This window comes from Streptomyces sp. NPDC055239 (genome assembly GCF_053606205.1).
In genome coordinates this window covers 210,333-265,965 of record NZ_JBSGRD010000007.1, presented here as the reverse complement: position 1 = coordinate 265,965, position 55,633 = coordinate 210,333, and the positions used below count along the sequence as shown (strand labels likewise).

At 69.7% G+C, this 55,633-nt stretch carries 55 protein-coding genes and 1 pseudogene (1 of these 56 running past the window's edge); 23 read left to right on the top strand and 33 right to left on the bottom strand.

Annotated features, from left to right (window positions below):
• Nucleotides 1-610: the 3' portion of a PucR family transcriptional regulator gene (locus ACWFRJ_RS23745; RefSeq protein WP_453534246.1), read on the top strand. It extends 929 nt beyond the left edge of the window; 610 of the gene's 1,539 nt are visible here — the last part of the coding sequence; its start codon lies beyond the left edge, outside the window; it ends in the stop codon at nt 608-610.
• A gap of 25 nt (nt 611-635) precedes the next feature.
• Here ACWFRJ_RS23745 and ACWFRJ_RS23740 read toward each other — a convergent pair whose 3' ends face one another.
• The 9 genes from ACWFRJ_RS23740 to ACWFRJ_RS23700 all read right to left on the bottom strand — a co-directional run bounded on the left by ACWFRJ_RS23740 (nt 636) and on the right by ACWFRJ_RS23700 (nt 8,685).
• Nucleotides 636-1,034 (bottom strand): TOBE domain-containing protein, encoded by a 399-nt coding sequence (locus ACWFRJ_RS23740; RefSeq protein ID WP_453534243.1) that lies wholly within the window; start codon nt 1,032-1,034, stop codon nt 636-638.
• 54 nt (nt 1,035-1,088) lie between these two features.
• Nucleotides 1,089-2,261: an NAD-dependent formate dehydrogenase gene (locus ACWFRJ_RS23735; RefSeq protein ID WP_453534240.1), complete on the bottom strand. Its 1,173-nt coding sequence runs from the start codon at nt 2,259-2,261 to the stop codon at nt 1,089-1,091.
• Nucleotides 2,262-2,368: 107 nt separating this feature from the next.
• The gene (locus ACWFRJ_RS23730) at nt 2,369-3,292 is read right to left on the bottom strand and encodes a LysR family transcriptional regulator (RefSeq protein WP_453534238.1); all 924 of its coding nucleotides are present in this window, start codon (nt 3,290-3,292) and stop codon (nt 2,369-2,371) included.
• A gap of 30 nt (nt 3,293-3,322) precedes the next feature.
• Nucleotides 3,323-4,165, bottom strand: coding sequence for an ABC transporter ATP-binding protein (locus ACWFRJ_RS23725; protein ID WP_453534235.1), 843 nt, complete (start codon nt 4,163-4,165; stop codon nt 3,323-3,325).
• The gene (locus tag ACWFRJ_RS23720) at nt 4,162-5,217 is read right to left on the bottom strand and encodes a FecCD family ABC transporter permease (RefSeq protein ID WP_453534642.1); all 1,056 of its coding nucleotides are present in this window, start codon (nt 5,215-5,217) and stop codon (nt 4,162-4,164) included. Before ACWFRJ_RS23720 ends, ACWFRJ_RS23725 begins: the two co-directional genes overlap by 4 nt.
• A gap of 2 nt (nt 5,218-5,219) precedes the next feature.
• Nucleotides 5,220-6,266, bottom strand: coding sequence for a FecCD family ABC transporter permease (locus tag ACWFRJ_RS23715; protein ID WP_453534232.1), 1,047 nt, complete (start codon nt 6,264-6,266; stop codon nt 5,220-5,222).
• Nucleotides 6,263-7,300, bottom strand: coding sequence for an iron-siderophore ABC transporter substrate-binding protein (locus tag ACWFRJ_RS23710; protein ID WP_453534229.1), 1,038 nt, complete (start codon nt 7,298-7,300; stop codon nt 6,263-6,265). The genes ACWFRJ_RS23715 and ACWFRJ_RS23710 overlap by 4 nt, the downstream gene beginning before the upstream one ends.
• Nucleotides 7,301-7,527: 227 nt before the next feature.
• Complete coding sequence (locus ACWFRJ_RS23705) at nt 7,528-8,301, bottom strand: helix-turn-helix domain-containing protein (protein WP_453534226.1); 774 nt, start codon at nt 8,299-8,301, stop codon at nt 7,528-7,530.
• Between the two features lie 183 nt (nt 8,302-8,484).
• Nucleotides 8,485-8,685 carry a hypothetical protein gene (locus ACWFRJ_RS23700; RefSeq protein ID WP_453534223.1) on the bottom strand — a complete coding sequence of 67 codons (201 nt, stop codon included), beginning with the start codon at nt 8,683-8,685 and terminating at the stop codon, nt 8,485-8,487.
• Between the two features lie 332 nt (nt 8,686-9,017).
• Here ACWFRJ_RS23700 and ACWFRJ_RS23695 point away from each other — a divergent pair, with 332 nt between their 5' ends.
• The 5 genes from ACWFRJ_RS23695 (at nt 9,018) to ACWFRJ_RS23675 (ending at nt 15,449) form a co-directional block, all read left to right on the top strand.
• The gene (locus ACWFRJ_RS23695) at nt 9,018-10,025 is read left to right on the top strand and encodes an Lrp/AsnC family transcriptional regulator (protein ID WP_453534220.1); all 1,008 of its coding nucleotides are present in this window, start codon (nt 9,018-9,020) and stop codon (nt 10,023-10,025) included.
• Between the two features lie 99 nt (nt 10,026-10,124).
• Nucleotides 10,125-11,081 carry a polysaccharide deacetylase family protein gene (locus ACWFRJ_RS23690; protein ID WP_453534217.1) on the top strand — a complete coding sequence of 319 codons (957 nt, stop codon included), beginning with the start codon at nt 10,125-10,127 and terminating at the stop codon, nt 11,079-11,081.
• Entirely contained in the window at nt 11,078-12,412 is a 1,335-nt protein-coding gene (locus tag ACWFRJ_RS23685) for an MFS transporter (protein WP_453534214.1), read from the top strand. Before ACWFRJ_RS23690 ends, ACWFRJ_RS23685 begins: the two co-directional genes overlap by 4 nt.
• Nucleotides 12,412-13,233: an SDR family NAD(P)-dependent oxidoreductase gene (locus tag ACWFRJ_RS23680; RefSeq protein ID WP_453534211.1), complete on the top strand. Its 822-nt coding sequence runs from the start codon at nt 12,412-12,414 to the stop codon at nt 13,231-13,233. Before ACWFRJ_RS23685 ends, ACWFRJ_RS23680 begins: the two co-directional genes overlap by 1 nt.
• The gene (locus ACWFRJ_RS23675; RefSeq protein ID WP_453534208.1) at nt 13,230-15,449 is read left to right on the top strand and encodes a M20/M25/M40 family metallo-hydrolase; all 2,220 of its coding nucleotides are present in this window, start codon (nt 13,230-13,232) and stop codon (nt 15,447-15,449) included. Before ACWFRJ_RS23680 ends, ACWFRJ_RS23675 begins: the two co-directional genes overlap by 4 nt.
• 422 nt (nt 15,450-15,871) lie before the next feature.
• Here ACWFRJ_RS23675 and ACWFRJ_RS23670 read toward each other — a convergent pair whose 3' ends face one another.
• The 5 genes and pseudogenes from ACWFRJ_RS23670 to ACWFRJ_RS23650 all read right to left on the bottom strand — a co-directional run bounded on the left by ACWFRJ_RS23670 (nt 15,872) and on the right by ACWFRJ_RS23650 (nt 19,361).
• Nucleotides 15,872-16,063 (bottom strand): hypothetical protein, encoded by a 192-nt coding sequence (locus ACWFRJ_RS23670; RefSeq protein WP_453534205.1) that lies wholly within the window; start codon nt 16,061-16,063, stop codon nt 15,872-15,874.
• A 56-nt stretch (nt 16,064-16,119) separates the two neighbouring features.
• Nucleotides 16,120-16,242: pseudogene (locus ACWFRJ_RS23665) on the bottom strand (VOC family protein); the annotation flags it as partial.
• Between the two features lie 695 nt (nt 16,243-16,937).
• Nucleotides 16,938-17,144, bottom strand: a complete 207-nt coding sequence (locus ACWFRJ_RS23660) for an EF-hand domain-containing protein (protein WP_383264214.1) — start codon at nt 17,142-17,144, stop codon at nt 16,938-16,940.
• A 294-nt stretch (nt 17,145-17,438) separates the two neighbouring features.
• Complete coding sequence (locus tag ACWFRJ_RS23655; RefSeq protein WP_453534202.1) at nt 17,439-17,867, bottom strand: pyridoxamine 5'-phosphate oxidase family protein; 429 nt, start codon at nt 17,865-17,867, stop codon at nt 17,439-17,441.
• Between the two features lie 405 nt (nt 17,868-18,272).
• Entirely contained in the window at nt 18,273-19,361 is a 1,089-nt protein-coding gene (locus ACWFRJ_RS23650; protein WP_453534638.1) for a chitinase, read from the bottom strand.
• A gap of 197 nt (nt 19,362-19,558) precedes the next feature.
• Here ACWFRJ_RS23650 and ACWFRJ_RS23645 point away from each other — a divergent pair, with 197 nt between their 5' ends.
• Nucleotides 19,559-20,293, top strand: coding sequence for an ankyrin repeat domain-containing protein (locus ACWFRJ_RS23645; protein WP_453534199.1), 735 nt, complete (start codon nt 19,559-19,561; stop codon nt 20,291-20,293).
• Nucleotides 20,294-20,327: 34 nt separating this feature from the next.
• Here the strand turns inward: ACWFRJ_RS23645 and ACWFRJ_RS23640 are convergent, their stop codons facing one another.
• The 7 genes from ACWFRJ_RS23640 to ACWFRJ_RS23610 form a co-directional block, all read right to left on the bottom strand.
• Nucleotides 20,328-21,515, bottom strand: a complete 1,188-nt coding sequence (locus ACWFRJ_RS23640) for a GDSL-type esterase/lipase family protein (RefSeq protein WP_453534197.1) — start codon at nt 21,513-21,515, stop codon at nt 20,328-20,330.
• A gap of 150 nt (nt 21,516-21,665) precedes the next feature.
• Nucleotides 21,666-22,235 (bottom strand): TetR/AcrR family transcriptional regulator, encoded by a 570-nt coding sequence (locus tag ACWFRJ_RS23635; protein WP_453534194.1) that lies wholly within the window; start codon nt 22,233-22,235, stop codon nt 21,666-21,668.
• Between the two features lie 89 nt (nt 22,236-22,324).
• Nucleotides 22,325-23,107: an oxidoreductase gene (locus ACWFRJ_RS23630; protein WP_453534191.1), complete on the bottom strand. Its 783-nt coding sequence runs from the start codon at nt 23,105-23,107 to the stop codon at nt 22,325-22,327.
• A gap of 124 nt (nt 23,108-23,231) precedes the next feature.
• A complete protein-coding gene (locus ACWFRJ_RS23625) occupies nt 23,232-23,810 on the bottom strand; it encodes a TetR/AcrR family transcriptional regulator (protein ID WP_453534188.1) in 579 nt (192 codons plus the stop codon).
• Between the two features lie 46 nt (nt 23,811-23,856).
• A complete protein-coding gene (locus tag ACWFRJ_RS23620) occupies nt 23,857-25,404 on the bottom strand; it encodes a DEAD/DEAH box helicase (protein ID WP_453534185.1) in 1,548 nt (515 codons plus the stop codon).
• A gap of 162 nt (nt 25,405-25,566) precedes the next feature.
• On the bottom strand, nt 25,567-25,770 hold the full coding sequence (locus tag ACWFRJ_RS23615; RefSeq protein ID WP_100598391.1) for a cold-shock protein: 204 nt from the start codon (nt 25,768-25,770) through the stop codon (nt 25,567-25,569).
• Between the two features lie 275 nt (nt 25,771-26,045).
• Entirely contained in the window at nt 26,046-26,204 is a 159-nt protein-coding gene (locus ACWFRJ_RS23610) for a hypothetical protein (protein ID WP_453534182.1), read from the bottom strand.
• A 615-nt stretch (nt 26,205-26,819) separates the two neighbouring features.
• Between ACWFRJ_RS23610 and ACWFRJ_RS23605 the strand changes: the two genes are divergently transcribed.
• Nucleotides 26,820-27,941, top strand: coding sequence for a sugar ABC transporter substrate-binding protein (locus ACWFRJ_RS23605; protein WP_453534179.1), 1,122 nt, complete (start codon nt 26,820-26,822; stop codon nt 27,939-27,941).
• 254 nt (nt 27,942-28,195) lie between these two features.
• Nucleotides 28,196-28,702, top strand: coding sequence for a molybdopterin-dependent oxidoreductase (locus tag ACWFRJ_RS23600; protein ID WP_453534176.1), 507 nt, complete (start codon nt 28,196-28,198; stop codon nt 28,700-28,702).
• Between the two features lie 31 nt (nt 28,703-28,733).
• Here ACWFRJ_RS23600 and ACWFRJ_RS23595 read toward each other — a convergent pair whose 3' ends face one another.
• Nucleotides 28,734-29,669 (bottom strand): LysR family transcriptional regulator, encoded by a 936-nt coding sequence (locus ACWFRJ_RS23595; protein ID WP_453534173.1) that lies wholly within the window; start codon nt 29,667-29,669, stop codon nt 28,734-28,736.
• A gap of 230 nt (nt 29,670-29,899) precedes the next feature.
• Between ACWFRJ_RS23595 and ACWFRJ_RS23590 the strand changes: the two genes are divergently transcribed.
• Nucleotides 29,900-30,652 (top strand): sulfite exporter TauE/SafE family protein, encoded by a 753-nt coding sequence (locus ACWFRJ_RS23590; RefSeq protein WP_453534170.1) that lies wholly within the window; start codon nt 29,900-29,902, stop codon nt 30,650-30,652.
• A 106-nt stretch (nt 30,653-30,758) separates the two neighbouring features.
• Nucleotides 30,759-31,235 (top strand): carboxymuconolactone decarboxylase family protein, encoded by a 477-nt coding sequence (locus tag ACWFRJ_RS23585; protein ID WP_453534167.1) that lies wholly within the window; start codon nt 30,759-30,761, stop codon nt 31,233-31,235.
• A 19-nt stretch (nt 31,236-31,254) separates the two neighbouring features.
• Here the strand turns inward: ACWFRJ_RS23585 and ACWFRJ_RS23580 are convergent, their stop codons facing one another.
• Nucleotides 31,255-32,193: a cupin domain-containing protein gene (locus tag ACWFRJ_RS23580; RefSeq protein ID WP_453534164.1), complete on the bottom strand. Its 939-nt coding sequence runs from the start codon at nt 32,191-32,193 to the stop codon at nt 31,255-31,257.
• Between the two features lie 54 nt (nt 32,194-32,247).
• Entirely contained in the window at nt 32,248-33,171 is a 924-nt protein-coding gene (locus ACWFRJ_RS23575) for an NADP-dependent oxidoreductase (protein WP_453534162.1), read from the bottom strand.
• Nucleotides 33,172-33,530: 359 nt separating this feature from the next.
• On the opposite strand from ACWFRJ_RS23575, the gene ACWFRJ_RS23570 reads away from it, so the two are divergent.
• The 3 genes from ACWFRJ_RS23570 to ACWFRJ_RS23560 all read left to right on the top strand — a co-directional run bounded on the left by ACWFRJ_RS23570 (nt 33,531) and on the right by ACWFRJ_RS23560 (nt 35,905).
• Complete coding sequence (locus ACWFRJ_RS23570) at nt 33,531-33,878, top strand: DoxX family protein (RefSeq protein ID WP_453534159.1); 348 nt, start codon at nt 33,531-33,533, stop codon at nt 33,876-33,878.
• 141 nt (nt 33,879-34,019) lie between these two features.
• Nucleotides 34,020-34,535 (top strand): lytic polysaccharide monooxygenase auxiliary activity family 9 protein, encoded by a 516-nt coding sequence (locus ACWFRJ_RS23565; RefSeq protein ID WP_453534157.1) that lies wholly within the window; start codon nt 34,020-34,022, stop codon nt 34,533-34,535.
• 191 nt (nt 34,536-34,726) lie between these two features.
• The gene (locus ACWFRJ_RS23560; protein ID WP_453534154.1) at nt 34,727-35,905 is read left to right on the top strand and encodes a serine hydrolase domain-containing protein; all 1,179 of its coding nucleotides are present in this window, start codon (nt 34,727-34,729) and stop codon (nt 35,903-35,905) included.
• Nucleotides 35,906-35,935: 30 nt separating this feature from the next.
• Here the strand turns inward: ACWFRJ_RS23560 and ACWFRJ_RS23555 are convergent, their stop codons facing one another.
• Nucleotides 35,936-36,991, bottom strand: coding sequence for a DUF6745 domain-containing protein (locus tag ACWFRJ_RS23555; RefSeq protein ID WP_453534635.1), 1,056 nt, complete (start codon nt 36,989-36,991; stop codon nt 35,936-35,938).
• 73 nt (nt 36,992-37,064) lie between these two features.
• On the bottom strand, nt 37,065-37,391 hold the full coding sequence (locus ACWFRJ_RS23550; protein WP_453534151.1) for a hypothetical protein: 327 nt from the start codon (nt 37,389-37,391) through the stop codon (nt 37,065-37,067).
• 227 nt (nt 37,392-37,618) lie between these two features.
• Between ACWFRJ_RS23550 and ACWFRJ_RS23545 the strand changes: the two genes are divergently transcribed.
• From ACWFRJ_RS23545 to ACWFRJ_RS23525, 5 genes are read left to right on the top strand one after another with little or no spacing between them, the layout of a single operon-like run.
• Nucleotides 37,619-38,581: an STM4015 family protein gene (locus tag ACWFRJ_RS23545; protein WP_453534148.1), complete on the top strand. Its 963-nt coding sequence runs from the start codon at nt 37,619-37,621 to the stop codon at nt 38,579-38,581.
• 30 nt (nt 38,582-38,611) lie between these two features.
• On the top strand, nt 38,612-39,790 hold the full coding sequence (locus tag ACWFRJ_RS23540; RefSeq protein ID WP_453534145.1) for an STM4014 family protein: 1,179 nt from the start codon (nt 38,612-38,614) through the stop codon (nt 39,788-39,790).
• Between the two features lie 46 nt (nt 39,791-39,836).
• A complete protein-coding gene (locus ACWFRJ_RS23535) occupies nt 39,837-40,643 on the top strand; it encodes an STM4013/SEN3800 family hydrolase (protein ID WP_453534632.1) in 807 nt (268 codons plus the stop codon).
• Nucleotides 40,640-42,004 (top strand): STM4012 family radical SAM protein, encoded by a 1,365-nt coding sequence (locus tag ACWFRJ_RS23530; protein ID WP_453534142.1) that lies wholly within the window; start codon nt 40,640-40,642, stop codon nt 42,002-42,004. Before ACWFRJ_RS23535 ends, ACWFRJ_RS23530 begins: the two co-directional genes overlap by 4 nt.
• Nucleotides 42,005-42,015: 11 nt before the next feature.
• Complete coding sequence (locus ACWFRJ_RS23525) at nt 42,016-42,987, top strand: STM4011 family radical SAM protein (RefSeq protein ID WP_453534139.1); 972 nt, start codon at nt 42,016-42,018, stop codon at nt 42,985-42,987.
• Here ACWFRJ_RS23525 and ACWFRJ_RS23520 read toward each other — a convergent pair.
• From ACWFRJ_RS23520 to ACWFRJ_RS23500, 5 genes are all read right to left on the bottom strand, one after another.
• On the bottom strand, nt 42,887-45,751 hold the full coding sequence (locus tag ACWFRJ_RS23520) for an NHLP bacteriocin export ABC transporter permease/ATPase subunit (protein ID WP_453534136.1): 2,865 nt from the start codon (nt 45,749-45,751) through the stop codon (nt 42,887-42,889). The genes ACWFRJ_RS23525 and ACWFRJ_RS23520 overlap by 101 nt on opposite strands.
• Nucleotide 45,752: 1 nt before the next feature.
• Nucleotides 45,753-48,038, bottom strand: a complete 2,286-nt coding sequence (locus tag ACWFRJ_RS23515) for an NHLP family bacteriocin export ABC transporter peptidase/permease/ATPase subunit (protein WP_453534133.1) — start codon at nt 48,036-48,038, stop codon at nt 45,753-45,755.
• Nucleotides 48,035-48,841, bottom strand: coding sequence for an HlyD family efflux transporter periplasmic adaptor subunit (locus tag ACWFRJ_RS23510; protein WP_453534130.1), 807 nt, complete (start codon nt 48,839-48,841; stop codon nt 48,035-48,037). The genes ACWFRJ_RS23515 and ACWFRJ_RS23510 overlap by 4 nt, the downstream gene beginning before the upstream one ends.
• A 129-nt stretch (nt 48,842-48,970) precedes the next feature.
• Entirely contained in the window at nt 48,971-49,198 is a 228-nt protein-coding gene (locus ACWFRJ_RS23505) for a type A2 lantipeptide (protein ID WP_453534127.1), read from the bottom strand.
• A 353-nt stretch (nt 49,199-49,551) separates the two neighbouring features.
• The gene (locus tag ACWFRJ_RS23500) at nt 49,552-50,565 is read right to left on the bottom strand and encodes a TauD/TfdA dioxygenase family protein (protein WP_453534124.1); all 1,014 of its coding nucleotides are present in this window, start codon (nt 50,563-50,565) and stop codon (nt 49,552-49,554) included.
• A 497-nt stretch (nt 50,566-51,062) separates the two neighbouring features.
• Here ACWFRJ_RS23500 and ACWFRJ_RS23495 point away from each other — a divergent pair, with 497 nt between their 5' ends.
• Nucleotides 51,063-51,521, top strand: coding sequence for an RrF2 family transcriptional regulator (locus ACWFRJ_RS23495; protein WP_453534121.1), 459 nt, complete (start codon nt 51,063-51,065; stop codon nt 51,519-51,521).
• Between the two features lie 24 nt (nt 51,522-51,545).
• Here the strand turns inward: ACWFRJ_RS23495 and ACWFRJ_RS23490 are convergent, their stop codons facing one another.
• Nucleotides 51,546-51,980 (bottom strand): hypothetical protein, encoded by a 435-nt coding sequence (locus tag ACWFRJ_RS23490; protein WP_453534118.1) that lies wholly within the window; start codon nt 51,978-51,980, stop codon nt 51,546-51,548.
• A complete protein-coding gene (locus ACWFRJ_RS23485; protein WP_453534115.1) occupies nt 51,977-52,198 on the bottom strand; it encodes a hypothetical protein in 222 nt (73 codons plus the stop codon). Before ACWFRJ_RS23485 ends, ACWFRJ_RS23490 begins: the two co-directional genes overlap by 4 nt.
• A gap of 217 nt (nt 52,199-52,415) precedes the next feature.
• On the opposite strand from ACWFRJ_RS23485, the gene ACWFRJ_RS23480 reads away from it, so the two are divergent.
• The 3 genes from ACWFRJ_RS23480 to ACWFRJ_RS23470 all read left to right on the top strand — a co-directional run bounded on the left by ACWFRJ_RS23480 (nt 52,416) and on the right by ACWFRJ_RS23470 (nt 55,497).
• Nucleotides 52,416-53,621, top strand: a complete 1,206-nt coding sequence (locus ACWFRJ_RS23480; RefSeq protein ID WP_453534113.1) for an acyl-CoA dehydrogenase — start codon at nt 52,416-52,418, stop codon at nt 53,619-53,621.
• Between the two features lie 84 nt (nt 53,622-53,705).
• On the top strand, nt 53,706-54,488 hold the full coding sequence (locus ACWFRJ_RS23475; protein WP_453534110.1) for a thioesterase family protein: 783 nt from the start codon (nt 53,706-53,708) through the stop codon (nt 54,486-54,488).
• A 187-nt stretch (nt 54,489-54,675) separates the two neighbouring features.
• Nucleotides 54,676-55,497, top strand: a complete 822-nt coding sequence (locus tag ACWFRJ_RS23470; RefSeq protein WP_453534107.1) for an endonuclease I family protein — start codon at nt 54,676-54,678, stop codon at nt 55,495-55,497.
• The last annotated feature ends 136 nt before the right edge of the window (nt 55,498-55,633 follow it).

Genomic DNA, 55,633 nt, shown 5'->3' with positions numbered 1-55,633 from the left:
GGAAGCGCTCACCGCGGCTCTCACGGAAGCGCTCAGGCACCTCCCCTCCGCCGTCTTCGCGGTCGGCACAACGCCGGACGCGGAAGCCGTCGCCGTCGTACGAAGCGGCGGCGGGGGCGGCGGGAGCGCCACATCGCTCCGCGAGCTCTGGCCCCTCCTGAACGGCTGCAGGCCCGAGACCCCGCTGCACGCGGGCGTCAGTGCGCTCACCGCCGAGCCCACCGGACTCCGCACCGCCCTCGCCCAGGCCCGTTACGCTCTCGCGGCGGCACGGCACGACTCCCCGACGACCGGCCGGGTGACCGCCGTCGAGGAACTCTCCTCCCTGGACTCGCTCCTGGCCGGTGTCCCCGCCGACGTACGCACCGTCTTCAGCGCCACGACACTCGGCCCACTGGCCGACACCGAACCGGCCTCGCACCACAGGCTTCTGGAGACCCTGGAGGTCTTCCTCGCCCACAACTGTTCATGGGCCCGCACGGCCGAAGCCATGCACCTGCACGTCAACACCGTCCACTACCGCATCGAACGGGTTCAGGACCTCACCGGACGGGATCTCTCACGGCTCGACCACAAGCTCGACCTGCGCGCCGCACTCCTGTGCCGCTGAGGCGCTCTCCGAGGGCCGCGCCGGTTCAAGGGGTGTCGATGTGCACGTTGGTCGACTTCACGCGTGCGGTGACCGTGACACCGACCTCGATACCGAGCTCCTCAACGGACTCCCGCGTCACCAGCGACACGATCCGGTGCGGCCCCGACTGGATCTCGACCTGCGCGGCGACGTCGTCGAGCGCCACCCGGGTCACGATCCCGACGAACGCGTTCCGTACGGAAGTGGCGACGGGGCTCTCCGGCAGCGGATGCATCCCTTGGGCCCGCTCCTTCGCGAACGCCGCCAGACTCACCCGGTCGATCGCACGGTTCCCCGGCCCTTCCCTGTCCATGCCGAGCCGTCCGGAGTCCGCCCACCTCCGGACGGTCTCCGAACTCACGCCGAGGAGCCTCGCTGCCTGCCCAATGCTGTACGACGACACACAGCGCACTCTAGGGCCCCGGGCGCGCTGCGCCCGTACCGAGGCGGACGGGGCTCAGCTCTCGGCGGTGGGATTCACGGCGTACGAACGGGCGCCTGTGCCGGCGAGGGCGCCGCCGGAGACGATGAGGTATTCGTCGCGTATGGGGGTCCCGTCTAGCCAGGACTCCAGGATCTCGCGGGTGCCCGCGGCATAGCGGGCCTGTGCCGAGAGGGAGGATCCGGAGATGTGAGGGGTCATTCCGTGGTGCGGCATGGTGCGCCAGGGGTGGTCGGCGGGCGCGGGCTGCGGGTACCAGACGTCGCCCGCGTAACCAGCCAACTGCCCACCCTCCAGGGCGCGTTGGACGGCCCCCTCGTCGACGATCTTCGCGCGGGCGGTGTTGATGAGGTACGCACCGCGCTTCATGGCGGCGAGCAGCTTGTCGTCGAAGAGGTGCTCCGTCTCCGGGTGGAGCGGCGCGTTGATGGTGACGACGTCGCAGTGCGGGACCATGTCGGCCGCCGACTCGTGGAATTCCAGGCCAAGTTCCTCCTCGACCGCGGCAGGCAGCCGGTGCCGGTCGGTGTAGTGCAGCTTCACGTCGAAGGGGGCCAGACGGCGCAGGACCGCGAGGCCGATGCGTCCGGCCGCGACGGTGCCGACGTGCATGCCCTCCAGGTCGTAGGAGCGGGCGACGCAGTCGGCGACGTTCCAGCCGCCGTCGAGGACCACCTGGTGGGAGGGCAGGTAGTTGCGGACGAGCGAGAGCGTCATCATGACCACGTGCTCGGCGACGCTGATGCTGTTGCTGTACGTCACCTCGGCGACCGTCACGCCGTGCGCGATGGCGGCGTCCAGGTCGACGTGGTCGGAGCCGATGCCGGCGGTGACGGCCAGCTTGAGGTTCTTGGCGGCGGCGATGCGCTCCGGAGTCAGGTAGGCGGGCCAGAACGGCTGCGAGATGACGACGTCAGCGTCGGCGAGCTCGCGGTCGAAGACCGAGCCGCCGCCGTCCTTGTCGGAGGTGACCACAAGGGTGTGGCCCCGGCTCTCCAGGAAGTCCCGCAGGCCCAGTTCGCCGGAGACGCTGCCGAGGAGGTGGCCGGGCGTGAACCCGGTGTCCTTGGGCGTGGGCGCCGACTGGCCGTCGGGGTAGGACTCGATGCGCGGCAGGTCGTCGCGGGCGTAGGCGGTGGGATATCCGGTGGCGGGGTCGTCGTACAGGACGCAGAGCACCTTGGCCATGGTCACGGCTCCTCGTTGGGGAGGGCGGACGTGCGGGATGTCTCTCACGGTCCGCGCCTGACCCACCGTGGTCAAAACGAAGTTTTCTATCCACGGTGAGCCTTGGGCTATGACCCCAGGTGGGAGCTGAGCAGGTCGTCCAGGGCGTCACGCACTCCGGCATCGCGAGAGACGGCCAACAGGGCGCGCACCATCGGCGGTTGGGTGTCCTGCGCGACGACGGCCAGACCGACCCGGGGGCCGCGGGCGGGTCCGGAGAGCCGCACCACGCGCATGCCGGGCGGGGTCGGGAACATGTGCAGCCAGGCGTGCGAGATGACGCTCGACCAGCGGCCGGTGACGAGGTGCGCGTACAGGCCCGCGACGGTGTCGGACTCGACCGCGGGCGCCGCCGTCGCGTTGTCGGCGGCGAAGTTCTCGTCCAGGATGCGGCGGTTGCGCATGCGCGGCGAGAGCAGGCACAGCGGCAGCGCCGCCGCCCGCGCCCAGCTCACCTCGGTGTCCTCGGCGTACGGTCCGTCGGCCGGGGTGAGCAGCACGTACCGCTCCTCGTACAGCGGCAGGCACCGCATGTCGCGCAGGGAGCTGTCGTCGAGGTAGGTCAGGGCCGCGTCGATGTCGAAATCGGTCAGACGGCGGGCGATGTCGCGTGAGGAGAGGGACTCCAGGCTCACCTTCACGCCCGGGTGGCGCTCGCAGAACGGCGTGGTGAGCAGCGAGGTGACGGTCAGAGCGGTGGGGATGGCGCCCAGGCGCAGGGTGCCGGTCAATTCGCCTTGGAGTGCGGCCAGTTCCTGTCTCAGTGCGTCGCGTTCGGCGAGCGTGTGGTGCGCCCAGGCCAGTACGTGCTCTCCCTCGGGCGTCAGGCCCTGGAACCGGTTCCCGCGCCGGATGAGGGGGACCCCGAGCTCGGCCTCCAGCTTGCGGATCCCGGCCGAGAGCGAGGGCTGCGACACGAAGCACGCGGCGGCGGCGCGTGCGAAGTGCCGCTCCCGGGCGAGCGCGACCAGGTACTCCAGCTGTCGCAGCACTGTTCCCCCAAGGGTCTGCTCAGCGGGGCTTCACCCCACGGACTGACGACTCCCGGGAACCGTACTGGCTGCCTCTCGGACGTGGTGGCGCCCGATCGGCAGCATCAGCGGTTTGCCCGACACGGGATCCTCCACGATGCGGCTGTCGAGACCGAACACGGCGCGGACGCTCTCCTCCGTCAGTACGTCGGCGGGGGCACCCGTGGCATGCGGCCGACCGTCCGCGAGAGCGATCAGGTGGTCCGAGTAGCGGGCGGCGAGGTTGAGGTCGTGGAGCACCATGACGATCGTGGTCCCGCGGCTGCGGTTCAGGTCGGTGAGCAGGTCGAGCACCTCGATCTGGTGGCTGGCGTCGAGGAACGTGGTGGGTTCGTCAAGGAGGAGCAGATCGGTCTGCTGGGCCAGCGCCATCGCGATCCACACCCGCTGACGCTGGCCTCCGGACAGCTCGTCCACCGCCCGGTCCATGAGCGGCGTCGTCCGCGTCGCCTCCAGGGCGGCGGCCACGGCGGCGTCGTCCTTCGCACTCCAGCGGGACAGGACGCCCTGGTGCGGATGGCGGCCGCGGCCGACGAGGTCCCCGACGGTGATGCCCTCGGGGGCCACCGGCGACTGCGGCAACAGGCCGAGGGTGCGGGCGAGTTCCTTCGCGGGCAGCCGGTGCACTTCTTTGCCGTCGAGGACGACGCGGCCCGCGCGGGGTGCGAGAAGCCGGGACATGGACCGGAGCAGCGTCGATTTGCCGCAGGCGTTGGCGCCCACGATCCCGGTGATCTGTCCGGGCGGCACCGTCAGGTCGAGGGAGTCGATCACGGTGCGGTCGCCGTAGCCGAGTGTGAGCCCCTCGGCGGTGAGGACGTGGTCCGTGGTCAAAGCGAGCCTCCGGCCCTGTTGGTACGAACGATCAGGTAGATGAGGTAGGGCGCGCCGAGGACGCCGGTGACGATGCCGACCGGGTACCGGGTCCCGAGGGCGTACTGCCCCACGAAGTCGGCGACGAGCACGAGCAGGGCGCCGACGAGGCCCGCGGGCACCAACAACGAGCCGCCGCGGCCCACGAGTCGGGCGGCGAGGGGGCCGGAGAGGAACGCCACGAACGCGATCGGTCCGGACGCCGCCGTGGCGAAGGCGATGAGACCGACCGCCGCGACGATCACCGTGACCCGGACCCGCTCGACGCGGACTCCCAGCGCGGCGGCGGTGTCGTCACCGAGCTGCATCGCGGACAGGTCCCGCGAACGGGAGAGCAGCACCGGGCCGAGGACGGCGAGCGCGACGACCACGGGCACGGTCTGCTCCCATGCCGCGCCGTTGAGACTGCCGGTGAGCCAGCGTGACGCCTCCTGGAGGTCCCACTCGGCGGCCTGCGACAGTACGTACGAGGTGATGCTGTCGAGCATCGCGGAGATGCCGATGCCGATCAGGATGAGGCGGGTTCCGACGACGCCGTCCCGGAAAGCCAGCGTGTACACGAGCAGAGCTACGGCGAGGCCCGCGACGATCGCCAGGACCGACACCTGCGTGGCGCCGAGGGACAGGGTGACGATCGCGAGGGCCGCGGCGGCGCTCGCGCCGGAGCTGATGCCGATGATGTCGGGGCTGGCAAGGGGGTTGCGCAGCATCGTCTGGAAGGTGACGCCCGCGAGACCGAAGCAGAATCCGGCCACCACGGCGAGCACGGCGCGGGGCAGCCGCAGCCGTCCGACGGTGAACGACGCGCCCGGCACCTGTTCGCCCATGATCACCCGGGCCACCTCACCGGGCCGGTAGAACGTCTCCCCCACCATCAGGGTCACGGCGAACCCGGCCACGACGAGCACGGCAAGGACCGTGATCACTGTCCGGCGCCGGGAAGCGCGGCGAATCCGTGCGCGGGACACGTCCCCGGTCGACGCGGTGTCCCCCAGTGGGTCGGTGACGGTCAGGCTCACAGGGCACGCACCTTCTGCCGGCGGACGATCCAGATGAAGAACGGGCCGCCGATGAGCGCCGTCAGGATGCCGACGTCGATCTCCGCCGGACGGGCGACGATCCGTCCGATGACGTCGGCGCCGGTCAGCAGGACCCCGCCGAGCAGCGCCGAGAACGGCAGCAGCCAGCGGTGGTCCACGCCGATGAGCAGGCGGCACGTGTGCGGGACGACCAGGCCGACGAAGGCGATCGGCCCGGCGATGGCCGTGGCCGCGCCGCACAGGACGACGGCTCCGAGCGCGGCCGTTCCGCGAGCCAGGGCGACCCGCTCCCCGAGACCGGCCGCGACCTCGTCGCCCAGGGCGAGCGAGTTCAGCGAGCGCGCCGAAAGCAGACAGATGAGGAAGCCCGCCACGAGGAACGGCAGGACCTGCCCCACGCGTTCGAAGGTCGCTCCGCCGACGCCGCCGATCTGCCAGAGCCGGAAGCTGCCGTTCACGTCGTTGCGCGGCAGTATGACTGCGCTGACCAGCGACGCGAACGCCGCCGACGTGGCGGCTCCGGCGAGCGCCAGTTTGAGCGGGGTGGCTCCTCCGCGGCCCAGCGAGCCGACGGTGTAGACGAACACCGCGGAGACCCCCGCACCGGCCATCGCGACCCAGATGTATCCGGTCGGCGAAGCGAGTCCGAAGAACGCGACTGCGGTGACGACGGCGAGCGAAGCTCCCATGTTGACGCCGAGGATGCCCGGGTCGGCCAGGGGATTACGGGTGACGCCCTGCATGACGCCGCCCGCGAGGCCGAGTGCCGCACCGATCAGCACGGCGAGGAACGTACGGGGTATCCGCTTCGCGGCGGCCGCCCGTGCGAGCGAGTCGTCCGCGCCACCGAGCGCCGCCCAGATGTCGGACCATCCAACGGCGCGTGAGCCAAGGGCGACGGAGGCCACCATGACCGCCGCCAGCGCCACCGCCACCAGCAGAAGCCATACGAGACGAGCCTGCGTCGGGTGCCGCCGCGACACGGCGGCACCCTTCACCTGCTGGGTGTCGACCGCTGTCACGGGACCTTGTCCGCGGCCTTGGCGAGGGCGGCGACGTAGTCGTCAAGTACGTAACTGATCGACAAGGGAGTGGGGTTGGCCGCGGTAGCGAGCGGGGTGCTGCCGGGGAGCATGTATGCCGAACCACGCTTGAGCGCGGGCATCTTGGAAAGCACCGGGTCCTTGCGCAGCTGCTTGAGCAGCTCGCCCTTCTCGTCGCCGTACCCGACGACGATGTCGACGTCGTCGAACGTGTCGATCTGCTCGGCGCTCTGCGTCAGGACGAACTTGTCCGTCCCCTTGGACAACTTGCCGATGCTCCCTGGCGTCTTCAGACCGAGGTCCTCGAAGAACTGCGTCCGCGTGTCATGCGTGGTGTAGAAGCCGACCTTGCTGACGTTCTTGGGGTCGACGTGCGTCATGAACATCGCCGACTTTCCCTTCAGCTGCGGGTACTTGCTGAAGGATTTGCGGATGTCCCCCTCGATGCCCTTGACCAGCTTCTCGCCCTCCGGGGCCAGGCCGATGGCCTTGCTGTTCTGCCGGATGATCTCGCGCCAGGGGGTAGCCCACGGAGCGTCCGGGTACGCGACCACGGGGGCTATCTCGCTGAGCGTCTTGTAGTCCTTCTTCGTCAGACCGGAGTACGACGCGAGAATCACGTCGGGGCGGGTGTCCGCCACGGCCTCGAAGTCGATGCCGTCGGTCTCGTCGAACAGCACGGGAGTGTCGGCCTTCAACTCCTTGAGCCGCTTCTCGGTCCAGGGCAGCACCCCGTCACCGTCGTCGTCCCCGAAGTTCGCCTTGGCCATGCCGACCGGTACGACGCCGAGGGCCAGCGGTACCTCGTCGTTGGCCCAGTTCACCGTGGCCACGCGCTTCGGCTTCTCCGGGATGGTCGATGTCCCGAGGGCGTGCTTGATCGTCATGGGGAAGGCGCCGGACTGGCCCCCCTTGTCGCTTTTACCGCCGTTGTCGGTATCGGCCGTGCCGCAGGCGGAGAGCCCCAGGAGGCTCACCCCCGCAACGAGCAGACGAAGGCGTTGCGAACGCATCAGTCCGTACTCCGCTTCGGAATGTCAGGTGCTGGATGTGCACGCCCGGTCGCGAGAAGGCGAGGGCGCACGGCGCCGCGCGGCGCCTGAAGGTTAGGTAAACCTTGCCTTCGTACCTTAAGGAAAGAGGGACGACTGTCGCAATCGACCATTTGAGACAGCCGATGTCGCGATCGGGACATCGCCGTCTGGCACCTGTCCGGTGCCGTCGTCCGGCACAAGATGATTCAGCGCGTACGGAAGGCACCCGGAGTGAGCCCCGTCGTGCGCCGGAAGGCCACGCCGAAGGCACTCGCCGACCGGTAGCCCACACGCTCGGCGACAGCATCGACTTCCCAGCCGCGGGCGAGCAGCGTGACCGCGTGCTGCACACGGACCGCCCCCACCCAGCGCGCGAAACTGGTTCCCGTCTCGGCATGGAACGCCCGGGTCACCGTGCGCGTGCTCACCCCGAGTTCAGCGGCCCAGTCCGCCAGCGTCCGCGGATCACCGGGGTTCTCCCGTACGGCTGCGGCGACCGGATGCAGCAAGGTCGACGTCGGCACCTGGACCTGCAACTCACGCGGCGATGGCTGCAGTACGTCGAGCACCATCGCCTCGGTCACGGCCCTGGAGGCGGGCGGGAGTTGAGGATCGCCCAGGCGCTCGAGCAGCAGCCTGAGCAGCGGGGTGACATCGACGGCCACCGGAACGTCGGAGATCGAGTGCGTGGCGCCGTAGCCGAAGAAGGCGGCGCGGAACCAGGTGCCGGCCACCGCTGATCCGGAGTGCAGGGCACCCGCGGGCATCCACAGGGCCAGGGTGGGCGTGGTGGTCCAGACGCGTGCACCGACGACGACCGTGGAGGCGCCGCGCTCGTTCCAGAGCAGTTCATGGAAGGGGTGGGAGTGCTCTCCCCAGACGGTGTCGCACGCGACGGTCTCGTCGTACCCCTGGATGACGAAGGGCATCTCCACCGAGCCGGGCGCGTGCACCGGCAGTTCCCTGAGCTCCCTGCTCACGTCCGCGGCCCGCCCGAAGGTACGACGGAGGTACGCGCCCCACCTGAACGCACGACGGAGGCAACAAACACACGGACGGCTCCGGCAGCCTGGTGAACGGGGTGCATCGCCCCAGACTACGGCTGCCCCATCGCCGCCTGAGGCCAGTGAGGCACGGCCGGAACCGGCGGTGCCTGTCACCTCTCAGCGGGCGTGGGCGATCTCCCAGCTCGTCTTCGCCACGTCGAGTCCCGTTCGCACCCCGTCGACGACCTCGCCGGGGCTCTCGGGGAGGTTGACACCTCCATGACCGTTGGTCTCCTCGCCCGCATGAGCGGGGCCGGCCACGGCAAGGGCCGCGGCTACGAGGGTCAGGGCAACGACGGCTCGCTCAGCACTCTTCATGCCCACTTGAACGATCATGAGCTGCTCAGGTTGTGCCCTGCCTTCGACCCAGTTCCGCGCGGCAGTGCGGGCCGCCGCCCTCAACGAGGATCCCGCATCTGTCGCAGCACCTGCTGTGACAGAAGGCCCGTCTTGGCCTTGAACGCCCGAGGAACTTTTTCGGACACGCGGTTGACGTAATCCGTCACGTTCCAGCCACCCGCGTGCATGGGGCCGAGCTGCATCGTTTATCCCTCCACAACACTGCGGTTGCGGGATGGTAATGATCTGACCAGTGATAATGCAGGATTCCTTCATTGACGGTGGTCAGAGCACTCGATACCTTCGCCACCATGACGCACACAGCCCCCACGGACACCATCGACGAGCTGGACCAGCGCATCATCGCCGCGCTCCAGCTCAACGGTCGTGCCCCGTGGAGCGCTGTGGCGCGCTGGGTGGGTGCCAGCGAGACGACCGCCCAGCGGCGCTACCGCTCCTTGCGTGAGCGGGGGCTGCTTCGGGTCGTCGGCACCCTGGAGCTGGACCGGACGCGGGAGGGCTCCTCCATGCTCGTCCGGGTCCAGGCCCGGCCGGGCCAGGGCCTGGCCGCCGCCGACCGGCTCACCGAGAGTCCGGACGTCCGCTTCGTGGCCGTGGTCACCGGCGCCGCCGATCTGATCGTCGACTTCGTCGCCCGCGACAACGAGGAGATGATGCGGATTCTCTTCACCGATCTGCCCGCGGCCGACCTCATCACCAGCACCGAGGCCGTACCTGTCATCCGCGCCTTCGTCTCGGCGTCCATGTGGGACACCGGGCTGCTGTCCGCCGAGGCGGCGGCCGACCTGCGGCCCGCATCCCTGGCGTCCTCGTGCGACCGGGAGGACTGGGACATGACGCCACAAGCACTCATGCCCCTGGAGCAGGATCTCGTCGCGGCGCTCAAGGAAGACGGCCGTACCCAGGTCAGCGCGCTGGCCCGGCGCCTTGGCCACACCGAGTCCGGCGTCGCGCGGGCCATGGACCGGCTCATCTCACGCGGCGTCCTGCAGTTCCGCACCCTGGCCGATCCCTCGTTGCTCGGATACGACGCGGAGTTCATGGTCTGGCTCTCGATCGAGCCCGACCGGCTCGACGCGGCGGGACGGCAGCTCGCCCGGCATCCGGGAACCAAGTTTCTGGGCGCGGCGACCGGGCGCTTCAACCTCGTCGGGCACATGGTGCTACCTCGCCGTGCCGACCTCTACCGCTACACCAGCGACGTCATCGGCAGACTGCCCGGCCTCCTCGCCTCCGACGTGACCCTGCACCTCGTCACCATGAAGTACTCCTGGCACCGGATGGTCCGCCCCGTCTGAGCGGGCTCCCGGCCCCCGGACACACATCGCGTCGGCTCACGGCCTCGCGCACTTCCCTCTTCTCTCCCCTGTACCTTCCCCGACCCTCGTGGAGTCACCATGCCCACAGACGACTCCGGCCTGCCCGCGGAGAGCTGGCGCTGGACCGAACAGACCTGGCGCGGCCACGTGGACGCCGTGCGCGCCGGACGGCGCCTTGTCCCCGACCGCTGGCCCGGCGACGCCCGGGTCGCGGTCGCCCTGTCCTTCGACTCCGACCACGAGACGATCCCGCTGCGCGACGGCGAGACCAGTCCCGGCCGACTCGCCCAGGGCGAGTACGGGGCACGCGTCGGCGCGGCGCGGATCCTGGACCTGCTCGCCCGCCACCGTGTACCCGCGACGTTCTTCATGCCGGCGGTCTCCGCCCTGCTCCACCCCGAGGAGGCGCGCGCGTACACGGGCGACGGACACGAACTGGCCGTCCACGGCTGGATCCACGAGCGGAACATGCTCCTTGGCCGCGCTGACGAGAGGGAGCTGACCGCCCGCGCCCTGGACACCCTGGAGACCCTGACCGGGCAGCGGCCGGTGGGAATCCGCACACCGTCCTGGGACTTCTCGGACTCCACCCTCGACATCATGCTCGAACTCGGCTTCGCCTACGACTCCTCGCTGATGGCCGACGACGAGCCGTACGAGATCGTCGCCGAGGGAAACCCCACCGGTCTGGTCGAGATCCCCGTGGACTGGATCCGGGACGACGCCCCCTACTTCACGATGGACCGCTACGGATCCGTCCGCCCGCACAGCCGTCCGCGCGACGTCATGGAGATCTGGGCCGACGAGTTCGACGCCGCCTACCGCGACGGCGGCGTCTTCCAACTCACCCTGCACCCGCACGTCATCGGCCACCGCTCACGCCTGGTGGCGCTGCGCGAACTCCTCGACCACATCACCGCGCACTCCGATGTCTGGTTCGCCACGCACGCCCAGCTCGCCGAATCGGCCCGCGCCGTGCTGACCGGCCCGACGACCTCCCGTTCCGTCCCCGACGCCCCGGAGCACACGCCATGAACACAGGATCCGCAGCACCCGCAGGTCCGCTGCCCCAGGACGGCGATTCCCCCTCCCCCTCCCCCGGCAGACTGAACGGCGCCCAGCGCAAGGCCATCGTCGCGGGCACCATCGGCAACACCGTCGAGTGGGTCGACTGGGCCCTGTACTCCATCTTCGCCAAGGTCATCGCCGACGAGTTCTTCCCCAAGGGCGACGGGGCGGTGGCCCTTCTGTCCACGCTCGCCGTGTTCGCCGTCGGCTTCGTGATGCGCCCGGTGGGCGCCGCCGTGCTCGGCGCCTACGCCGACCGCCACGGCCGCAAGAAGGGCATGACCATCACCGTCGCCCTGATGGCGGGTGCCGGGTTCGCCATCGCCATCACCCCGAACTACGACACCATCGGCGTCTTCTCACCGCTCATCCTGCTCGTCGCACGTCTCGTGCAGGGCTTCTCCGCGGGCGGCGAGTTCGGTTCCTCCTCCGCCTTCCTCGTGGAGTCGGCCGCTCGGGGCAGGCGCGCGTTCGCCGGCTCCTGGCAGCAGGTGTCGGTAGCGGGCGGCGTCCTCATCGCCTCCCTCCTTGGCACCCTCACCACCTCGTTGCTGAGCGACGACGCCGTGCACTCCTGGGGCTGGCGCGCCGCGTTCGTCTTCGGCGGACTCCTCGGCCTGGTCGGTCTGTGGCTGCGGGTCTCCGTGGCGGACACCGAGTCCTTCACCCAGGCCCAGGGCTCGGGCCGGACCCGTACCAACCCCGTCAAGGCCATGTTCGTCGAGCATCCCGCGGCGACGCTGCGCGTCGTCGGCATCACCATCGCGGGCACTCTGACCTACTACATCTGGGTCAACTACCTTCCCACGTACGCGAATCTGACCACCGGCATCGCGCTGAAGACCGCCCTCCTGTCGCAGACGCTCTGTCTCATCGTCTTCGTCGTCGCGCTGCCGTTCGCGGGGCTGCTCTCGGACCGGATCGGGCGCAAACCGACCATGGCGGGCTTCGCCGCCGGGTTCGTCGTCCTGGCATGGCCCCTGCTGCACCTGCTCGACGGCAGCTTCCTCAGCCTGTTCCTGGTCCAGCTCACCGGCATGCTGCTGATCCTCGGCTACTCCGCCAACTGCGCCGTCATCATGGCCGAACAGTTCCCGCCGGAGGTCCGCGCCACCGGCATCGCCCTGCCCTATGCCCTGGCCGTCGCGGTCTTCGGCGGCACCGCGCCCTACCTCACCACCTGGCTGCACGAGAGCGGCCACAGCGACCTGCTGTGGATCTACGTCTCCGCCGCGGCACTGATCTCCCTCGTCGTCTACCTCACGATGCCGGAGACCAAGGACAAGGAGTTCGACTGATGACGACTCACGTGATCGTCACCGGCGCCGCGGGCGGCATCGGCGCGGCGATCGCCGCGGAGTTCGCCGCGCAGGGTGCACTGCTCACCCTCGCCGACCGGGATTCCACGGCCCTTGAGCGGACAGCAGCACGCCTTGGCGGTGACACGACGACGCACGCGGCGGACCTGACCGACCCGGACGCGCCCTCCGCCCTGGTCGAGAGGGCATGGGCGGAGCAAGGCCCCGTCGACGTCCTGGTCAACGCGGCCGGTGTCTACCCGTCCCTGGACATGGCGGACATCAACGCCCGCACCTGGGACCGGCTGTTCGCCGTCAACCTGCGCGCCCCGGTCCTCGCCACCGCCGCGTTCGCGCGCCTCGCCGTGGCGGCCGGGCGGCCCGGCGCAGTCGTCAACATCTCCTCCGGTTCCGCGCTGCGGTCCCGGCCCGGCGGAGGCCCCTACGCCAGTTCCAAGGCCGCCCTGGAGATGGCGACTCGCGCCGCCGCCCTGGAACTGGGCCCGCACGGCATCCGCGTGAACGCCGTCAGCCCCGGCTTCGTCCAGGTCGCCAGCGACTGCAACCCCGTGTCCGCCGAGTACGCGGCGGCGATCGGCGCCAACCCACTTGGCCGCCCCGGCAGTCCGCACGACATCGCCCGCGCCGTGTGCTGGATCGCAGGCCCGGACGCCTCCTGGATCACCGGCGAGGTCCTTCGCGTGGACGGCGGATCCAGTACGGGCGCACTGCACCTGCCCCGTATCTGGCAGCCCGGCGACACCCCCGCCACCTCACTGCCCGCGACACCGGTCGCCCCCACGGAAGGACCCACCCCATGACCGCCCCCTCCACCCAGCGGGCCGCCTACACCGTCGTCGGCGCAGGCGCGATCGGCGGCACGCTCGCCTTCGCCCTCGCGCGGGCAGGACACCCCGTCACCGTCGTCGACACCGACCCGGCCCATGTGGCGGCGATCCGCGCCGACGGACTCGTCGTCGAGCACGGCGGTACTCGCACCGGTGTGCCGGTCGCCGCGACCACGCCGGAGGAGTTCGACGGAAGCCTCGGACGGGTCTTGCTGGCCGTCAAGGCCCAGGCCACAGCGACGGCTGCAGCCTGGATCGCACCCCGTCTGGCACCGGACGGATATGTGGTCTCCCTCCAGAACGGCTTCAACGAGGACCTCATCTCCCGACACGTGGGCGCCCGCCGCACCGTCGCCGCGTTCGTCAACATCTTCGCCGACGTCATCGAGCCGGGGGTCATCCTGGACGGCGGCGCGGGCGCGCTCGTTCTCGGCGAGCCCGGAGGCGCCCCGGTCAGTGACCGCGTCCGCTCCCTCGTGTCCGACCTGCACAGCTGGGGTCCGGCGTTGGCCAGCGACAACGTCGAGGGCTATCTGTGGGCCAAGGCGGGATTCGGCGCGATGCTCGCCGCCACCGCCCTCGCCGACGCCCCCATGGCCGACCTCATCGACCGGCACCGGGCCGCCATGACCGGCCTGACCGGGGAGATCTTCGCCGTGTCCGACCGCCTCGGCGTCACCCTGGAGGCGTTCGACGCCTTCGATCCGCACCCGCTGCGGCCGGGTCAGGACTCGGCCGAACGCGATGCCGCCTTCGACCGCCTGACCTCGTGGCTGCGTACGCAGACGAAGGAGCGCAGCGGCATCTGGCGCGACCTCGCCGTACGTCACCGTCCCGTGGAGGCCACCACCCACTACACCGGCGTCTTCGACCATGCCGCCCACGAGGGGCTTCCCACCACGCTCCTGCGCACGGTCATGGACGGTCTGCTCGAACTGGAGGGCGCACCGCACCAGATGTCGGAGTCACGCCTGGAGGACCTCGACCGCCTCGCCGAGCCCCCGCTACACGCGCGTCTGCCGGAGGCGGAGCAGGCCGAGGCGGTACGGGGCTGGCTCGACGAGCACCGCGAGGACATGGTCGCCGACCTGGCCGCGTACACCTCCCAGGGAAGCGCCAGCGACGACCCCGAGGAACTGGACGCCTGCCTCGACTGGCTACGCGGCTGGCTCGACCGGCGTCTTGGCGCACCGGCCACCGAGGAGATACTCCCCCGCGCGAGCGCCGGAGACATCCTCGTGCGCCGCTACCCGGCCCGTGGCACGGCCTGCGAGGACACCCGGCCGGTCCTGCTCCTCGGCCACTACGACACCGTCTGGCCGACCGGCACCCTCGACGCATGGCCCTTCCGACGGGACGGCGACCACATCAGCGGGCCGGGTGTCTTCGACATGAAGGCCGGTCTGGTGCAGGCCGTGTGGGCACTGCGCGCGCTCGACGCGCTTGGCCTGCCCCGGCCGTCCTGCACCCTGATGCTGAACGGCGACGAGGAGACCGGCAGCCTCTGCTCCCACGAGGCCATCGTCGACGAGTCCCGCGGAAGCAGGCTCGCCATGGTCTTCGAGGCGGCCGCCGACGGCGCGATCAAAACGGCCCGCAAGGGAGTGGGCCTTTTCACCGTCACGGTCACAGGGAAGGAGGCCCATGCCGGACTCGATCCGACCGTCGGGGCGAGTGCGGTCGACGAACTGGCGCATCAGATCCTGCACTTGGCCGACCTGCGCGACGCCGACGCCGGCACGTCCCTCAACGTGGGTGTGGTGGAGGGCGGCACCCGCAGCAACGTCACCGCGGGACGAGCCGTGGGCCGCATCGACGTACGTGTCGCCTCCGCGGCAGAGCAGGAGCGCGTCACCAAGGCCCTTGCCGCATTGCGCCCGGTGGACCCGCGGACCCTCGTGGAAGTCACCGGCGACTGGAACCGCCCCGTCTTCGAGCGCACCGCACAAGTCGCCGCGTACGCGGAACTGGCCCGCAGGTGCGCGGCGTTGCTCGGCGAGGACTTGCGCGAAACGTCCGTCGGAGGCGCCAGCGACGGCAACTTCGTGGTCGCCGCGGGGACACCGGTCCTCGACGGCATCGGCGCGGTCGGCTCAGGCGCCCACGCCCGGTCGGAAAACACCTCGGTATCCGGCATGACCGAACGCTCGGCACTGACAGCCACGGTGCTGGCATCGCTGGCCGGGTGACGCGGGGGCCCACCGGGCGGACACGAGACGCACCCGCGGATGAAGAGGCGGCGGACGGATGCACGGACGAATCATCGACGCGGCGACCGCCGACCCCTGCTCCCCGGCGCTGACCGGTCGTGCCTACAGCGTTCCGCGTGGGCCGGACTTCAACACGCACCGGTCCCACCAGGCGTTACCGGTGAAAGGGCATGGCCGGGTGTGGCCTTCGGGCTGTGGCTGCGAAGACCTGCTTGGTCGTTGCGGTCGGGCGGCCGCTGCCGGGCAATCTGAACGACTGCAAGGCCCGGCTGCGGCCCCCTCCCGACCGGACGAGGTGTACGAGATCCGCAGCCCGTTTCCACCGGCCGACGACCTCCAAGCACTCGGACACCCCGGCCCTTGGCCGAAGAGACAGAGGCCGCGGGGCCGGGGCGTTGCAGTCACCGCTGGCGCAGCTCACCGAACCAGCGCACGATCGACGACGTGGCTGCCGCATTGGACCCCAAGTGACGGGATCCGTGATAGTCGACATCGCCCCGATCGACGACCGGGGCGTCTACGCCGTTCCTGTGCAGAGCCGCCCGGCAGGGCTCGGTGTTGCCGGTGGCGGCCTGCTCGTCCCCGGTCGCCATGTAGAGCCGCACCGGAACTCGCGCCGCTTCGGCTCAGCGCTGGCTTGGTGGATGCTTTAGTCGAAACAGAACTCGTTGCTTTCGATGTCCTGCATCACGAGGCACGACTCGTCGTCATCGGCAACGAGTCGCCGCACGCATGCCGCGCCGAGCGGGACCAGCCGTCCGCACTCGACCTCAGGATCCAATCCCGACAAGCACCCTCATGCCAAAGGTCAGTTGCGAGGCACCCTTTAGGGGGCGTCGACAGCCCGAAGTCCCAGGGCCTCGCGGATGTCGGAAACCGACCTCGACCGGGCGCGGGCGACGAGGTCTGCGAAGAAGACCATAAAGCCCTGCCCCCTGAGCTCGGCCTCGTTACGAATGTAGGGCGACATTATGGGCCAGAACTCATCTTGAAGAGACCGGCCGAAGAAGGCGATGACAAGCTCCTCCGGCACCACCCAATGTGCGATGAGCAACCCGAAGTTATCGAAGAGGAAACCGACTTTGCGCAGTGCGGCGCGAGCTTGCGGTGGTTGCTGCGACTCACCTAGGTCAGCGGAGAACTCGGCGGTGAGACGCTCGCTGTCGGGGTGGTCGCCCGGGTCCGCCTGCTGGGCGTACGCAGGTTGTACTGGCGGCGTTCCGTGGCAGCTCGAGGTCCAGACAGACGGCTTCGAGGCCGTCCCAAGCCAGCGAGGCATTCGGGACCGTGGGCGATGCATGGTGGGCAAGCGTGAACGGAGTGTCTGGCCCCTCTGCTCCACACCTCCCAAACACCCGGCGTCCGCCGTGGATCGACAACACGGCCACCACGCCCGGCGCCCGCTGAGGCAGACGTACCTGTGCCCCCGGATCAGCGGATCCGGGGGCACAGGGGGTGGCGTCGCGTTCAGAGCCCCATGGAGGCCCGGAACTCGTCGAACGAGACCTTCCGGTCACCGTCGCTGTCGATGGTGTCGATGAGGTCTTGCGCGGCCTCCGCGGTGATACCCGTGTCGCCGAGCTCCACGACGACCTGCCGGTACTCCTCGGCAGTCAACTGCCCGTCCCCGTCGACGTCGTACCGCTCGAAGACCTTCCGCGCCGCGGCTGTCATGTCGACCACTTGATCCCCATTTCCTTGCTGTTTCAAGACCGCCCCCACTCTAGGACCTCCAGGCACCCGCTCCCGTCCACGAACAGGCCGGCGCTCTCTCCCGGAGCGATGTCCGCCTCACGCGGAGGCGTAACCCGCCGCCGGTCACACAAGATCCAGAGCAGCTGCGATGCCGAGCACGACTCGCAAGGAGACCAAAGGACCTTCTTGTTTCGTACAGCCCGAAGAAGCTTGGGTTCATCTAGAGCCTGACGTCGATTGTCCGGGGACCTTGCTCGTCCCCGGACAACCCGCTCAGGCGGCCGCGGCCTGCCAGACGTTGCCGAGGCCGGAGGAGATCCAGTGCTCAGGGCGGATCGTGATGACGACTCCTTCGCCATGGTTCGCCTCGGCGAACTCGATGTAGCCGTCGACCCAATCGGGCGGAAGGTAGCGCGAGGTCATCTCGGTCAGGTGCGCGCGGGTGGCGGGGACCGTGGAGATCACCGGGGCCTCGACGGACACGTAACGGGCGGTCGGCTCGAGGCGGTCCGCCATGAGCGTGAACCGGCCCGCCTTCTCGATGAGTTCATGCTTGCGCGAGCCCTTGGCGGTGTGGATCCAGATGTCGCCGCCGGGCGCGTAGCCGTTGGGCGGCGGTCCTATTCCGCCGTCGCCGAAGTCCGGACGCCGCTGCGCATGCGCCGACGCGCGCGACGTCGAGACCGCTTCGCCCTCGAACATCCTGCACACGCCCCACCCATCCGACGCGTGCATCCGCCCGTACGCAGTGCCGGCCGGCGACAGATCAGAGGCTACTGAGCTCGTACGGTTGTCAGTGGCACTTGTCACGATCGAAGCGGCGGCCCATCGTGGCCGCATGGCGGGCGTAGGTCAGCATGCCCAACCGGTACGTGCGACTCGCAGGGCTCGGCCAACAACTGGATCTGACGAAACCGGACCTCGGACCTGAGCCATCGGTCCCCCGCAGCCCCACGCTTGCCCAAGCTGACCAACGTCGACAGCAGTCACGTTTTCCCTCTTTGCCCGTCTACGCAGGGACTCTAGTAGGGATACCGGGCAAGACGGACAGCCTTACGAGAAGCATGAGCGGTGAAGGGTGCGGCCCCAACTGACCTGAAAGTGGTTTTAGTTCGGCAGGCCACGCTGCTGAAGCGCCTTCACGTTGTTCCCGAACGTCCAGCCCTTCGAGCCGTCCCAGTTGATGGACCAGGTCATCAGGCCCTTCAACGCGCCGTTGTAGTGGTTCCACGCCTGTGTCACCAGGCTCGGGGACATGTAGCCGCCGCCCGCGCCCGGTTGTGCGGGCAGGCCCGGGACCTGTTTGTCGTAGGGGACCTTTATCGTTGTGCCCTGGACTACGAGGCCCTTGTTGAGGCAGTCCGTCTGCGCTACGAAGCCCTGGACGGTTCCGGCGGCGTAGGAGTCGCCGGAGCAGCCGTACATGCTGCCGTTGTAGTACTGCATGTTCAGCCACCAGAGGCGGCCGTTGTCCGCGTACTTCTTCACTATGGGGAGGTACGCGCCCCAGATCGAGCCGTACACCACGCTGCCCCCGGTGACGTACGCCGTCTCGGGTGCCATCGTCAGGCCGAAGTTGGCGGGCATGCGGGCGAGGACGCCGTCGATGATGCGTACGAGGTTGGTCTGCGAGGCGGAGAGTTGGTTGATGTTGCCGCTGCCGACGAGGCCCGTTTCGATGTCGATGTCTATGCCGTCGAAGTTGTACTTCTTCAGGATCGGCACCACGGTCTCGACGAAGCGGTCGGCGACCTTGCTCGAGCTGAGGTCGATGCCCGCCGCGGCGCCGCCGATCGACATGAGGATCGTGGCACCGTCCGCCTTGGCCTGGCACATCTCGGCCGGGGTGGCGACCTTGACCGTCGAGTCCATTCCGTCCTCCCACAGGACGGTTCCGTCGGAGCGGATGACGGGGAACGCCGCGTTGATCACGTTGTAGCCGTGGTCACGCATGCGGGTGTCGGTGATCGGGGTCCAACCGAAGGGCGGGTGAACGCCGTTGGAGGCTCCGTCCCAGTTCTCCCAGTAGCCCTGGAGCACCTTTCCGGCGGGCTTCGACTTGACCGCGCACGTTTCGGCCTCGGCGCCCTGGGCGCCGGGGACGACCTGTGCGACGGCCTGGGGGATGTCCTGGCGGTGCTGCGTCGATGCACCGCTCGGCGCGGCGCCCACGAGCAGCGGCACGGCGAAGGCCATCGCCAGACCGACCGCCAGAAGACGGGACGGCGCACCGCGCGGGGCGAGGGCGTGGGGAGATGTTCGGGATGACACGCTTACCTCCTGGACTGTGGTGCCTGGAGACGTAAGTGGTGCGACGCGCCACACCGTAAAGTGGTCCAGACCTGCCGTCAATAGGTCTGGACCAGACCGATCGAGCAGGAGGCCTCCCCCGCATGGACATCCTCGACTCCCAGGACCCGCTTGCCCTCTCGGTGACCGAGGCGATCCGGAAGGGCGACGTCCCCGCTCTGCGTCAGCTCCTGGCCGAACACCCCGCGCTGGCCACCGGCTACATCAGTCAGGACGGTCCCGCCGCGGGCCGACGAAGTCTTCTGCACATCGCCACCGACTGGCCCGGCCACCACCCCCATACCGAGGCGGTCATCGCCACCCTGGCCGCGGCCGGTGCCGACCCCGACGCCCGCTTCGTCGGCGCCCACACCGAGACGCCTCTGCACTGGGCCGCCAGCAATGACGACGTCACCGCGCTGGACGCCCTCCTCGACGCGGGCGCCGACATCGAGGCGACCGGCGCCGTCATCGGCGGAGGTACCCCGCTGTCCGACGCGCGTGGCTTCGGCCAGTGGCGGGCTGCCCGCAGGCTCCTGGAGCACGGCGCTCGTGCGGACCTGCAGGACGCGGCCACCCTTGGCCTGTTCGACCAGGTCGAGGGCCATCTCGCCGATCCTGACTCCCCCACCGAGTCCGAGATCACCAGCGCCTTCTGGGGCGCCTGCCAGGGCGGCCAACTCCCCACCGCCCAGCGTCTGATGCAGGAGGGGGCCGACGTGAACTGGATCGGCTACGACCGCATGACGCCTCTGGACGTCGCCCGCTCGCAGGACGCCGACGACGTCGTGCGGTGGCTGCTCGCCCGAGGTGCCAAGGGGCGCGCGGACTTCGCGTGAGTCACGGGCCCACTCCCGACGCACCCGCTCGGGCTCAGGCGCCCGGGCCCGCGAAGGGCCCCTCGGCCGTGAAGGCCAGCTTGGCGAAGCGTTCGCCCATACGGCGGTGGGTGGCGGCGTCGGGATGGATCCCGTCGGGCAGCGGCAACTCGGCGGAGTCGGCCTCCCCGTACATCTCGCGGCCGTCCAAGTAGTAGAGGTGCGAGTCCTCGGCCGCTCGTTGCTCCACGATCCGGGCCAGTTCTTCACGGATGACGCCGAGGGTCAGCTTCCCGCTCCTGATCTCCTCCGGGTCGCCCATGGCGACGAACCCGAGCCGCCCCTCGCCGAGGGCGCTGAAGTCCGGCGCGCTGGGGCCCGGCGTGTCCTCATGGATCGGACACAGAACGGGCGAGACGACCAGTAGTGGTGTGGTGGGGTGCCCTTCTCGGATGGTGTCGAGGAAGCCGTGGACGGCGGGGCCGAAGGCGCGCAGACGCATCAGGTCGGCGTTGACCACGTTGATGCCGATCTTGATGCTGAGCAGGTCGGCGGGGGTGTCCCTCATGGCGCGGGCCGTGAACGGGTCGAGCAGGGCGCTACCGCCCAGGCCGAGGTTGATCAGCTCCACACCGCTGAGGGAGGCGGCGAGCGCCGGCCAGGTGGTGGTGGGGCTCGCGGCGTCGGAGCCGTGGCTGATCGAACTGCCGTGGTGCAGCCACACTTTGCGGCCCTTGTCCGGCGCGGGCTCGATGGGCGCGTCGGTGCGCAGGGCGACGAGTTCGGTGGTCTCGTTGTGCGGCAGCCAGATCTCGATGTCCTTGACGCCGTCGGACAGTTCGGTGAAGCGCAGGGTGCCTACCGGGCCGGACCCGCGCTCGAAGGTTCCGGCGGTCATGTCGATGGTCAGGGTGTTGCCGCCGCTCACAGTGGCCTGACCGGCGAGGCGACCGTCGACCAGCAGGTCGTAGAGGCCGTCCGGCCTGGGCGGGGCGCCGACGTAGACGCGCTTGGTCGGCAGCGTGTCCAGTTCGACGGCGGTGGCCCGGGTGCGGAAGACAACGCGTACGCCTGAGGGCTGGGACTCCGCCATGGCCAGCTGTCCGTCGGAGCACTGGGCGCGGGCCCGTGCGGGCAGCCGGTGCGGCAGAACGCCGTGCGCGGTCTGCTCCAGATCGAGTGCGCCGCGCAGGATGTCCTCGGTGATGGGTGTGGTGATCCAGTCGTGCTCGGTGCTGTCCATGGTCTCCGCCTGCTGATCAAGGTTTCTGAGTTGTCGTCGGGAGCGCCGACCAGTCGGTCGTACGTCGTCACTCGCGCGGGAGCTGACTCCGCCGGCGCGGGAGCCGACTCGTCCGGCCCGCGAGCCGACTCGGCCGGCGCGGGCCCCTGGTCAAGGCTGCGGCCAGTTCCGCAGCAGGGCGTCGAGGGCGTCCAGGATGCGTGACCACGTCTCCTGCGAGTCGGGTTCGCTGTGGCTGAACCCCCCTGCCATCTCCAGGCTGACGTAGCCGTGGAAGACGCTGCCCAGCATCCGGACCGCGTGGGTCTGGTCGGGCTCCGTCAGGTCGTAGCCGCGCAGGATCGCCCTCGTCATCTGTGCGTGCCTGCCGCCGGCACTGGCGGCCGCCGCCTCCGGGTCGAGCCTCAGCTGAGCCGCGGCGTAGCGCCCGGGGTGCTCCCGGGCGTAGTCGCGGTAGACGTTGGCGAGCGCGGTCAGGGCGTCCTTCCCGGCCCGCCCCGCCAGTGCGGCGGCGCCCCGGTCGGCCAGTTCCTCCAGGGAGAGGAGAGCGATCCTCGTCTTGAGGTCCTGGGAGTTCTTGAGATGCGAGTAGAGACTCGCGACCTTGACGTCGAAGCGCCTGGCGAGCGCCGAGACGGTCACCTGGTCGAAGCCGACCTCGTCGGCCATCTCCGCCCCGGCCAGAGCCAGGCGCTCCGTGGTCAGTCCTGCGCGAACCATGCCCTTCCTCTCCTTCGGCATAACTGATTATGCATTTACCTAATACCTTTAGGCAAATCAGCTAGCCACGCAGGAATCAGGGCGCACCCTCAGACCGTCTTGACCGTGCCCCCGTCGATCACGTAGTCCGCCCCGGCGACGTTGCCCGCCACGTCGGAGAGCAGGAACGTGATCAGCGATGCCACCTCCCGGGGCTCGGTGATCCGCCCGGTGGTGATGCCGAACGCCTCCGGGATCTGCTCGAGGAACGCCCCGTGCTCGGCCCCGAAACCGGCCGCGACCTTGCCCCCGAAGCCGTCGGGGTCCTCCCAGATGGCAGTGCGCACCACGCCCGGCGAGACGGTGTTGACCCGTACGCCCCGCGGCCCGAACTCCTCGGCAAGGGACTTGCCCAGCGAGGCGAGCGCCGCCTTGGCCGCGCTGTAGGCGACGGGACCGGCCGCGGGCAGACGGGAGTTGATGGACGAGACGTTGACGATCGCACCCCGGCGCTCGATGAGGCTGGGCAGCGCGGCGCGGCTGACGCGGACCGCACTGAGCAGGTTGAGGTCGAAGACGCCCTGCCACTGCGTGTCGTCGGTGTCGAGGAAGCCGACCGGCTCCACGGCGTCACCGCCGCCGACGTTGTTCACCAGCAGGTCGATCCCACCCAGCTCGGCGAAGGCGCCGTCCATGAGCGCACCCACCCCCTCCGGAGTACCGAGGTCGGCCGATACCGCGAAGGCTCCCGTCTCCTTGAGTTCGGGGGTGATGGTGCGCGCCGCACCCACGACGCGCACCCCCTCGTCCACCAGCGTCCTGACGGTGGCCAGGCCTATCCCGCGACTGGCGCCGGTGACTACGGCGGTCTTGCCAATGAGGTCGAGCTTCATGCTGTTACGTCTCCTCCAAGAGAACACTTCTTGACCTGTAGGTACAAAATATGGGCACACGTCAGGAGGCGAGCCACCGGCCAATTCCGCCGAGAAGCCGCTCAGTGGCGACAGCGCGGGAAAATCAGAGGGAGTCGACCGTCGCGTCGATCACCCTGGAAAGGCGCTCCGGACCCTCCGCGACCCGCCCCATCAGCCGTAGCCCGACGACCGTGGTCAGCAACAGGCTCCCGACGGCGCGAGCGTCACGGCCGGAGGCGATCTCCCCCGCACGCTGCCCCTTCTCCACCAGCGCGGAGAAGGCTTCTTCGGTGCGGTCGAACATGCGCCGGACGAGCTCGGTCGCCATCTCGTCCGTCCCGGCCAGCTCCGCCGCGGTGTTCACCGCCATACAGCCGCGCCGGTCCGGGTCGGCGAGGTCCATCTCGACGAGCAGCCACAGCGCCGCGCGCAACCGTTCCTTCACGGGCCCCGACTCCTCGAGCATCTCGATGAGAGCCACGGCCTGACTGTCGCGGTAGCGGCACAGCGCCCGTTCGAACAGCGCGTGCTTGCTGCCGAAGGTGTTGTAGAGACTGCCCTTGCCGATACCGAGCGCGTCAACGAGGTCCTGGGGCGTGGTGGCGGCATATCCCTTCCGCCAGAACACGTCCATGGCCCGCTCGACGGCGGCGTCCGGATCGAACTGCTTCGGCCTTCCCATGATCAGGAGCCTAGACTGTTATTGACCTACAGGTCAAGAACTTTCCTCAGGCAGCTCGCCGCACCCGTGCGGCCTTACGGGCCTCCGCCATCTCGCGGGATTCGGCAGTCCTGCGAGAGCCGCCGCCGGAGCGACCGGGCTGCCCCGGACGCGTACCCATCCCCCGGAAGGGGGCGCCGCCGCGCTGCTTGGGGCGCTCCGTGGGCGTGCTGCCGGCGATCGGCACACCGGAAGGCGCCTTCGCGCCCGTGATGCGGCTCAACGCGGCCTCGCCGGAACGGACTTGAGTGATCTGCGGCCGGATCCCGGCGGCGGACATCAGCCGGTTCATGTCGCGGCGCTGGTTCGGCGTGACCAGCGTGACGACGCTGCCGGACTCACCGGCGCGGGCCGTACGGCCGCCCCGGTGCAGGTAGTCCTTGTGGTCGATGGGCGGGTCGACGTTCACGACCAGGTCGAGGTTGTCGACGTGGATGCCGCGGGCCGCGACGTTCGTGGCCACCAGAACCGTCACGGCGCCGGTCTTGAACTGGGCGAGCGTGCGGGTGCGCTGCGGCTGGGACTTGCCGCCGTGCAGCGCGGCCGCGCGTACGCCGCTGCCCATCAGGTGCTTGGTGAACTGGTCGACGGCGTGCTTGGTGTCCAGGAACATGATCACCCGGCCTTCGCGCGCCGCGATCTCGGTGGCGGTCGCCATCTTGTCGGCGCCGTGCACGTGCAGTTCGTGGTGCTCCATCGTGGTGACCGCGCCCTTGGAGGGGTCGACCGAGTGGACGACGGGGTCATGGAGGTAGCTGCGGACCAGGAGGTCGACGTTGCGGTCCAGCGTGGCGGAGAACAGCATCCGCTGGCCGTCGGGGCGCACCTGGTCGAGCAGCTCGGTGACCTGGGGCATGAAGCCCATGTCGGCCATCTGGTCGGCCTCGTCCAGAACGGTGATGCTCACCCGGTCCAGGCGGCAGTCCTTGCGCTCGATGAGGTCCTTCAGGCGCCCGGGCGTCGCGACGAGCACCTCGGCCCCGGACCGCAGCGCACCGGCCTGCCGGCCGATCGACATGCCGCCGACCACCGTGGCGAGCTTCAGCTTCAGGGCACGGGCGTACGGCGTCAGCGCCTCGGTGACCTGCTGGGCGAGCTCCCGGGTGGGGACCAGGACAAGGGCGAGGGGCCGCTTCGACTCGGCGCGCTGACCGGCGGTGCGCACGAGGAGCGGGAGCCCGAAGGCGAGGGTCTTGCCGGATCCGGTGCGGCCACGGCCCAGTACATCCCGGCCCGCGAGGGCGTTCGGCAGCGTTGCCGCCTGGATCGGGAACGGCTCGGTCACGCCGAGACCAGTGAGCGTCGTCAGCAGTGGGGCGGGCATGTCCAGTTCGGCGAAGGTCTCCGCCGCCGGGAGGCCCGGGGTGATGGTGACCGGCAGCGCGAACTCGCCCTGCGGAGCGGCGGGACGACGCCCCTGGCCGCCAGAGCGGTTGCCGGGACGGGGGCCGCCAGCGTTGCGGGGGTTGGCGCCGTTGCGGGAGCTGGCACCGCGGGGGCCACCGCTGTTACGGGGATTGGAATAGCGGTCGTTCGTGCGAGCTGAACGGTTCACGTAGAACCTTCCTCGATATGGCACGCATCGAGGAATTCTCGGCGGACATCAACCGAACGAATTGCAAGCACGAGCCGAATAAAAGACAAACTTCTGTAAACAGCAACGAGCTGGTGCCCGCACCGTGAGGTGCGGGCACCAGCGTCGTCTTACGCTTCAGCGTCAGGCAGGAACGATGTTCTCGGCCTGCGGGCCCTTCTGGCCCTGAGTGACATCGAAGTTCACCTTCTGGCCTTCCTGAAGCTCACGGAAGCCCTGGGTGGCGATGTTCGAGTAGTGGGCGAAGACGTCGGGGCCGCCACCCTCCTGCTCGATGAAGCCGAAGCCCTTTTCCGAGTTGAACCACTTCACGGTGCCAGTAGCCATACTAAATATCTCCTTCGGGGCAAGCCCGGGACCCGCACTGTGCGAACCCCGGCGTCGCCACGTTGATTGCCCCGTCCGGAAAACTTCTTCCGGAAATACAAAAGTGCCCGGCGGAAATTTATCCACCAAAGGCACTTGAAGTCTTATGGGAACCACAACTGCAACTACGATCAACAGTAGCACGAGATCAGCTTCACGGCACGGGCAAGCTGCGCACATTCGCCCGACCGGCCGAGAGACCGCACCACATTGCGGAAATTTGTGGACCTCTGGCCTCACCCGGGGCGGGAAATGGCCCGCTGGAGCAGGCCACGCAGGGCCTCCTGCTCCTTTTGCGCGAGGCCGGCGAGGGGCGAAACCTCGGCGAGGAGCCCCGGGAGCGGCGCCCGCAGCGCGACACAGCTCATACGCTCGGCCAGCTCCCCCGTGGCCATGGGCCCCGCCGTCTGCCGCTCGGCGGTGACCTGCGCTTCGGGGCCTCCTTCATGAAGCCCATGAACCCCCGCGCATGAACCCCCATGAACCCCCATGAACCCCCGTGAACCCCGAGAGCACTGTCACCTAGCACCGGACCGCGACCGCGCGGCTGGCTGGCTGGCTGGCTGCCGGGCACCATCGACGAGGACTGGGCCGGCCCGGAGATCTTCCCCGGCGGGCAGGGCCTGGATGGACAAGGCCCGGGCGGGCCGGATTGGGGTGGGCAGCGCCTCATCGCCTTCGGCGACGCGCTCCGCTCCCCCGTTCAGATCGGCCATCCCGAATGGTCCGCGGCCCCCGCCACGACTCCGCCCAGTCCGCAGACTTCCGCCGCCGCCTCGTCGGTGAACTCCAGGAGCCCGGCACGATCCTCCGGGCGTGTCCGGGCCGTATCCGGCCTCCGTTTGGGCGCTTCGTTGTTGTCACGTGTAAATGAAGGACAGTTCAACACTGAAACGCACATTCCATTGCAATCTTGTTATGTATTGACTCCTTGACGCCGGGAACGCCCCAGGGTTGGCTTTCAGCCACCTCGGATCACAACAAAGCGGTCCGATCGAGGAAGTGGGCGAATGAGAACCCGTACGCGTGAAGCCACCGTCGCCGTATCTGTCAGCGCCCTGGCACTCTCGCTTGCCGCATGCGGCAGCCTCCTGGGATCCGACGACGACGGAAACAAGACCGCGAGGAAGGGTGACGCGGTCACCGTCGGTCTGCTCCTGCCCGAAGCGGAGACGGCTCGCTACGAGAAGTTCGACCACCCCATCATCGAGAAGCAGGTCAAGAAGCTCACCAACGGCAAGGGCAGGCTCGTCTACGCCAACGCCGACGAGGACGCCGCCAAGCAGAGCGACCAGCTCGGCCAGATGGTCGCCGACAAGGTCGACGTGATCCTGGTGAGCGCGGTGGACGCGAAGAAGATCGCACCGGCGGTCAAGAAGGCGAAGGAAGCGAACATTCCCGTCATCGCCTACGACCGGCTCGCCGAGGGCCCCGTCTCCGGGTACGTGGCCTTCGACAACGAACTGGTCGGCCAGGTCCAGGGCCAGGCGATCCTGAGGGCGCTCGGCAGCGGAAACCGTAAGAAGAGCAAGATCGTCATGATCAACGGCTCACCGACCGACCCGAACGCCGCCGTCTTCAAGGAAGGCGCGCTCTCCCAGCTCCGCAACCAGGTGGTCATCGCCAAGTCGTACGACACCCAGGGCTGGAAGCCGCAGACAGCCGGCGCCCACATGACCGAGGCGATCACCGCGATAGGCAAGGACAACATCGCCGCCGTCTACTCCGCCAACGACGGCATGGCGGGCGGCGCCATCAAGGCCCTCAAGGCCGCCGGGCTCACCGACCTGCCGCCGGTCACCGGACAGGACGCGGAGCTGTCGGCCGTGCAGCGGATCGTCACGGGCGAGCAGTACATGAGCGTCTACAAGCCCTACCCGGAAGAGGCTGTCGGCGCCGCGCAGATGGCTGTCCGGATCGCTCAGGGACGCATGGTCGAGTTCGACGCGCTGGCCGGGGACAAGTCCGAGAACGCCACCACGAAGAACATCCCCTCCCTGCTGGTCTCGGTGCGCCCCATGACGCGGGACACCATCAAGTCCACGGTCATCAAGGACGGCATCTACAAGACCGAGGAGATCTGCACGGCCGAGTTCAAGGCGGCGTGCGCGACGGTCGGCCTCAAGGGCTGAGGACCGGGGAGTCCCGGGATGCCCGAAGGGAGCTGAGGCGCTGCGTCTCAGCGCATATGCGTCTCAGTGCCTCTGCGCCACTGCGCCACTGCGCCACTGCGCCTCGGAGGATGAACTGGAATTCGCCAACCCAGTCTTCGTATCAAGCTCACAAGAGCAAGGAAAATGCGGCAAGACGGGTCGCATCCACGATTCCCTCGAACGGCAGCCGGGTATGACTGGCGGCAGCCGCGACTGTCCGGAGGGGGAATCCGATGAGCCGACCCGGCACGTCCACGCGCCCGGTCCCCGTACGTACGGGGGTCACAGGGACCCTCGCCATGTGCGGGGACATCGACCGCCCCGCCACGCTGACCGTGGCTGACCTGCGGGAGCAGTGGGAGCAGCACGAGGCGGATGTGGTCTTCGACTGCGCCACCAACGGGCCGCAGCACCACACCTTCACCGGACCGCTGCTCCGGGAGGTCGTCGGCGACGCAGGACCGGCGTTCGATCCCCGGCGCCGCAAGGACCGTTCGCGCTTCCTGCTGGCCGTAAGGGGCGGGGACGGCCATCACACCGTCCTGTCCTGGGCGGAGATCGACGCGGACTTCGGCAATACGCCCATCCTGCTTGCCACCTGCCTCGACGGCCAGGATCTGGACACCGTGGGGAGCCAGCTCGTGGTGCCGTCGGATCGCTGCGGGGCGCGCTACATCAGCGCGATCAGCAGCATCTGGATCGGCGCATGCCGCGTGCCCGAGGAATCCATGAGCCACTGACCGGACACTTCCATGCGCCACTCACCGGACACTAAGGACGGCCGCTGACACTCTCCGGCGACGCCTGCCCGGGGACGCGTCCGACAGGGCAGTTGTGGCTGACCGTGTCGGCGAAGGCTTTGGCCAAGGGGGACAGTGCTTCCCAGCGGCGTACCGCCCAGCCGGTCCACAGCGTGGGCAGTTCCGGGATGGGGATCAGGCGCAGATCGGGGTGACCGGGACCGCGCCACCCCGGCAGGTCGGGGACGATCGCGTGGCCGAGGCCGAGTTCGGCGAGCAGGAGGGCGGTGTCCCAGTCGGCGACGCTGGTGTCGGAGGCCGGGCTGATGCCGTGCTCGGTGAACCAGGCGTCCAGGCGCGCGCGGGAGGTCGTTTCCTCCGGGAGCCCGATGAGCTGGATTTCGGCCAAGTCGGCTGTGGTGATCAGCGGCTTCGTCGCGATGGGGTCGTCACGGTGGACGGCGAGCACCCAGGGAAGTTCGATGACGGGGCGTTGCTCGATGCCCTTCACCGGTGCGCCGAGGGTGATCCAGGCCAGGTCGAGACCGCCCGCGATGAGGGCGTCGAAGCAGCTGCGGCTGGAGTGCGCGGTCTGGAATTCGAGGCTCACCTGGGGATGGCGGTGCCGGAAGGCCACGATCGCGTCGGACAGGAAGTGCCGCACCGTCGTGGCGCCGGTGGTGATCCGCACCGATCCGGCCTCGCCGTGCACCAGATCGTTCAGCCGACGCAGGGCGTGGTCGATGTCGCCGAGCCCGCCGGCCGCCGCGTTCTGCAGGAGCTGTCCGGCGGGGGTGGGTACGACTCCGCGCGGATGGCGTTCGAGGAGGCTGAGCCCCAGCTCCCGCTCCAGGCGCTTGATGTGCTGGCTGACCGCCGACTGCGTACAGGAGAGGTCGCGGGCGACGGCGCTGAGGCTGCCCGTTCGGCAGGCGGCCACGAAGACGCGTAGGTCGTCGAGAGTCATGGATGGTGAAGCTACAGCTTGGAGGTCTGCAAGGAAATCCGAGGATTGACTTGGGTGTTGGGTCGGCGGGACGATCTTCTCGGGCCCAAAGGCGGCAACCTGGCCCGGCCCGCACGTCATCCGGAAGGCGTGCAGGGCGGGCCGGGTGCCGACCGTCCGCTCCGCTCCAGACTTCTCCGTCCCGGGCTGCCCGCACTCCGGTACTCCGACCGACCCGGGAAAGGCGATCCATGCACGCACTCGAGACAGTGGCCATAGCCGCCGCGGCCGTCGCTGCCGGCGGCATCAACGCGGTGGTCGGCTCCGGCACCATGATCACCTTCCCCACGCTGCTCGCCTTCGGATACCCGCCCGTGCTGGCCAATGTCTCCAACACCATCGGGCTCGTACCGGGCGTGATCAGCGCGGCGTACGGATATCGCGCCGAGCTCAGAGGCCAGCGGCCCCGCCTCATCAGGCTCGGCCTGGCGTCACTCCTGGGCGGTGTCGCGGGAGCGGTGCTGCTTCTGAAGCTGTCCGCCGACACGTTCCGTTCCGCCGTGCCCGTGCTGATTCTGCTCGCCTGCGCGCTGCTGTTGTTGCAGCCCCGCCTCCAGAAATGGCTCGCGCGGCGCGACAGCCGCGGCCGTGAGGACGGCGGCATCCCCCTGTGGGCCGGCGTCCTGGGCACCGGCGTCTACGGCGGCTACTTCGGCGCGGCCCAAGGGGTCTTGCTCATGGGCCTGTTCGGGTCGTTCCTCCGGGATGATCTGCAGCGTCTGAACGCCGTCAAGAACGTCCTCGCGTCCATCGTGAACGGCGTGGCCGCGGTCATCTTCATCGCGGTGGCGAGCGTCGACTGGACGGTGGTCGGCGTGATCGCCCTCGGCTCGACCCTGGGCGGTCTGATCGGCGCGCGGGTGGGCCGTCGCTTGTCACCCGCCGTGCTGCGCGGGCTCATTGTCGCCGTCGGCGTGACCGCGGCCATCGCCGTGGCCGTCTGACAGCCGCAGCGCGCAAAGGTGACGCGCGTCACAATCACCCCTGTCGAATCACGCCGAACCCATCCGTGTAGGAGGTGTAACCGCCAGCAACGCCAAGGAGCGCATCATGGAAGCCCGTTTGAACCTGCTCAACAGCCCGCTCGTGGCCAAGGCCTTCAAGTACATCGCCTCGGCGAGCAAGGTGATCATCTCGGAGTCGACGCTGCCGTCGAGGACCCAGGACCTGGTGATGCTCCGGGCCAGCCAGATCAACGGCTGCGGTTTCTGCACCGACATGCACGCCAAGGACGCCGCGCACGCCGGGGAGACCTCGGTCCGCATCAATCTGATCGCCGCCTGGCGCGAGGCCAAGGTCTTCACCGAAGCCGAGCGGGCCGCCCTGGAGCTGACCGAGCAGGGGACGCGTATCGCGGACGCTGCCGGTGGTGTCACGGACGAGGCGTGGGCGAACGCCGCCAAGCACTACGACGAGGATCAGCTCGCCGCCCTGGTGGCACTCATCGCCCTCATCAACGCCGCCAACCGCGCCAACGTCATCGTCCAGCAGCCCGCGGGTGACTACCAGCCCGGCCAGTTCGGCTGATGAGGAGCCACGAGAGGCTCTAGGCCGCCCTGCTCTGGCGCCGGTAACCTCCCGGCGCCAGGCCGTACTCCCGTTTGAAGGCTTTGGCGAAGGCGAACTCCGAGCCGTATCCGGTGCGGGCGGCGACCGTTGTGAGCGGGGCGTCGGACTCGCGCAGCATGCGGGCGGCGCTCGTCATGCGCCAGCGCGTCAGATAGGCCATCGGCGGTTCGCCGACCAGAGTGGCGAACCGCCGGGCGAACGCGGCGCGGGACAGTCCTGCCTGTTCCGCCAGGGACTCGACCGTCCACGAGGCCGCGGGATGGTCGTGCATGGCCGTCAGGGCGGGCGCGACCGCCGAGTCCCGGAGGGCGGCGGCCCAGCCCTGTGCGGCGTCCGGGGGCTGGTCGTCGAGCCAGGCCCGCAGGATGTAGAGAAGCAGCGAGTCGATCAAGGTGGGCACGATGCCGTCCGAGCCCATGCGCGGGTTCTCCAGCTCGGAGCCGAGGAGTTGGACGGCGGAGCTCAGCTCCGGATGGTGTCCGTGCCGCGTCGGGAGATGGATCACCTCGGGCAGCTGGCGCACCAGAGGGTGCGGTCGCCCCTGGTCCAGGTGGTAGCTGCCGCACAGCAGGCTGGTCTCGGCGCCCTCGCCGCCGAGTGTGATCGAGCCGATCGGTGAACTCCCGCGGAACTGCGCGCTCTCGCACTCCTCGGCCGGGGTGGAGGGATGGTCGGCGAGGACATGGCCCCGCCCACCGCGCAGGAAGATCACATCTCCGGGGTTCAGCTGGATCGGCTTCAGGTGCGGGGGCGCGTCGGGCAGCGGAACCAGCCAGCAGGTCCCGTAAAGGACGACGTGGAAGCTTGCGCCCGCGACGGGCGGCAGGCTCAGGCCCCAGGGGGCGCGGCCGTTGGTCCGTGCGGATGCCGGGCGCCCGGTGCGCATCGAGGCCAGCGCCTCGGTGAGGATGTCCATCCGGCCTCGCCTTTCCTGGTGCCGCGTGCCGCCCGTCGCGGCCGGCCTGTTCGTTCAGACCGTCAGGACAATCTTGCCCTGTACGTGTCCTGCGGCGACAAGCTCGTGTGCCTTACCGGCCTCCGCCAGCGGAAACGTCCCCTCGACGTAGGGACGGATCCGGCCCGCGTCGATCAGCTCGGCGAGCGCTTCGAGCCCGGCGGAGTCCGGTTCGACCATGACTCCGGCGAAGCGCCGCCCCGCGGCCTCGACGCGCGCGGCGAGCTCCCGGTCCTGGTGTTCCAGGATGCTGACGAGTACGCCGCCGGGGCGCACCACGCCGAGCGAGAGATCGCCCTGGGCCATGGAGTCGAGAACCACGTCCACGTCCTTGACGGCCTCGGTGAAGTCGGTGGTCCGGTAGTCGATGATCTCGTCGGCGCCGAGGCCGCGTACGAAGTCCTGTCGTGCCGCACTGGCGATCGCGATCACTCGCGCCCCACGCGCCTTCGCGATTTGCACCGCGAAGTGGCCGACGCCTCCGGCCGCCCGTTGGATCAGCACCCGGTCGCCCTCTTTGATGTCCGCGGCCCCCACCAGGCCCTGCCAGGCGGTGAGCGCCGCGAGGGGGACGGCGGCGGCGTGCACGTGGTCGAGCGAGACGGGCTTACGGGCGAGGTGGCCGGACGGGACGGCGACGTACTCGGCGTACCCGGTGGCGGCACGGGGGAAGAGCGGCATCCCGTACACCTCGTCGCCCACCGCGAACCGGGCCCCTGCGCCCGCCTCTTCGACCACCCCGGAGATGTCCCAGCCCACGCCGAACGGCGGCTCGCCGAGCAGCGGAAAGGCACCGGATCTGACGGTGATGTCCGCCGGGTTGACGGCACTGGCGTGGACCTTGACGAGGACCTCACCGGCCAGCGGCTTCGGCCGATCGACCTCCACCACCTCGAGGACCTCGGGCCCGCCGAAGGACTTCTGGATGACTGCGCGCACGGGGACTCTCCCTGGATCGGGTTCTGGGGCGTTCTGGGTCGGACTGTGTCGTTCTGGGCCGGACTGACTCTGGGTTGCGTCCGCTTGATGTCTTCAACTCTAGGGAGATCGAATGAGCCGCAGAATGGCTTTCTGTCTCGGCTACATGTCCCATCGTCTTGATGCCCGACACCCTCAGCCATGCGTGCTCCAGGTCACACCAGTCGCGGGGGCGCTCCCGGTCACATTCCCGCGGCGCGGCCCGTCAGGGAAGTGACGCACTCAAACACTCCAGCGCTCCAGCACTCCAGCGCTCAAACACTCAAGACGCCCGGCCGGAGCAAGTCCGCCCGGACACCCGTCCGATGGGAGCATTTCTGATGTCCACCGCCTACGTTGTCGTCACCGTCCTGGCCGCCGTCATGGTGGGCTTCTCGGCCGTCTCCGTCTTCCTCCGCGCCAAGTGCGTCGTGGAGCCCATGGCCGACTACGGTGTCCCCCTCTCGTGGCTGCCTTGGCTCGGCGCGGCCAAGGCCGCAGGCGTGGTCGGACTGCTGGTCGGACTGCTCGTGCCGGCGATCGGCGTCGCGGCGGGAATCGGTCTGGCGCTGTACTTCACCGGCGCCGTCGTCACCGTGATCCGGGCCCGCTGGTACGCGCACATCCCGTTCCCGCTCCTGTACGCGGCACCGGTGGTGGGGGCCCTGGTCCTGGGTCTCGCCGCCTAGTCCCAGTCGTAACTTCCGCAACGCGAGTGCTACTTGAAGGGTTGACTGAGCCCTGACAACCAGTATGGTCTAGGCCAATGAGTCGACCGAGGCGCCCGGTTGTCTCTCGCCCCCTCATCCCCCCACCCAGAGGGAACAGAGATGAACAAGAAGCAGAAGCTGGCAGCCGCTCTCGGCGCGGCAGTCGCGCCCGTACTCGTCCTGGCCTCCGTCACCCCGGCCAGCGCGCACGGCTACGTCAACTCGCCCCCGAGCCGTCAGGCACAGTGCGCGGAGGGCACCGTGTCCTGCGGCGAGATCACCAACGAACCGCAGAGCGTCGAAGGCCCCAAGGGGCAGACGACATGCAGCGGCGGCAACTCACGGTTCTCCGATCTGGACGACGACAGCAAGGGCTGGAAGGTCACCGACGTCGGCTCGTCGCAGGAGTTCAGCTGGAAGCTGACGGCACGTCACTCCACAAGCACCTGGCAGTACTTCGTAGGCGGCAACAAGATCGCCGAGGTCGACGACGGGGGCGCCCAGCCGGGTGAGACCGTCACGCACAAGGTCGACTTCGGAGGCCTCAGCGGCAAGCAGAAGGTGCTCGCCGTGTGGAACATCGCCGACACCGCCAACGCCTTCTACGCCTGCATCGATGTGAACATCGGGGGCTGAGCCCCCTGCGCGGGGTGGCTCCCCCACACCACCCCACCCGGTCTGCCGGGCCGCGGCGCCATCGCGCCGCGGCTCGACGGGCCGGGCTTTTTGCGTACGCGCCCGGCTGCCGGGCGGTGAAGCGGCCAGAAGGCGCGATGGACGGCGCGAAATGACGCTCGATGCCGGGTCCGGGCTGAGATGGTGGGCGCATGGCCGATCTGCGCAGGACTCTGGAGACGCACGTCAGCAACAGCTCCGTGGCGGGAGCGGTGGGCCTGGTGGCCCGCGGCGACCGGGGCGAGGAGGTGGCGGCGGTCGGGTCCGTCGACGTCGAGGGCACCGCCCCGATGGCCAGGGACACCATCTTCCGTATCGCCTCGCTGACCAAACCCATCGTCGCCGCCGCCGTCATGATGCTGGTCGAGGAAGGACGGATCGCGCTGGACGATCCGGTCCGACAGTGGCTGCCGGAGCTGGCGTCGCCGAGCGTCGTCCGCACCCCCGCCGCACCGCTGGACGACGTGGTCCCGGCGGTCCGGCCCATCACCGTGTTCCATCTGCTCGCCTCCCGCTCCGGACACGGATTCCCCTCGGACTTCTCGCTGCCCGGAGTCGCACCGCTCTTCAGCGAACTGAAGCAAGCACCTCCGCAGCCGCAGGCCGTCCCGGCACCGGACGTCTGGATGGCCGCGCTGTCCCGCATCCCGCTGCTCCACCAGCCCGGCGACGGCTGGCTGTACAACCTCAGCTCCGACCTGCAGGGCATGCTGATCTCCCGGGTCACGGGCGTGCCGCTGCCCCAGTTCCTCGCCGAGCGGATCTTCGAGCCGCTCGGAATGACCGACACCGCGTTCTCGGTGCCGCCGGACAAGCTCGACCGGTTCACCAGCTACTACGCGGCCGGAGCCGAGGCAGGACCCGAACGCGACCCCCGGAGCGGGCTCGAACTGCTCGACGCCCCCGACGGACAGTGGAGCAGCCCACCCCCGTTCCCGTCCGGCGCCGGTGGTCTGGTCTCGACCCTCGACGACTGGCTCGCCTTCGGGCGCATGCTGCTCGCCGAGGGCACGGCCGCCGACGGGGATCGGCTGCTCACACCCGAATCGGTGCGGAAGATGACCACCAATCAGCTCAGCACGTCCGAAAGGGAATCCTCCGGTCTCTTCCTCGAAGGGATGGGCTGGGGTTTCGGCGGCGCTGTGGACGTCGAGACCGTGGAACCGTGGAGCGTCCCGGGGCGCTACGGCTGGGTCGGCGGCACCGGTACGACGGCGCACATCATCCCGTCGACCGGCACGGTCACCCTCATGTACAGCCAGTTGCAGATGGGCGGGCCCAGATCCCCCGAGCTGATGCGGGACTTCTGGCGGTACGCGGCCGGAGCCTGAGGCGGCCGACCCGCTGCCCCATGATCCGCCTCAGGTCTGCCGCTCCGGCTCATAGGCGTCCGGATGCAGCCCGAACGTCCACGCCACGCCCTCCTTGGCCGTCCGTGTGGTGGGCGGGACACGCAGCCAGTACGTACGACTCGTACCGTCGGGCTCCGGGGTGGAGTTGACCACCTCGACCATCACCACGTCCTCGTCACCGGTCAGTTGGATCCGCCAGAGCACGCCCGTCTCGTCGCGGTGCACGGGCACCGCGCCGGACTCGTCCAGGTAGCGGTCGTAGCCGAAGTGCTCCAGCATGACGCGGCGCAGTTCGGCGTTGTCCTCGGCGCGTATCCGCTCAGGGGTCAACGCGGAGAGTTCACGCAGGAACTCACCCGGCACCGGCATGCCGCGCCACGCGTGCAGCGCGAACCCGTCGGGGAAGGCGAGTGCGGGGCCGTCGGCGCGGTCCAGACGGCCGGCCTCGTCGCGGTGCAGTTCCGTCGGCCGCTCGCAGACGATCGCCTCCCGCTCAAAGGGCCACCACCAGCCCGCCGCGCGGGCGACCGCCGCGAGCCCGTCCAGTGAACCGCCCTCCGAGGTGTCGAAGGCGCACAGCCAAGCCGCTTCGTGCTGGCCGAGCACGGCGTCGAGCAGGACGAGCCGGAGGGCCGCCTGTTCCTTACGACTGTCCTCCGCCAGTTCCTCCACCACTCCGGCGCGGATGCGAGAGGTGAGGACTTGGGTGGTGTCCCAGAGCCGGGCACCGGTGGCGTGCCAGCGTCCGGACCAGCCGTCCGGCCCCAATCGGGCGTGCACAGACGCTCGTTCGGCAGCCCAGGGACGGTTGCGAATCGCGTCGCGCACACTGTGACCGAGGGTGTCCCTCTCCGCCGCCACCAGTCGCACGGCCTCGCGCGGAGAAGCGGCCCAGCGGATGCGCTCGGGCTCGGGGAGCCCTGCCCTGCGGTAGGCGAGCCGCACACCCGCCTCGGCTGCCGCCCGGTCGGCGGGTCCTGTGGCCGCCGCCACCTGCCGCCACTCCGTCACGTCACCGTCCGCCGTCAGTGTCTGCTCCGGCAGCACGCGCTCCACCGTCGTCATCTCATCTGCTCCCATGTCGTTCCCTCCCGCTTCCCGCTCCCGGCTGCTCCGCATCGATCTCGCCCACACGGCATCAGTCGGCCACCAGCCGCACGGAACCCGGTACGTACTCGCGCTGGCGCACCACTCGGTACCAGCCCTTCGGCAGCGGAATCGCCGCGTGCTCCTCGTGCACCACGCGCCCGCCGTCGGGCAGGTGGAGCAGCATCGGGCCGAACAAGCCGGATTCGCGGATCAGTTGGCCCGGCCCCACCACGGCGTGCGCGTGTCCCGTCACTTCGCCGAGAGCCAGCACGAGTCTGCCGCGGGCGTCCCGCGGCTCCTTCGGACCATCGCCGATGTGCGGTGGCAACGCCGACTCCGCGACGGGCACGATGAGCACATCTCCCTGCCGGTACATGGGTCTCCCCTCCCCGCGGCGCGCTCTGCACCGCTCATGAGATCCGACCGTACGGCGAGGGTCTGACAACGGCCCCCAGCGGCGGGCGCACCGCGCTTTCGCCGCCCCGCGGCGGGCGTTGTCAGTGGGGCTTGGTAGAAATTCTGCACATCGGCCGATCAGCACGGACACGGGATCGCCGCAGTTGAGCGCCAGTTCGGCGCCATGGCATTGGGGAGCGGGCGGACATGACCATCGGAGACAACCAGCAGCATTGGCACGGCCTGCCCATCCGGGAGTTCCCTCAGTTCGACGAGAAGTCCCCTGACGAACTGCCCGCGGCCGATTCCGTGACCTGGCGGATCGCCGTCGAGTCGTACGACAGCGAAGAGCAGTGGGAGGCCGCGTTCGCGCGGTTCGCCGAGGCCGTCGACATTTCGCGGGTGCGGGCGATCATCGTGGGCGCGTGGAGCGACGTCTATGAGAACGGTCCTGAAGAGGTCATCGCCGCGCTGATCGCCGCGAAGGAACGCATGCCCGCGCTGCGGGCTCTGTTCCTGGGTGACATCGACTCGGAGGAGTGCGAGATCTCCTGGATCACCCAGGACTGTGTCACCCCCCTCCTCGACGCGTTTCCCGAGTTGGAGGAGTTCGCGGTGCGCGGCGGCGAGGGCCTCCTGTTTCCCGCCGTGGAGCACGGGCGGCTGCGATCGCTCACCGTCGAGACGGGCGGTCTGCCGGTCGAGGTGGTGCGCGGGATCGCGGCGAGCGACCTGCCCGCCCTGGAGCACCTGGACCTGTGGCTCGGCACATCCGGGTACGGCGGCGACGCGGCGGTCTCGGACCTGCAGCCCTTCTTCGCGGGGACGCGACTCCCCCGGCTGCGGCAGCTCGCCCTGCGCAACAGCGAGATCCAGGACGAGATCGCCGAGGCCATGGCGTCCGCCCCGGTCGTGGCCCGCCTCGAAGTCCTCGACCTCTCCATGGGCGTGCTGACGGACGAGGGGGCCACGGCGCTGCTGGCCGGGCAGCCGCTGACGCATCTCAAGAAGCTGGACCTGCATCACAACTTCCTCAGCGAGGCGCTGGCCGCGCGCGTGCGGGAGTCCCTGGAACCGGCGGGCGTCGAGGTCGACCTCGACCCGGACGACGCGGACGAGGACGCGGAGGACGACGGCACGGTGTGGCGCTACGTGGCCGTGGGCGAATAGCGGTCGCGGGAGACGGGAGAGGGGGACTTCATGGCGCAGGCGACGACACATCCCGAGCGGTGCGACCAGCTGCCGGGGCCGCGGTTCGCGGTCGTCAGCAACCCGGAGAACCGCCGGGTGGGCCTGTTCGCGACGGCCGCGCGGGAAGCCGGACTGCCCGCGCCGCGTGTCGTGCCGTGGCTCGACGTGCTGCGCGACGGCGGTGCGGCCTTCGGCGCGGACGAGGTGGTGCGGCTCGAGTCACCCGGTGAGAACGCCGATGTGGATCTGGCGCTGCGCGGGATGGATGACCCCACGCGGGTCGAGGGCAGCGCGCGTTGGTACGAGCGGTTCACAGCGGCCGTACGGTCGTTGAGCGGGGGCCTGCGGCTCGACGACCCGGACGAACTCGGGGTGCTCTTCGACAAACGACGCTGCCATGACGTGCTCTCCCGCGCGGGCGTTCCTGTTCCGCCGTCACCCACTTCGGGGGCGCGGGTGACGGTGCGGGGCTGGGACGACGTACAAGCGCTGATGCGTGAACATCACATGCCGCGGATCTTCGTCAAGCTCGCGCACGGGTCCTCCGCGTCCGGGGTGCTCGCCGTCGAGACCGCGGGCTCCGGGCGCATTCGGGCGACCACGTCCGTGGAGATGTCGGGCGGCCGACTGCACAACTCCCTGCGGGTACGCCGCTATCGGGACGAGCGGGAGATCGCCGCGATCGTCGACGGACTCGCGCCCGACGGTCTGCACGTCGAGCGTTGGATGCCCAAGGCGTCGCTGCACGCGCGCGTGGCCGATCTACGGGTCGTGGTGGTCGGCGGACGGGCCACGCACGCCGTCGTACGGACGAGCAGGTCGCCTCTGACAAATCTTCACCTGGGCGGATCGCGGGGCGAGTTGGCTGATGTCATCGAGGCGGCGGGGGCTCGCTGGGCTGAGGCTCTGGACATCTGCGAGCGGGCCGCCGCCTGCTTCCCCGGCACACTCTGCGTCGGCGTCGACCTCCTTCCCGCCCTCGGCTGGCAGCGGTTCACGGTCGGCGAGGTCAACGCCTTCGGTGATCTGCTGCCGCGCCTGACGGGACTGCCGGGCAGCGGGGCGGAGGGCCTTGACACGTACGCGGCGCAGATCGCCGCCGTACCGCTCCGAACCCCCCAGGTCTTGCCCCACCCGCACCACACCTCGACGAACCACCCCGCAAGGAACCACCATGCGAACACCTGACATCGCCGGCCTGCCGGATACCCCCGTCGCTCCTGCCGCTCCCGACATGAACGAGGTCGTCGGCCGCGACGACGTCCTCCTCCTCACTCTCGACACCCTGCGCTACGACGTCGCCGTGGAGCTCGCCGCCGCGGGCCGCATCCCGCATCTCGCCCGTCATCTCCCGGGCGGCGTCTGGGAGAAGCGGCACGCGCCCGGCAGCTTCACCTACGCCTCACATCAGGCGATGTTCGCCGGGTTCCTGCCCACGCCCGCCGCTCCGGGGCCGCATCCTCGGCTGTTCGCCGCACGGTTCGCGGGGAGCGAGACAACCGCCGGGCGCACGTTCGTCTTCGACGCACCCGACCTGGTGTCCGGCCTCTCGGATGCCGGATACCGCACGGTGTGCATCGGCGGCGTGGGCTTCTTCAACAAGCAGGGCGCCCTGGGCAACGTACTGCCGGGGCTCTTTCAGGAGAGCCACTGGGAGCCGGAGTTCGGCGTGGCCTCGCCCACGTCCTTCGAGGCGCAGGTGGAACGGGCCGCGAAAGTGGTCGCCGAACTCCCCCGCGACCAGCGTCTTTTCCTCTTCCTGAACGCGGCGGCACTGCATCAGCCCAACTGGTTCCACCAGAGTGGCGCCACCCGCGAGGCAGGCGACAGTCGGGAGACGCACGCGGCCGCTCTGGAGTACATCGACCGGCACGTGGGGCGCCTGTTCGCCGCCCTGAGCTCGCGTCGCCGCTGCTTCGCCATCGTCTGCTCCGACCACGGAACGGCTTACGGCGACGACGGCTACGTGGGCCATCGCCTCGGTCACGAGTCCGTGTGGACGGTGCCGTACGCCCACTTCTTCCTGGAGCCGTCCGCATGAGCACATCGCAACTTCTTGACCCCACCGATACGCGCCCGTACCAGAGCTATGTCTACGCCTACCCCCACAAGACCGCCTACCGTCCGCTGTCCGACCGCCCCGAACTTCGCGCCCTCTGGGCGGCGGAGCCCAAGGACGCGCTCTCCCTCTATCTGCACATACCGTTCTGCGAGGTCCGCTGCGGCTTCTGCAATCTCTTCACCCGTATCGGTGCGCCGGGCGAGCTGACCACCCGCTATCTCGACGCCCTCGACCGGCAGGCCACAGCGGTGCGGGACGCGCTCGGGGAGAGCAGTGACGCGGCGCCGGTCCGGTTCGCCAACGCGGCGTTCGGCGGCGGCACTCCCACCTATCTGGACGCCTCGGAGCTGGAGCGGCTCTGCGACATCGCCGAGCGGCGCATGGGGGCCGATCTGCGGGCGATTCCGCTCTCCGTCGAGGCATCGCCCGCGACCGCCACCGCCGACCGGCTCGCGGTCCTCGCCGAGCGCGGGGCGACCCGGCTCAGCCTGGGCGTGCAGAGTTTCGTCGACTCCGAGGCGCGGGCGGCCGTACGGCCTCAGCGCCGGGCGGACGTCGAGACGGCGCTCGGCCGGGTACGCGATGCACGCATACCGGTGCTCAACATCGACCTCATCTACGGGATCGACGGCCAGAGCGAGGACAGCTGGCGTGCGTCCTTGGACGCCGCCCTTGCCTGGCGGCCCGAGGAGCTCTACCTCTATCCGTTGTACGTAAGGCCGTTGACCGGTCTGGGCAAGCACGGTGCGGCAACGCTGACCGACACCGGCTGGGACGAGCAGCGGCTGCGGCTGTACCGGCAGGGCCGCGATCATCTCCTGGCCGAGGGGTACGTCCAGGTGTCGATGCGGATGTTCCGCCGCGCGGACGCTCCCCCGCAGGGAGCGGACGATTACGCCTGCCAGACCGACGGCATGATCGGCCTGGGCTGCGGCGCCCGTTCGTACACCTCCTCGCTGCACTACTCCTTCGACTACGCGGTCGACCTGCGCGAGATCCGCACGATCATCGACGACTACACCGCCACCGACGACTTCAGCCGCGCCGTGCACGGCCGCCGGGTCGACGGGACCGAGGCCCGCCGTCGCCACCTTCTCCAGTCACTGCTCCAGGCGGACGGCATGCCGCTGGCCGACTACCGCAAACGGTTCGACACGGATCCGTACGACGACTTCCGCGCCGAACTCGAACGGTTCGCGGACCGGAGCTGGCTGGAGCTCGACGCGGCTGCGGGAGTGCTGCGCCTGACGCCGGAAGGTCTCGCGCACTCCGACGCGATCGGCCCCGAACTGTTCTCCGCCGAGGTGCGGGCCGCGATGGCCGCGTACGAACTGAAGTGAGCGCACCGACCATGGACCTGACGATCCTGTACCGAGGCCCGCTGGCGTCGTGCGACTACGCCTGCCCGTACTGCCCGTTCGCCAAGCGCCGCGACTCCCCGGAGCAGTTGCGCACCGACCGGGCGGCACTGGAGCGCTTCACGCACTGGGCCGAGCGCCAGACCGGCGACCGCCTCTCCCTCCTCTTCACGCCATGGGGTGAGGGCCTTGTCCGCTCCTGGTACCGGCGGGCCCTGGTCGAGCTCTCCCACAAGACCCACGTCGAACGCGTCGCGATCCAGACGAATCTCAGCTGCCGCACGGACTGGCTTGCGGAGGCCGATCTCGACACCGTCGCCCTGTGGTGCACGTATCACCCGGGCCAGACTCCGTACGACCGCTTCCTCACCAAGGCGCGCGAACTCGCCGAGCGGGGCGTGCGTTTCAGTGTCGGCGTCGTGGGCCTCGCCGACCACCTCGACGACGCCCGGCGCCTGCGTGCCGCGCTGCCCGGTGAGGTCTACCTGTGGGTGAACGCGGCGGAGGGCCACACGTACACCGACGACGAGGCCGCCCAGTGGGCCGCCCTCGACCCCTTGTTCTCCTACAGCCGCCACCCGCACCGCTCCGCCGGTCTCCCCTGCCGCACGGGCGAGTCCGTCATCTCGGTCGACGGCGACGGCACGGTCCGCCGCTGCCACTTCGTCCGCGCCGAACTGGGCAACCTGTACGACGGCTCGTACCGCCGCGCCCTGGAACCCCGCCCCTGCCCCCTGGCCGTCTGTGACTGTCACATCGGCTACGTCCACCTGGAGACTCTGCCGCTGTACGACGTCTTCGCGGGCGGAGTCCTGGAACGGATCCCCGGACACAGCACTGGACACGTCACTGCATCTAGTACATCTATTGCATCTGCCGCCGCACCAGCTCATGCAGCCGCCCGCCCGTATCTGCCAACAGTTGCGCGGGCGGCCCCTGTTGGACGACCCGCCCCTCCGCCATGACGATCACACGGTCCGCGTCCATCACCGTGGAGAGGCGGTGGGCGATGACGATGCGGGTGGCGTTGAGGGCGCGGGTGCTGTCGATGACCGTGCGCTGTGTCTCGTTGTCCAGGGCGCTCGTCGCCTCGTCGAAGAAGAGGACGCGGGGGCGGCGGATCAGGGCCTGGGCGATCATCAGGCGCTGGCGCTGGCCGCCGGAGACCGCCCCGCCGCCGGAGATCATCGTGTGCAGGCCCATCGGCATGCGCTTGATGTCCTCGGCGAGGCCCGCCATCGCCGCCGCCTCCCACGCCTCCTCCTGCGTGAACGTCTCGGCGCCGCAGATGCAGTCCAGGATCGAGCCGGTGAGCGGCTGCGCGTTCTGCAGTACGACACCGCACTGGCGCCGGACGGCGGCCTGATCGAGGGCCGACAGGTCCTGGCCGTCGTACAGGACGCTGCCCGAGACCGGCTTGTCGAAGCCGATGAGCAGGCGAAGCAGCGTCGACTTGCCGCAACCGCTGGGCCCGACCACCGCGACGAACTCCCCCGGCCGGATGGACAGGGACACGTCGTCAAGGACCAACGGGCCGTCGTCCGAGTAGCGGAAGGAGAGTGCCCGCGCCTCGACCTCACCCTGCAGTTCGCCCGGCTGCGTGCTCGCGCCCCGCACCTCCGGCGCCTCGTCGAGGACCGGCTTGATCTGCTCGAACATCGGAAGCACGGCCGCCGCCGAGATCAGCGCCCCGGTGAGCTGGGTGACGGAGGTCAGGAGCATCGTCACGGCGGTGCTGAAGGTGAGGAACTCGCCCGCGGTGAGGCTGCCGCGGGCCGGGCCCGCGAGGAGGATGAACATGACGAGGGTGCACAGCGGCAGATAGACCGAGTTGAGGACCGTCGTCACGTTCTTGATGCGGCCCGCGCGCTGCTGGAGTTCCCGGCTGCGCGCGAACTCCCCCGCCCAGGCCGCGTACGCGAAGCTCTCAGCGCCGGCGACGCGGAGTTTGGGCAGGCCGCGCAGCGTCTGGAACGCCTGGTTGTTGAGCTTGTTGCTGAGTTCGACGAGGCGGCGCTGCCAGCGCAGTTCCCACAGGCCGAGGGTGAGGAACACGGCGGCGATGACGGTCAGCATTCCCAGGGCCGCCAGGGCCAGGGGGACGCTGTAGAGGAGCAGCAGGACCAGGTTCATCGCGCCGATCGTGCCCGCCTGAAGGGCGACGGGGCCGATGCCCGAGAGGACCCGGCGGATCGCGCTGACGCCCATCGCCGCGCTCGCCAGTTCACCGGTGGAGCGTGAGGCGAAGAAGCGCGTGGGCAGGCGGAGGAGCCGGTCCCAGACCGCTGGTTGCAGGGCGCTCTCCATGCGGCCCTCCAACCGCAGGATGGTGAGGTTCTGGAGCAGCATGAAGGCCGCGGAGACGATGCTCGTGATCATCACCGCCAGGGACACCTGGACGATGAGGCTCTTCTCGCCGTTCGGCACGAACACGCCGAGCACCTGCCCCGTCGCGATCGGCACGAGTGCCCCGATCGCGACGGTCACCAGACCGGCGATCGCCAGATTGCGTACGTCGCCGCCGGTGCCGCGAAGGCTGAAGCGGAACAGGTGCCAGGGCGTCAACGTCCGCTCCGGCAGCGGGCGGTAGAACATGACTCCCTGCGGCTCGAACTCCTCCGCGTTGCTCTGGTCGACGCGCGTGCGCCGCCCGGACATGGGGTGCACGGACTCGTAGCCGCCGCGCCGCCACAGCAGCGCGACCGGCTGCCCGCTGGCCGCACGGTGTCCCACCAGCGGGCCGCTGTTCTCGCGCCACCAGCGCCCGTCGAGCCGGACCGCGCGGGTACGGATCCGCGAGGCCACCGCGACCTGCTCCACCGGGTCGATCCGGTCGCTCACCGCACCGCCCTCCGCGGCGCCGGACAGGGTGATCCCGGCTGCCTCAGCGACCAGGCGGCAGGCGGCGTACGTCGCGTCGTCGCCGCCCCGCGATTCGCTGCGGCGCGCACCGCCCCTGCCGGAACGGCCGATGGAGGCGATCAGTGTCCGGTCGGCCTGCTCCCGGACCGTCTCGCCCGCCTTGATGCCGGCCGCCGTGCGGTCCTCGTGGGCCCGCTCCAGGCGTTCGATCCAGCGGTCGAGGGTCGAGAGCAGCCGGTACTGCTGATTGACCATGCGCTGCCACATGTCGGCGGCCACGAGCAGATCGCCCGCGGCCTCGGCGCTGTAGGCGGATCCGTACTGCACGCTGCCCGGCGCCACCGGCATCCAGAGGATGTCGTCGTCGGTCACCATGTCGTCGCCCATGGTGCGGCCGTCGAGCGGTGCCTCGAAGAGCACCCGGTGGCTGCGTCCGATGCCGAGCGCGAAGGCGTGCTCGAGCAGGCTCAGGGACGCGTCCTGGGTGTCGTACTGGCTGGGGTACTGCTGCTCGTAGGCCCAGGTGTCGCCGTAGTCGGGGCGGTACAGCTCGCGCAGCGGGATGCGGCGCAGCTCGCAGCCCTGGAGGGGGCGTCCGACGAGGGTGTGCTGGGGGCCTTCGACGGGGCCAAGGAGCAGGGTGCCCGGTTCGAGGCGGCCGAGGAAGTGCCAGTGCCCCTGCTGCACGGCGTCGACCGCGAACAGGTCGAGCGCGCCCGCCACGACGAGCCAGAGGACCTGCGGGCCTTCGAGGTGCACGCTGCGCAGGCCCGTGCAGTCGGCCGGGGTGCCGAGCGCACCGAAGGCGGCCGCGACGGAGTCATGGGAGTAGGCGTCGTGCTGTTGCTGTTGCGGTACCGAGGTCACCTCAGTGCTCCTTGACCAGGTCGGCGTAGGGTCCACCGGCGGCGACGAGGTGTTCGTGGCGTCCGCGCTCCACGACGGAGCCGTGGTCGAGCACGACGATCTCGTCGCTGTCGCGCACGGTGCTCAGACGGTGCGCGATGACGACGCAGGCGCAGCCGCGGCGGCGCAGATTGTCGATGATGACCTGCTCGGTCTCCGCGTCCAGGGCGCTGGTCACCTCGTCGAGGACGAGGATGCTGGGGCGGCGGACCAGGGCCCGCGCGATCTCCAGGCGCTGGCGCTGCCCGCCGGAGAAGTTGCGGCCGTCCTGCTCGACGCGGCCGTGGATGCCGCCGGGCCTGCGGGCCACGACGTCGAACAGGCAGGCGTCCTTGAGGGCGGCGACGACGGCGTCGTCCGGGATGGAGGGGTCCCACAGCGCGACGTTGTCGCGGATGGTGCCCTCGAAGAGGAACACGTCCTGGTCGACGAAGGAGACGGAGGCGGCGAGCGCCCCGCGCGGGATGTCCTCAAGACGCTGTCCGTCGATGCGGATCGTGCCCTCCCAGGGGCTGTAGAGCCCCGAGATCAGCCGCGAGACGGTCGACTTACCGCTGCCCGAACCGCCGACGAGCGCGACCTGCTGCCCGGGGCCGACGGACAGCGAGAAGCCGGTCAGGAGCGGCTTGTCGAGGGGGCTGTAGCCGAAGGTGATGTCTTCGAGCGTGACGTGGCCCTTGAGGCGGCGGGTGCTCGCGGCCGGTTCGGGGCGGGAGTAGAGGGTGTCGACGGGGAAGTTCTCGACGTCCTTGAGGCGGGCGACGTCGGCGCCGAAGTCCTGGATGCGGCCCGCGACGCCGTTGAGGCGGGTGATCGGCGCGGTGAAGCGGGTGACGAGGGCCTGAAACGCGACGAGCAGACCGATCGACAGATGCCCCTCCACCGCGCGCAGGCCGCCGATCCACAGGATCAGCGCGCTGTTGAGCGTCGCGAGGGTCGGCGCGGCGACGCCGAGCCAGGCGCTCGGCACACCGAGACGCTGCTGCTCCTCGAGGGTGGTGGCGTGCTGGCCCGCCCACCGCCGGAAGTAGCCGTTCTCGCCTCCGGTGGCCTTCATGGTCTCGATCAACTGCAGGCCGGTGTACGAGGTGTTGGTGAGCTTGGCGCTGTCGGCACGCAGCTTCTGCGTACCGGTGGCCCGCAGCCGGATGACGATGCGCATCGCGACGATGTTGAGGAGGGCGATGCCGACACCGACGAGGGTGAGCTGGGGATCGTACGTCCAAAGGAGGGCCGCGTAGAGGAGGACGACGATGCCGTCGACGCCCGCGGCCGTGAGGTCGCGGGCCAGGGTCTCGGCGACCGCGTCGTTGGAAGCGAGCCGCTGGACGAGGTCGGCGGGACTGCGCTGGGCGTAGAACGTGACGGGCAGGCGCAGCAGATGGCGCAGGAAGCGTGCGCTGCTCAGCGTGGAGGAGATGATGCGCCCGCGCAGCAGATTCGCCTGTTGCAGCCAGGTCAGGACCACGGTGAGTGCCACCATCGCGCCCATCGACGCGAACAGCGCACCGAGCAGGGACGTCTGATTGCCGATCAGGAACAGGTCGATGTACGTGCGGCTGAGCGCGGGCAGCGCCGCGCCGACCGCGACAAGCAGCAGGCTGGCGAAGAGCGCGGCGAGCATGGTGCCGGTGGTGCCGCGAAGGCGCGCGGGCATCGCCCGCATGACGCCGGGCTTGCGGCCTCCGGTGCGGAAGTTCTCGCCAGGTTCGAGGACCAGGACGACGCCGGTGAAGCTGGTGTCGAAGTCCTCCGAAGGGACGAAGCGGCGGCCCTTGTCCGGGTCGTTGATGTGCACGCCCCGGCGGCCGAGGCGGCGTCCCGGGCCGTCGTAGACGACGTAGTGGTTGAACTCCCAGAAGAGGATCGCGGGCGCCTTCACCTCGGCGAGCGCGGCCGGTTCCATCTGCATGCCCTTGGCGGTGAGGCCGTAACTGCGCGCCGCCTTCAGGAGGTTGCTGGCCCGTGAGCCGTCGCGGGAGACGCCGCACGCGATGCGCAGCTCCTCCAGGGGGACGTGCCTGCCGAAGTGGGCGAGGACCATGGCGAGCGCGGCGGCGCCGCACTCCACGGCTTCCATCTGCAGGACCGTGGGGGTGCGGACGGTCTTCTGCCGCTTGCCCTTCGACGCGGGGCGCGGCGCGGCGCGGCGGCGGCTGCGCTGCGGGGGCTCGGGGCGGTGCCTGCGACGGCCGCCGGGGGGCGGCAGTTGCTGCTGGTGTGCCGGGGAGGGCTGTGGTGCGGTCACGGAAGCAGCCAATCGATCGGGCGCTGCTCGGCGAGGTGGAAGGCGCCGTCGGCCACGGTCATGGAGTCGAGTGCGAAGGGCGGGCCTCCGCCGGACGACCACTGGTAGCCGGACTTGGAGGACGAGGAACGTTCGAGCTGTACGAGGACGGCCACGGGTGGCCCGTCCTTGGTGAACTGCCCGGCCAGTGTCTTGTCGCCGAGGAACCCGCTGATCTTCTGTTCGCTCTGGGCGGCTCGCCCGATCGCCTTCACGCGGCCGCGCAGAGTGCCGTACTCCTGTGTGGGTACGGACTGGACCGTGAGGTCCACCGAGGCGCCGACGGGTACGGTGGCCGCGCTGTCCGCGGGTACATAGAGCATCGCGATGAGCGGGTCGTCGCTGCCCGAGACGCGCTCGACGGTCGCGACGTCGGCGCCGGTGGTGACGACGGTGCCGATCCTGGCGACGAGCGTGGTCACCCGGCCCGCGGCGATGGAGCGTACGACCTTGTCGCCCTGGTCCGTACGGACCTTGAGCACGGGAGCGCCTGCGGCGACCTGTTTTCCTTCTTCGGCCAGGACGCGGGTCACCTGTCCGGTGACGGGGCTCTGCAGGACGTAACTGCCCTGGCCGTGGGTGAGGATGCCGGGTGCCCGAAGTGTGGAGGAGATCGAGCCGGTCACGGCCCAGAGGCTCGCGGCGATCATGACGACGACGGTGACGGCGAGTACGAGCAGGCCCTGGGGTCGGGCGTAGCGCACGGGAAGGTCGAGTTCCTCGGGCGACTGCAGCTTGGACAGAGCCTGTTGGCGGAACTGCACGGAACGCTTCCCTTACTTTGCCTGTGGCTTCTGCTTTGCCTGTGGCATCTACTTTGCCTGTGGCGTCCGTGAGCCCCGGAACCAGTGGTTCCGGGGCTCACGAATCATGGCGTCTCAGTGAGCTGAGGCTCAGAGACCAGCGGTCAGACCGCCGGTGAGGCCCGTGACCGCGCCGGTGTTCAGGCCGGTGGCACCCTCGACCGTGCCGACGACGCCGCCGACGACGCCCGAGACCGGGGCGATGGAGTCAACGGTGTCCGTGACGTTGCCCGCGACACCGGCGACGAGGCCACCGGAGACGTTGTCGAGGTCGGCGTCGGAAATCTCGAGGGTCTCGACCTGGGGGGTGTAGTTCATGTGTGAGCTGCCCTTCTCATGAATGTTGCAAAAGTGTTTCCAACACCGCGGAACCTGATGTGCGAATTCCGCGATGGCGAGGATCAAAGCACGTTCGCAGGTCGTACATCCAATCGACGAGGCAACGGCCAACGGTGCTCACGACGACACATCACCGCAGGGTGCAGGCATGTTCACCACGTGGGGGCAGCTCCTTCACAAGCTTCACAGACGAAAATCCCGCGAGCGGAAGGACTCCTTCCAACAAAGCGGACACTCTCGCATCAAAGCGCGAGTTCTGTGGTCAATGCACAAGACTTGATGTGGAGTATTCGCCGAATAGCGTGACTGCGCTGCGCATTCGATGTGCAGGTTTATTGAAGGCGTGCCGAATCGTCGCCGAAGGGGACACCTGGGTCCCCCTCCGCGACCGCGCCGTCGGTGGAGGCGCCGGAGGCGATGCCGTGAACGGGCTCCGGCACCGCCTCCGGGGCGAGCAGCACCGAGCGGCGGCCGTCGACGCCGACCGGCACGTCGCCGTCGATGGTGACGCGGCGCAGGGTGCGCTCGTGGTCGTCGGAGTCGTCGACTCCGTAGTGCTGCGTGGCGCGGTTGTCCCAGATGGCGACGTCACCGACGCGCCACTGCCAGCGGACCGTGTTCTCCGGCCGCTCCACGTGCGACTGGAGTACGCCGATCAGGGCGCGGGAGTCGGCGGCACGGAAGCCGCTCAGCTTCTGCAGGAAGTTGCCCAGGATCAGGGTGCGTTCACCGGTCTCGGGGTGGACGCGGACCACGGGGTGCTCCGTCTGGAACTTGACCGCGGTGAACACCTTCCGGTGCTGGTCGAGCGCGGCGGAGGAGGCGCCGGGGCGCGATGCCGCGTAGTCGTAGTCGTTGGTGTGCACACCGCGCACGCTGTCGGCGAGCACCCGGAGCGGCTCGGGCAGGTCCTTGTACGCGGCGGCCGTGTTGGACCACAGGGTGTTGCCGCCGTACGGCGGGATGACCTCGGCGCGCAGGATGGAGAAGGCCGGGTAGGCGGGCACGAATGTGACGTCGGTGTGCCACTGGTTGGCGCGGCCCCCGTGTTCGTTGTCGATGCCGAGGGCGTAACGGCCGTCCACGGAAGGCACGGTGGGGTGGGCGACGAGAGTGCCGAGCAGGCGGGCGAAGGCCTCGTGGCTCTCTCCGTCGAGGTGCTGCTGGTCACGGAAGAAGACGACCTTGTGCTCGAGCAGCGCGGCGCGCACGGCGGCGACGGTCGCCTCGTCCAGGTCACCGCCGAGGCGGACTCCGGAGAGGACTGCGCCGATCCGGCCGCCTACTTTCTGGACGGCGAGGGTGGGGGTCTCCAGTGCGCGGGCAGGTGCGGGTGCGGACGTCATGGGGTGAGATCCCTTCGGTGGATGGCATCGCTGTCCGGCCGAGTCGCGGCGTGAGGACACGAGGGAGAGAGGGAAAGAGAGGGAGAGAAGGAGAGAGGGGAACACCGGCTGACTGGGCGTCAGCGTCAGTGGCAGCGGCAGCAGCAGCCCGGCGAAAGATGCGGGCGGCGGTCAGGCCACGCGTGGACGACGACACGCCGCGGAGGCAAGGCGGCCCAGGTCCACGTGGAGCCGCGGGACGAGAAAGGTCATCGCGGTCATGTCCAGGAGCATGGTCGCCCGCCGAAAGCGGGGCAAGACCTTCTCCGCCCGCTTCACGACCCTGCAATGAGCCCGGTGCCGGGCGGCTGTCCCGCCCGGGGTATCTGGCCGCGCCCCGGGGCATCTGGCCGAGATCCGCGCGGCCCGAAGGGTCACTCGCCGGCCGGCTCTCGGCGACATCACTCCATGACCAGGGGCGATACGTTCCGTTCAGGGCGGTGCAGCATAATGCGGCCATGCGGATCTCAGCCAGGGCGGACTACGCGGTACGTGCCGCGCTGCAACTCGCCGCGTGTCAGGACGACGGGCCGCTGAAGGCCGAGGCCATCGCGGAGGCCCAGGACATCCCGCACAAGTTCCTCGAAGGCATCCTCAACGACATGCGGCGCGGCGGTCTCGTCCTCAGCCAGCGCGGCGGCAACGGCGGCTACCGCCTCGCCCGGCCCGCGGGCAGCATCAGCATCGCGGACGTCATCCGCGTCGTGGAGGGCCCCCTCGTGTCGGTGCGCGGCGTCCGGCCTCCCGAGCTGGCCTACAGCGGGCCCGCGGAATCGCTGCTGCCGCTGTGGATCGCGCTGCGGGCGAACGTCCGTCAGATCCTCGAGGGCGTCTCCCTGGCCGATGTCGCGGGCGCCGAACTGCCGGACCCCGTCACGGAGCTCGCCGCGGACCCCGCGGCTTGGACGAACCCTTAGACCCCGAGCCGGCCCCCGAACCCTTCAGGCAAGCGCGGGCCGCGTGAGGTCGAGGACCAGCTGGTTCCCCCAGTCATTGGTGAAGACCGCGCTCGTCCCTTCATGGCGCACACCCACGAACGGGTTGGAGCGGAACATCACGGCGACCCACCGCAAGGAGCCGTCGGCGTCGAGACGGGTGAGGAAGCCGATGTTGCCCATCCCGCTGCCCCCGCCGGACACCCAACCGGACCCGTCGGGAATCGGGCTCTCGAAGTAGGGGTCCGCCTCGATGACGCCGTACTCCTCGACGGCCTTGACCACGTCGATCGGCTCTCCGAGACGGAAGGGGATGGGCTGCCCGGCGTCCGGGTGGTAGGCCCCGGGGCCGTCCACGTGCACGTCGATGCCGGTGTCGTCCGACCGGTAGAGGCCGTCGAGGAAGGGCATCTCCCCCTCCACCCACAACTGCTCGATCAACGCCGGTTCCGTGGGTGATCGCGCGCCGTGCGCTCATTGCCGTGCTTGTACGCACCTGTCCAGCGAGCCATCACCAGCTGGGCGTCGCCCGACTCGACCTCGGCGAGGAACTTCTCGGCGCGGGCACCTCGCAGCGTCCCTGCCGCACGGCCGTGATGGGTGATCGTCACGCTGGCGTCGGGACGCTGCTCGTAGGTGAATCCGGAAGGTCTTGGCATGCCCCGATGCTAGGCATCCGAGCTGTGGTTCCGTAACCGAATTTCGTTGCGGCAGCGGGGCGGTAGGCAGGAGCGGTCCGCGACTGACCAACCTTCGAGATCCCATTGGGCGAGACACCGCCGTCCGCCCGTTGAACACCCCCTTGCCGCGACAGGAGTTCGAGCACACTATTCCTATCAATCAGGTAGGGAAACTAGGAATCTGTGAGGCGTCCCCGTGACAACGCTGATCCCCTCCGCCTCGCCGCGCGTCGTCCGGGAACTCGCCGATGACCTCGCCGTCGACGCGGACCTGCGCGACCGGGCGGGCAAGCCCCCGTTCGACGAGGTCTCGCGGCTGCGCGAGGCGGGACTGCCCGCGCTCCTGACGCCGTTCGGCCAGGACAGCCAGGGCGGCCGGGGCAGCGACTGGCGTACGGCCTGTACGGCGGTCAGGGACATCGCCGCGGCGGACAGCTCCATCGCCGAACTCCTCGCGCACCACCACGCCCTGTCGTGGAGCCCCCGCCTCTTCGCCGCGCCGAAGGACGCGGAGGCGCTCGAACTTCGCGCCGTGCACGAGCAGTGGCTCTACGGCGGTGACATCGAACTGCCGGACGCGCAGACGGGCACCGACCTCGCCCTGACACCGACCGCCGACGGATACGTCCTGCACGGGCGCCGCCCCCTGACCGCGGGTGTCGCCGTCGCCGACCGGCTCGTCCATACGGCGCGGCGCACGGACACCGGTGAGTGGGTGGTCGTCCAGGTGAACCCTGCCCACCCCGGCGTCTCCACGGAACCCGCGCACGACCCGCTCGGGCAGCGCCTCAGCGGCGCGGGCGGCGTCAGCTACGACGACGTACCGGTATCGGCGGACCAAGTGCTCGGCACGGTTCCCGTCGACGAGCACGAGATCTCGCCGTTCACCGCCCTCGCCCCACTGACCCGCCGCCTCCTGCTCGTCCAGGTCGGCCTGGGCAACGCGGAGGGCGCCCTGGCAGAGGCCCGGGACATCAGTCGCGCCCTGCCGCGCCCCGGCCCACTGGCGGCGCTCGACACCGGCGGCGACTGCGGACCGCCGCCCACGGACCCCTATCTGCTGCTCGCCTACGGGGAATTGGCGACGGCCGCGCACAGCGCAGCGGCAGTGGTGGAACGCGCGACGCAGGCGTTGGCCCAGGGTCTTGGGACCGGCCCCGCGCTCGACGCCGACGAGCGGGCCGACATCGCGTTCCTCGTGGGCGCGGCCGAAGCGGTCACGGCCCAGGCCGCTCTGCACATCACCACCCGCGTCCTCGAAGTCACCGCCGACGCGCCGCCTCCCTCCACCGACCCCGGCCTCGACAGGTTCTGGCGCAACGCCCGCGCCCTGACGGCCCACGACTCCGCCTCGCACCGCCTCCGCGACATCGGTGAGCACTACCTCAACGGTCTGCGGTAACCGTCCGGCCCCGGTCTTCCTCCGGTCAGTACGATCTTCGGATACTGGAACCCCGCATCCGCAAGGCCGAGAGGGAAGCGTCCGTTGAACACCGGCAGCTATTACGAGCCCATCGACGAGCACCGCTACAAGCCGACGCCCCACGCGGGCGGCGCCTGGGACGTCGACGAACAGCACTTCAGCCCGCTCGGCGGCCTCATCGTGCACGCCATCGACCGGTACCTGGCCACGCAGCCGGACAGCGGCCTGGTCCTGGCCCGGATCAGCTTCGACATCCTCGGGCGCCTCGCCCTCGACGAGTGCGAGATCCGGGTGGAGACCATCCGCCCCGGCCGCACCGTCGAACTGGTCGAGGCCGTCGTGCTGATGGCCGACCGTCCGGTGGTGCGGGCCCGCGCCTGGCTCCTCGCGTCCGGTGACACCAGCGCCGTCGCGGGCGGCGGCGCCGACAAGCTCACCCCGCCGGATGGGCTCACGCCGTGGCACATGGCCTCCGTGTGGCCCGGCGGATACATCGCCTCGCTGGACGTCCGTCCGCTCGCGCCCCCGCAGCCGGGCCGTACGACGGCGTGGATCTCCACCGGTCTCGACCTCGTCGCCGGGCAGAGCGCCGGCCCGCTCGCGTCGTACATCGCGCTCGTCGACACCGCCAACGGCATCGCCGTACGCCAGTCGCCGACCGCCTGGATGTTCCCGAACGTCGACCTCACCGTGCACCTCCACCGGCAGCCCGAGGGGCGCTGGACCGGACTCGACACCACGGTGACCTTCGGACCCACAGGACAGGGCATCACCAGCACCGTCCTGCACGACGTCAACGGCCCCGTCGGACACGCACAGCAGATCCTCACCGTCCGCCCCCTGTAGGGGGGATGGCCCCCTTTACCCCGCTTGTCGCGTCCATGACATCGTCACAAATTCGACGCACAACGTTCATACAGCGATGCGCCCACCCGTGCCACTCTCCGGTTTACCCACTTGTCAACTCGCGTAGAACGCGGGTCCTGTTGGAGGGATCCGCGGTGCGCGAGCCTCCGGGAGAGGACACCCCCACATGCCCGTCCCTCACATACGTCGCTGGAAACCACTGGCCATGACGGCCGCCGCGCTCCTCGTCGGGATCACCGTCCCCGCCGCCGCCGACGCCGCGACCACGGCCCCCACGCCGTCCGCCACATCCTTCGGCGCCTATGACGACACGTACTACAAGGACGCGCTCGGCAAGACAGGTCCTGAGCTGAAGAGCGCCCTGCACACGATCATCAGCGACCAGACCAAACTGTCGTACAGCCAGGTCTGGGACGCGCTCAAGGTCACCGATCAGGACCCGGACAACAGCAGCAACGTGATCCTGCTCTACACCGGCCGCTCGCAGAGCAAGGACAGTAACGGCGGCGACCCGGACCAGTGGAACCGTGAGCACGTGTGGGCCAAGTCCCACGGCGACTTCGGCACCTCGACCGGTCCCGGCACCGACATCCACCACCTGCGCCCCGAGGATGTCTCGGTCAACAGCGTCCGCGGCAACAAGGACTTCGACAACGGCGGCAGTGCGGTCGGTGAGGCGCCGGGCAACAACACCGACTCCGACTCCTTCGAGCCCCGTGACGCCGTCAAGGGCGACGTGGCCCGCATGATCCTGTACATGGCCGTGCGTTACGACGGAGGGGACGGCTTCGCCGACCTGGAGCCCAACGACAAGGTCTCCAACGGCAGTGCCCCCGCGATCGGGCGCCTCTCCGTACTGAAGCAGTGGAGCGACGAGGACCCGCCGGACACGTTCGAGAAGAACCGCAACCAGGTCATCTTCGACAAGTTCCAGCACAACCGGAACCCGTTCATCGACCACCCCGAGTGGGTCGAGTCGATCTGGTAGATCGCGGCCCGCTGTTGAGGCGGGTTGTGGGGGGGCCCCCCCCCCCCGGGGGCGGGCCCCACCCCGGGGCCCAGTGCCACCGCGGGGGCGGGGGAGAAGGGGGCCGCCGGGCTGGCCGCCCCGGGTGCCCCCGCGG

Excerpts from the sequence above, each read along its gene's own strand:
- ACWFRJ_RS23565 (WP_453534157.1), top strand. The coding sequence starts at position 34,020 with ATGAACAAGAAGCAGAAGCTGGCAGCCGCTCTCGGCGCGGCAGTCGCG.
- ACWFRJ_RS23690 (WP_453534217.1), top strand. The coding sequence starts at position 10,125 with ATGCCCACAGACGACTCCGGCCTGCCCGCGGAGAGCTGGCGCTGGACC.
- ACWFRJ_RS23670 (WP_453534205.1), bottom strand. The coding sequence starts at position 16,063 with ATGGCGACCGGGGACGAGCAGGCCGCCACCGGCAACACCGAGCCCTGC.
- ACWFRJ_RS23570 (WP_453534159.1), top strand. The coding sequence starts at position 33,531 with ATGTCCACCGCCTACGTTGTCGTCACCGTCCTGGCCGCCGTCATGGTG.
- ACWFRJ_RS23500 (WP_453534124.1), bottom strand. The coding sequence starts at position 50,565 with ATGACGTCCGCACCCGCACCTGCCCGCGCACTGGAGACCCCCACCCTC.
- ACWFRJ_RS23635 (WP_453534194.1), bottom strand. The coding sequence starts at position 22,235 with ATGGTTCGCGCAGGACTGACCACGGAGCGCCTGGCTCTGGCCGGGGCG.
- ACWFRJ_RS23470 (WP_453534107.1), top strand. The coding sequence starts at position 54,676 with ATGCCCGTCCCTCACATACGTCGCTGGAAACCACTGGCCATGACGGCC.
- ACWFRJ_RS23640 (WP_453534197.1), bottom strand. The coding sequence starts at position 21,515 with ATGGACAGCACCGAGCACGACTGGATCACCACACCCATCACCGAGGAC.
- ACWFRJ_RS23700 (WP_453534223.1), bottom strand. The coding sequence starts at position 8,685 with ATGAAGAGTGCTGAGCGAGCCGTCGTTGCCCTGACCCTCGTAGCCGCG.
- ACWFRJ_RS23585 (WP_453534167.1), top strand. The coding sequence starts at position 30,759 with ATGGAAGCCCGTTTGAACCTGCTCAACAGCCCGCTCGTGGCCAAGGCC.
- ACWFRJ_RS23735 (WP_453534240.1), bottom strand. The coding sequence starts at position 2,261 with ATGGCCAAGGTGCTCTGCGTCCTGTACGACGACCCCGCCACCGGATAT.
- ACWFRJ_RS23650 (WP_453534638.1), bottom strand. The coding sequence starts at position 19,361 with ATGGCCTTCGCCGTGCCGCTGCTCGTGGGCGCCGCGCCGAGCGGTGCA.
- ACWFRJ_RS23590 (WP_453534170.1), top strand. The coding sequence starts at position 29,900 with ATGCACGCACTCGAGACAGTGGCCATAGCCGCCGCGGCCGTCGCTGCC.
- ACWFRJ_RS23710 (WP_453534229.1), bottom strand. The coding sequence starts at position 7,300 with ATGCGTTCGCAACGCCTTCGTCTGCTCGTTGCGGGGGTGAGCCTCCTG.
- ACWFRJ_RS23550 (WP_453534151.1), bottom strand. The coding sequence starts at position 37,391 with ATGTACCGGCAGGGAGATGTGCTCATCGTGCCCGTCGCGGAGTCGGCG.
- ACWFRJ_RS23495 (WP_453534121.1), top strand. The coding sequence starts at position 51,063 with ATGCGGATCTCAGCCAGGGCGGACTACGCGGTACGTGCCGCGCTGCAA.
- ACWFRJ_RS23675 (WP_453534208.1), top strand. The coding sequence starts at position 13,230 with ATGACCGCCCCCTCCACCCAGCGGGCCGCCTACACCGTCGTCGGCGCA.
- ACWFRJ_RS23680 (WP_453534211.1), top strand. The coding sequence starts at position 12,412 with ATGACGACTCACGTGATCGTCACCGGCGCCGCGGGCGGCATCGGCGCG.
- ACWFRJ_RS23595 (WP_453534173.1), bottom strand. The coding sequence starts at position 29,669 with ATGACTCTCGACGACCTACGCGTCTTCGTGGCCGCCTGCCGAACGGGC.
- ACWFRJ_RS23560 (WP_453534154.1), top strand. The coding sequence starts at position 34,727 with ATGGCCGATCTGCGCAGGACTCTGGAGACGCACGTCAGCAACAGCTCC.
- ACWFRJ_RS23535 (WP_453534632.1), top strand. The coding sequence starts at position 39,837 with ATGAACGAGGTCGTCGGCCGCGACGACGTCCTCCTCCTCACTCTCGAC.
- ACWFRJ_RS23615 (WP_100598391.1), bottom strand. The coding sequence starts at position 25,770 with ATGGCTACTGGCACCGTGAAGTGGTTCAACTCGGAAAAGGGCTTCGGC.
- ACWFRJ_RS23555 (WP_453534635.1), bottom strand. The coding sequence starts at position 36,991 with ATGACGACGGTGGAGCGCGTGCTGCCGGAGCAGACACTGACGGCGGAC.
- ACWFRJ_RS23645 (WP_453534199.1), top strand. The coding sequence starts at position 19,559 with ATGGACATCCTCGACTCCCAGGACCCGCTTGCCCTCTCGGTGACCGAG.
- ACWFRJ_RS23505 (WP_453534127.1), bottom strand. The coding sequence starts at position 49,198 with ATGAACTACACCCCCCAGGTCGAGACCCTCGAGATTTCCGACGCCGAC.
- ACWFRJ_RS23655 (WP_453534202.1), bottom strand. The coding sequence starts at position 17,867 with ATGTTCGAGGGCGAAGCGGTCTCGACGTCGCGCGCGTCGGCGCATGCG.
- ACWFRJ_RS23600 (WP_453534176.1), top strand. The coding sequence starts at position 28,196 with ATGAGCCGACCCGGCACGTCCACGCGCCCGGTCCCCGTACGTACGGGG.
- ACWFRJ_RS23630 (WP_453534191.1), bottom strand. The coding sequence starts at position 23,107 with ATGAAGCTCGACCTCATTGGCAAGACCGCCGTAGTCACCGGCGCCAGT.
- ACWFRJ_RS23605 (WP_453534179.1), top strand. The coding sequence starts at position 26,820 with ATGAGAACCCGTACGCGTGAAGCCACCGTCGCCGTATCTGTCAGCGCC.
- ACWFRJ_RS23525 (WP_453534139.1), top strand. The coding sequence starts at position 42,016 with ATGGACCTGACGATCCTGTACCGAGGCCCGCTGGCGTCGTGCGACTAC.
- ACWFRJ_RS23580 (WP_453534164.1), bottom strand. The coding sequence starts at position 32,193 with ATGGACATCCTCACCGAGGCGCTGGCCTCGATGCGCACCGGGCGCCCG.
- ACWFRJ_RS23610 (WP_453534182.1), bottom strand. The coding sequence starts at position 26,204 with ATGGCCACGGGGGAGCTGGCCGAGCGTATGAGCTGTGTCGCGCTGCGG.
- ACWFRJ_RS23625 (WP_453534188.1), bottom strand. The coding sequence starts at position 23,810 with ATGGGAAGGCCGAAGCAGTTCGATCCGGACGCCGCCGTCGAGCGGGCC.
- ACWFRJ_RS23695 (WP_453534220.1), top strand. The coding sequence starts at position 9,018 with ATGACGCACACAGCCCCCACGGACACCATCGACGAGCTGGACCAGCGC.
- ACWFRJ_RS23545 (WP_453534148.1), top strand. The coding sequence starts at position 37,619 with ATGACCATCGGAGACAACCAGCAGCATTGGCACGGCCTGCCCATCCGG.
- ACWFRJ_RS23485 (WP_453534115.1), bottom strand. The coding sequence starts at position 52,198 with ATGCCAAGACCTTCCGGATTCACCTACGAGCAGCGTCCCGACGCCAGC.
- ACWFRJ_RS23530 (WP_453534142.1), top strand. The coding sequence starts at position 40,640 with ATGAGCACATCGCAACTTCTTGACCCCACCGATACGCGCCCGTACCAG.
- ACWFRJ_RS23540 (WP_453534145.1), top strand. The coding sequence starts at position 38,612 with ATGGCGCAGGCGACGACACATCCCGAGCGGTGCGACCAGCTGCCGGGG.
- ACWFRJ_RS23660 (WP_383264214.1), bottom strand. The coding sequence starts at position 17,144 with ATGACAGCCGCGGCGCGGAAGGTCTTCGAGCGGTACGACGTCGACGGG.
- ACWFRJ_RS23685 (WP_453534214.1), top strand. The coding sequence starts at position 11,078 with ATGAACACAGGATCCGCAGCACCCGCAGGTCCGCTGCCCCAGGACGGC.